This window comes from Streptococcus sp. 2021WUSS126, assembly GCF_044427255.1.
Lineage (GTDB): Bacteria > Bacillota > Bacilli > Lactobacillales > Streptococcaceae > Streptococcus > Streptococcus hashimotonensis.
The window spans coordinates 1-56137 of the sequence record NZ_JAOTGI010000005.1; the positions used below are offsets into that span (position 1 = coordinate 1).

The window sequence follows — 56137 nt, forward strand, 5'->3', positions numbered from 1 at the left end:
TCACTATTATCAACATTTTTAGTCAAAAACAGAACTTAGTCTGAGACTAAATTCTGTTGGTTTGATGCAGTTTTCTCAGACTAACTTCTAGAATGTCTGAAACTAGAACTTACTTTGAGAATTTACCTTGCCCTTTTATGTTACAATAATCAAAAGGAATAGGAGAGTGACTATGGTTATTTCAATGAAAAATGTTCATTACAAGCGACAGGGGAAAACTATTTTAGAAGACATCAACTGGGAATTTAGGAAGGGAGAGCGTTGGGCTATTTTAGGACTCAATGGGGCTGGAAAGTCAACCCTCCTTCGCATTTTAATGGCTGAGTTTTGGAAGACCTCTGGTGACTTGACGGTTCTTGGAGTGGAGTTTGGCAAGGGAGATATTCCTAGCCTACGCACTAAGATTGGGGTCGTTGGTTCTTTCCTTGCAGAACGCTTTCCCATTGATTTGACAGCTGAACAGATTGTCTTGACTGGAAAGTACAAATCCTCCATCCTCTACCGTGAATACGGTCAAACTGAATTGGATGAAGCCATAGACATGCTCAAAACCATTAAGGCTGAGCACTTGATTGGTCGGACCTATGCTAGTTTGTCACAAGGTGAACGCCAACTCCTGCTAATCGCCCGCAGTTTGATGGAAGAGCCGGCTATTTTGATTTTGGACGAGGCTACTGTGGGCTTAGACCTTTTGGCTCGCGAACGCCTGCTCCACCACATCGACCATATCTGCCAACTCCCAACGGCTCCTGCCATTATCTACGTCACCCATCACGCCGAAGAAATCACTGATAATTTCACCCATGTCCTCCTGCTCAAAGATGGCATAGTCTTGGCACAGGGACCCAAAGAAGACATCCTGACACCTGAACTCCTCAGCGATTTTTATGGCAATCAGGTGGAATTGATTGACTTGGGTGAGGGAAGATTGTTCATTAAGCCGATATTATAAAAAACAAATCCAGCCCTAGTTTGAGCTGGATTTTAATCGTTCCACCATCACCAAAAATGGTGGGGTATTGACTTGATTGAGCGGTTTGTAGAGCATGGCTGTAAACACGGTCTGGTCTAACTGGCTGATAAAGTCTAAGACTGCATCCTTCTCAAGAGCTCCGCCCTCGTGACCATAGTAAATCATGATGGCTAGACGACCACCCACCACCAGACGGTCAAGGACTTTTTCGATGGCTTGAAGGGTGGTTGCAGGCAGGGTGATGACTGACTTATCCGCCGAAGGAAGATAGCCCAGATTAAAAATTGCTGCCTTGCATTCCTCCACATACTGGTCTAGGTTTTCGTGTCCTGTCAAAACCAATTGGGCATTGGTCAAGCCAGCTTTTTCTAGTTTTTCAGCCGTTGTGGTCAGGGCTTGTTCCTGAATATCAAAGGCCACAACTTTTCCTGCTCGTTGGGCTAAAAATAGCGTGTCGTGTCCATTTCCCATCGTCGCATCGACCGCTAGGTCCTGGTCTGTTAATATCTCATCTAAAAAGGCATGGGCCATGTGTAAAGGTCTAAGCATTTTCTCTCCTAATGTACTCTATTTTCATAAAATGTATCACACTTAGTATAGCATATTTTCTATCTTCAAAAAAATTATAAAAAATATCTCATTTTCCTCACCCAGTTACGAATAAATAGGTATGAAGACTATTATCCTATTTTTCCTTGGAGCTTCTATCGGCTCCTTCTTGGGATTGGTCATCGACCGTTTCCCTGAACAGTCCATTATCGCCCCCTCTAGTCACTGTAATACCTGCAAGCGACGGCTCAAAGCCTGGGACCTCATTCCAATCCTGTCCCAGCTTTCGACAAAATCCAAATGCCGTTACTGCAAGGCGAAGATACCTTATTGGTATCTGGGACTAGAATTCTTAGCTGGTCTAGTCGTCCTGCTCTGCCATTTTCAGGTCCTAAACCTGACCGAAACCATTCTCATCTTGGCAGGACTTGTTTTGACCATTTACGACATTAAGCATCAGGAATATCCTTTTGCTGTCTGGCTCGTTTTTACTTTTATAGCTCTGGTACTCTCCCAGCTCAACTGGCTTTTCTGTGGCTTTTTACTCTTGGCCTATCTGACTGAAAAATTGCAAGTCAATATTGGTTCTGGTGACTTTCTCTATCTGGCAAGTTTGGCCTTAATATGTGGATTTACAGAACTCCTCTGGATTATCCAGATTAGTTCCCTCCTAGGGCTTCTTGTCTTCACTATTTTCAAACCCAAGTCTATTCCCTACGTACCACTCCTTTTCATTTCAAGTATTCCTATCATTCTGTGCACCTAAATCGAGTTTTTCTCGATTTTTTTGTTATAATAGAAGGCATATTAGAGTTCAACTCCATCAAAATAATTGGAGTGCCTTCTTGATAGGAAGGCAAAAGGAGAAACGTTATGACACTATTTAAGGATGACAGTTTAACCCTGCATACCGACCTTTATCAAATCAACATGATGCAGGTCTATTTTGACCAAAACATCCACAATAAACACGCTGTATTCGAAGTCTATTTCCGTTCACAACCTTTTAAAAATGGCTACGCTGTATTTGCCGGTTTGGAACGCGTTGTAAACTACCTCAACAATCTCAGCTTTAGCCAGACAGACATTGACTATCTGACAGAACTGGGTTATCCGCAGGCTTTCCTTGATTACTTGTCCCAATTGGAAATGACTCTCACTGTCCGTTCGGCTAAGGAGGGCGACCTGGTCTACGCTAACGAACCCATTCTTCAAATCGAAGGACCATTGGCACAATGCCAACTAATCGAAACTGCCCTCTTAAACATCGTCAACTACCAAACCCTGATTGCTACAAAAGCTCGCCGTATCAAGGCCGTCATTGAAGATGAGCCCTTGATGGAATTTGGCACTCGCCGTGCCCAAGAAATGGATGCTGCTATCTGGGGTACACGTGCAGCCTTTATTGGTGGAGCATCTGCGACTTCCAATGTTCGAGCTGGCAAAATCTTCGGCATCCCTGTTGCTGGTACCCATGCCCACGCCTTGGTTCAAACATACGGAGATGATTACAAGGCTTTCAAAGCCTACGCTGAAACCCATCATGACTGTGTCTTCCTCGTTGATACCTATGATACGCTTCGTATTGGTGTTCCAGCAGCCATCAAGGTTGCCAAGGAAATGGGAGATAAGATTAACTTCAAAGGGGTTCGGATTGATTCAGGCGATATGGCCTATATTTCCAAGAAAGTTCGTCAGCAATTAGATGATGCAGGTTTTACAGATGCGAAGATTTACGCATCTAATGACCTGGATGAAAATACCATCCTCAACCTCAAAATGCAAAAGGCAAAAATTGATGTCTGGGGAGTTGGTACCAAACTCATCACCGCCTACGACCAACCTGCCTTGGGCGCTGTCTACAAGATTGTATCCATCGAAGATGAAGATGGAAATATGCGTGACACCATCAAGCTGTCTTCTAATGCGGAAAAAGTCTCCACTCCTGGTAAGAAACAGGTTTGGCGCATCACCTCCAAAGAAAAAGGAAAATCAGAAGGGGACTACATCACCTTTGCGGACACTGATGTCACACAGATGGATAGTATCTATATGTTCCATCCAACTTACACCTACATCAATAAAACCATCGAGAACTTTGATGCACGTCCTCTCCTAGTTCCTATTTTCGAAAAAGGAAAACAGGTCTATAAACTTCCAAGCCTAGCGGAAATTCAAACCTATGCCAATCAAGAATTTGATAGGCTCTGGGATGAATACAAACGTGTACTCAACCCACAGCTCTATCCAGTCGACTTGGCACAAGATGTTTGGGATAATAAGATGAACCTCATCAATCGTATTCGCAAACAAACTCAGACCAAATCCATCTAAGAAAGGTATGTTATGACCCTACAGGAAACAATCATCAAAGAATTAGGTGTCAAGCCAAGCATTGACCCCAAAGAAGAAATCCGTCGCTCCATCGACTTTCTCAAAGACTACCTGAAAAAACACCCATTTTTGAAAACCTATGTCTTAGGGATTTCTGGTGGACAAGATTCGACCTTGGCTGGTCGTTTGGCTCAGCTGACTATGGAAGAAATGCGGGCGGAAACAGGTGACGACTCCTACCAATTTATCGCTATCCGCCTCCCTTACGGCGTGCAAGCTGACGAGTCCGACGCCCAAGCAGCCCTAGCCTTTATTCAACCAGATGTCAGCTTAACCATCAACATCAAGGAATCAACAGATGCCATGGTGGCTGCAGTCAATGCAAATGGGCTTGCTATGTCTGATTTTAATAAGGGAAATGCTAAAGCCCGCATGCGCATGATTGCCCAATACGCTATCGCTGGGGAACGCAAGGGGGCGGTTATCGGAACCGACCATGCCGCTGAAAATATCACTGGCTTCTTTACCAAGCACGGCGACGGTGGCGCAGACATTCTCCCCCTCTTCCGCCTCAATAAACGCCAAGGAAAACAGCTTCTAGCTGAACTGGGGGCAGATGAAAAACTCTACCTCAAAGTCCCTACTGCAGACTTGGAAGAAGACAAACCTGGCCTTGCTGACGAAGTCGCACTCGGTGTTAGCTATAACCAAATCGACGACTATCTCGAAGGTAAAACCATCGACCCTCAAGCCCAAACCATTATCGAAGGATGGTGGAATAAAACAGCCCATAAACGCCACCTACCAATCACGATTTTTGATGACTTTTGGAAATAATACTCTTCGAAAATCAAAATCAAACGTTGTTGACTTGATTTGATGACTGAAAAGCTCCTGTGGAGGTTTTCAGCCAGTTACCTTGAAATATAAAAGGAATAGAGTTCTAACATCAACTTGAAGGTGCAAACAATGTTCGCTATATTTCCAACCTTCAACTATCTCCCAGATAGTTTTGACGCGAAACATGTTCGCTATATTTCCAACCTTCAACTATCTCCCAGATAGTTTTGACGCGAAACATGTTCGCTATATTTCCAACCTTCAACTATCTCCCAGATAGTTGAAGCTAGGCTACTTTTGATTTTCATCGAATAATAAAAAATGGAGCCCTGACAGTTGAACCGTCAGGGGTTTTGTTTTTTATTATAACTTCAAACCATAATGAAAAAAGCCCACGCAGGAAAAAACATCCTGCGTGGGCGTCAATGGACACGGTGCCACCTCACTATGGACTCGACTAGAAAAGTCCATAACTTTTTCTCCTCTAACAAAGAGGCGCACGATAAGGGGTGCGGACCGAACTCTCATTGTTTCGAATTCATCGAACCAAACTCGCTTTACTAAACCAGACAATCCATAAAATGGATACGAATGCTTGTTTGGCATCAGCCCATTTCATAAACCTCTATCATCTATTCACACCAACCATAGACTCTCTAAAGACAAAGTGTTTATTACTTTTTCTGATTACTTGTAATTATACGTTACAAAATCGGAATGGTCAAGTAATTTTTAGAAATTTTCTAAACAATTTGAAAATTCAGTTTCCATTGCCTGAATCCATTAAAAACTAACAAAAAGCCACTCTGCTTAAGTGACTTTCTATAAAACTGTACTCACAAGCGAAGCGCTTATATCAAAGATAGTTTTAACTAATCAAGGTCATTTTTAAGGGAATACTGACTGTATTTCAAAAAAATAACGATATGTAGCTTAAACAATAGCCTTAGATGGACATTCTGAACCTGTGACGGTAGGTTCTAAGACTCCTGTTTGGAAAGGATTATCCCTCTCTTTATCAATGAATAGGTAAAATAGGCTAGTATTCCCCCCATTGTATTGATCCATAAATCATCGATTTCAAAGACGCGCTGGGCATCAATCAGCAAATCCAGTAGTAATTGTGTGCATTCAATAAAAAGACTGATACAAAAACTATAACGAATCACCGCTCGAAGGCTCCGCCATTCTTCCCTAAGAAACAAAAGAAGAAAAATCAGAGGGAAAAGTAGAAAAATGTTAGTGATGTTTTGCAAGAAAATCCATCCTAGGTCCGCCAAACTATCTACCTTGTCCCCGTTGACGATGCTGTTGAAAGGCGTTGGTAAAAGATAGAGACGGCCGATTTGAATAATTCCTGGGGTCGAGAAATCCTTATACTGAGGGTACCAAGTCTGAGGTAGAAAACAAAGTAAAACAATAGCCAGAGCATAGGCTCCAGCTAAGGTCTTACAAATCTGTCTTCCTAGCTTGGTCAAGTTTCCATCTGCTTGGAAGAATGTTCTCATGCTCGAATACCTGCCTTTGCTTTTGCGGCTGCAATACGAGCACGTGCTTTTTCACGGTCTTTCTTGAGCGTATTGGAGCGCAATTGACCACAGGCAGCATCAATATCTGTACCATGTTCCTGACGAACGACACAGTTAACACCATTTTTCTTCAAAACATCAAAGAAAGCAAGAGTACGTTCCTTGGTTGAACGACTGTACTGGTCATGTTCACTAACTGGGTTATAAGGAATCAGGTTGATATAAGACAATTTACGGATGTTCTTGGTCAAGTCAGCCAATTCCTGTGCCTGTTCCACTCCATCGTTGACCTCATTGAGCATAATATACTCAAAAGTCACACGGCGGTTGGTCACTTTGATATAGTCTTCGATTGCTTCAAAAAGAACTTCTATAGGGAATTTGCGGTTAATCCGCATAATGCTCGAACGAAGGTCATTATTTGGCGCATGTAGAGATACTGCCAAATTAACTTGGACTCCTTCACGTGCAAACTCACGAATTTTAGGTGCTAAACCTGACGTCGAAACAGTGATGTGACGGGCACCAATTGCCAAGCCCTTGTCGTCATTAACCACTCGCAAGAAGGTCATAACATTATCGTAGTTATCAAGCGGCTCACCAATCCCCATCACAACGATATGGCTAACACGCTCATTCTGATTGCGCTCATCCAAGTACTTTTGTACCAACATAATCTGAGCCACAATCTCACCGCTAGTCAAGTCACGTTGCTTAGGAATCAATCCAGATGCACAGAATGTACAGCCGATATTACAGCCAACTTGTGTCGTTACACAGACAGAAAGACCATAGTGCTGGTGCATGAGAACTGTCTCAATCAACATGCCATCTGGCAGTTCAAAGAGGTATTTGATAGTACCGTCCTTAGACTCCTGTACAATCCGTTGTTTGAGCGGGTTAACTACAAAATGTTCTTCCAACTTTTCAATCAAAGATTTTGGCAAGTTGGTCATTTCCGCAAAGGATTGGACACGAGAACGGTAAAGCCATTCCCAAATTTGAGTAGCACGGAACTTCTTCTCTCCGTTTTCTAAAATCCAATCAACCAGATTGGCTTGACTAAATGCATAAATTGATGGTTTCATATTTCTCCCTATTTCTGGCGGATAACAAAGTTACGCTTCACTTCATTGATTTCACGCTTGCTCTGCTTATGCTCACGTTTTTGAGAACGCTCCGTTTGACTCGCCTTAACACCAGCATTTTTCATAGTAAAATGACGCTGTTCCGACTGTTTGTTTTGCTGCTTCCCTTTTTTCTGACGGTCATTGCGATTATTTTTGTTTTCTTTTGGTGCAATAGGCTCCGTCCGCTGTTGATTTCTGTTGCGATTGCGAGAACGACTCCGCTTGCGACGCGGTCTGTCCTCCTCCTCAGCAGGCAAGTCTTGTGGATTCGGATTGGCTAAGACGAAATAAGCACAACCAAAATTACAATACTCCGTCAAATAGTCGTCCAAACGGCTGATTTTTAAGTCTGATTTAACATTTTTATCGTCTGTATAGAATCCCCTTAATCTCAGCTGCTCATTGCCCCAATCTCCCACGATATAATCAAACTTGAGCATGAGTTGTGAAAAACGTTGTCCAAAAATCGTCTGGTCAAAAGCATTTTTGTAATCTTCCAAAAGGTCCAATTCAATATTTTCAGATACAACCTTATCTCCGACACGAGCAAAACTCGGACCAGGGTATTTATTATAGTTATACATTTCAGGTGAAATTTCTTTTTTCATTTGTCCTCCTATCTTATAAAATCTTCATACGTAAAAATCATTTGATTAATAATCTATCTGGTCAGAATCTAAATTCTCACACTTAACCTTATCATTATAACACGATTTATCTGGAAATTCTTCTACTTTACCATTTAGGAGAAATTTCTGACAATTATAATGTTATTCTCGAACAAAAAGGACGATTTACTCGCCCTTTGTTTTCTTCAAATAATCAATAGCCTCTTGAACAGTTTTCACAGGAACTACCTCAATATCCAATCCTGCTTTCTCCGCGGCTTCCTTAGCTTCTTCATAGTTCGTTTTAGCCTTTGGGTTTTTCTTCAAAACTTCTACATCAACTGGATTGTTTGGTACAAAAAAGATACTTGCACCAGACTTAGCTGCCGAAATAACCTTCTTATCAGCACCACCAATGTCACCTACTTTTCCATCCTGCTCGATAGTCCCCGTACCAGCAATAATCCGACCACCACGTAAGTCAGGCTCTGCGAGTTGAGTATAGATGGCAAGTGTAAACATCAGACCAGCACTTGGACCACCAATATCTCCCGTTTGGAAATCAATCGGAACCGAACTTTGAACCTCTGTATGGTCTACGAGAGTGATGCCTATTCCGTTTTTGCCATTAGACAATTTGATAATCTTACCGTCCGCAGATTTCTCCTGACCAGCGCTAATATAACCAACTGTTACATCACTTCCAACCTCCAAGCCACTCACATATTTAATCAAATCAGGAGAAGACTCAAATGTTTTTCCATTAACACTCACAACGGTATCTGCAATATTAAGGACTTTTTTAAAGGTTGAATCATCCGTCAAGGCAAGCACATAGACACCAAAGAAATCAAGATTGACTTCTTTTCCTGCCAAGGTCAATCCTTGATACTTCGCCATATTTTGCGAAGTCTCCATGTAAAACCGTGCTATACGGAAATACTCCTCATTGTCGGCCCCTCCTGTCATCTCTTCAGAGGAACGAACTGTCGTATAAGGATCAAACTGAGCAGCGAATAGTTGTAAAGCTGTAGCTTGTTGGACTGATACATAGGTGAAATTGTAAGAGCCACCCTCTTGGTCTATTTGATTGTTCACCGTTAGTACCTGACGAATATCAGCAGCTCCACCTGGACTTTCCAGATAATAAGGCAGACGAACAAAAACGGCAAACCAAATCAAAAGAGTTCCTAAAACAATAGATGCAATTAAGGTTAACTTCCTATTTTTCTTCATTCTTTCTAATCTCCTCACTAACAATTTCTGGAACATAAGGACCTATGTCCTGTTTGAAATACAGCAATTCTCGAACCTGGCTGGATGATACGAACTTAAGCTCTGGCTTGGCGATTAAATAAATAGTTTCCAAATCTGGTGCCAACTGACGATTGTAAAAATCAAAATTTGACTCGTATTCCAAATCGGTCGCATTACGCAATCCTCGGACCAAATGTGTTACTCCATAGCGCTTAGCTACATCGACTACCAATTCATTTTCAGACAGAACGACCTCGATATTCTCCATTCCTACAAAAAGCTTCTCCAAAATGGCTTTTCTCTCCAAGCCTGTCAAGAGTCCTGCCTTTTTAGGATTGGTAAAAACTCCCACATATAATTTATCAAATAGTCCACTCGCTCGTTCAATTAAGTCCAAGTGTCCATTGGTAATGGGGTCAAATGAGCCCGTAAACAATCCAATCTTATCTGACATATACTGTTACCTTACTAATTCCGTAGAGTTTCTCTTTCCATATCCCCAGCTCTGCTATTTCCTCTGGAAGAGAGACCGCCTTATCCGTTTCGCAGACTACCATAACATCATCTGCTAGTAAGTCACGGCGACAAAGTTCTGTTATCACATCTTCAATTTCCTGCTCTGCATAAGGAGGGTCCAAGAATACCAGGTCGAAAGGACCTCCCACACTGTTCAAAGCCTGTCTAGCTTCCATTGCTAGAAGCTGAAATTTATCTGCTTCCTTAGTCATTGCAATATTTTCACGGATAATGGCTTGTGCTCGTCGATCTCGCTCAACCAGAACTGCTGACTCCATGCCACGAGATATAGCCTCGATAGATAAACCACCACTGCCGGCGTACAAGTCAAGAACTCTACCACCCTCAAAATAGGGACCAATCATATTAAACATGGCTCCACGGACCTTATCCGATGTCGGTCTGGTTGTTTTTCCATCTAACGTTTTCAGTGGTCTTCCACCATAGCTTCCCGATACAATTCTCATAAGGTATATTATAGCAAAAAATGAAGCTCGTTGCTGAAACCAAGTGCACTTCCTGCTTTCCTTTTTGCACCAACTTTTTCAACCTTCTGCCAAATACACTCTCAACCGCTATAGCAGGAAATCATTCTCGCACTATTCAACAAAATGATAAAAATAAAAAGCAAGGAAATTCTGTTTTACGCGAAATTCCTCACTCTTATCGTATGTATTCAAACTAGATCGTTACAAGAAAAAATTAGTGTTGAAATACAAATAGCTATTTTTTCCAGTATGCTAATACGCCATAAAGAACCAGTAGCAAAAAAGCCTACGGATTATCTGGTGAACTCTCGTCAGCTGTTGGAACTGTTTCCACTGACTCAACCAGGCTAGTTGTTGAATCTGTCGTTTCCTCCGGTGTTTCAGAAACTGTTGGAGTTTCTACCACAGGTGCTCCTTCACTAGTCGGAGGGACTGAAGTGCTTGTACTAGTTGACGCCACGCTGCTTGTATACTGGCTTGTTGAAGTCACACTTTGGTTTCCATATATATTTTGATTAGGTACTACATAAGATTCTTGTGAGGCCTCACTAGCTTCAGCAAGGTCCGTTGACTGACTGGTCCCTGTTTCAGATACTTTTTTCTCATCAGCTACTTTTTGGGCTGCTTCCGCCCTGACCAACTCTGCTTTTAGCTTAGCCTGTGTTTGAGCATCTGTCTGCTGTCCCACTAGCTCTTTTACTTGGTCAATCCGTTTCTGTAATGCTGCTTTTTTAGTCGCATCCGTAACCTTGTTTACTGCAGATTGTGCCTCTGCAAGTTTCTCTTCAGTATGTGTTCCTTCCAATACAATGACAGCATTCTCAGCATCCTGAAATACTGTATCAACCGTTTTTTTCTGATTGGGCACTTGCTGTACTGTCTTTGTATCACTTGTTTCGCTTTGAGCATTTTTATACCAACTAGCGCCTAAGCTAATCAATAAAATAAGTCCCATAAAAGAAATAATGCCAATTTCTGCCAATGACAACTTTTCAAATTTCTTTTCCATATTTTTGCCCTTATCCGTCTTATTGCATAAGAAAATACTCTAGCCTACTGACAATGCTACTTAGTCGTTTTTACCTTACCATTCCATCCGTTTAGACCATAGCTTAAAATATAGATTTCGTTAAAGCCCTGTTTCTTCAGATGAAGGGCTGCAGGCGTTACCAACTGACCACGATCATTCTCATAGATTAAGACAGGTCTATCCTTACGCAAAGCAGCTGTAGACTGGCGTAATTGCTGGTAAGGAATATTTCTCGCACCTAAGATATGCTTACGATTAAACTCACTCGGGTCTCGCAGGTCAATCAACTGACCTCCGTGTATCTTTTCTGCAAATTCTGCATTATCAATCACCGTCGCCGCACGGCGCAATCTCCAGTAATTAAAACCCATCCAGGCTCCCAATACTGCCAAAAATACTAAAAATACCCAAAATGTTTCCATCACTCATTCTCCCTTGATTTCTGATACTCTAATTCCAAACGATGTTCACGCCTCAAAACAAGCTCTGCTTCCATATATTCCAACCGATCTAAGACACCTGCCTGATAGATTCTATTTAATTCTATCTGCATCATTTCAATATCGTAGAGACGGTTGCCCATATAGACAATTATACCAAACCGTTTGAGTAATTGTTGCACATCATAAAGTCTTTTCATAAAAAAATTGTAGCAGAATTTTAGGTGTTTTTCAATAGAAAATTGAAGGCGGCTGGCTCTGTCAAAAGGAAAAAACTGCCCTATGACAGCCCTTCCACATATATTAAAGCACCTTGCTTATAAATACCCCTTTTCCTGTGCAATTCTGACAGCAGCCGTACGATTTTCAGCACCTAATTTGGACAGAATAGAGGTCATGTAGTTGCGGACCGTCCCGTCAGACAAGTAGAGACGGCTAGCAATTTCCTTATTGGACAATCCATTCGCCACCAACTTAAGTAGGTGACATTCTTGTTCCGTCAAGGGACTGCGTTGGGTCAGGAGAATGTCCATTAACTCTGGCGAGTATTCCTTTCGCCCTGCCAAGACCGTTTCAATGGTCCGCATAAGATCCGAAATGGAGCGTTCTTTGAGCACATAGGCATCTACATCAGCCTTGACCGCCCGCTCAAAATAGCCTGGTCGCTTAAAGGTGGTCATGATGACAACCTTGACGGGTAAGGATTTCGCTCGCACCCATTCCAAGACATCCAGCCCCGTCTTCTCAGGCATTTCAATGTCTAAGAGTAGCACATCTACTTGCTCTTTTTCCAAAAGAGCAAGGGCCTGACTGCCGTTCTCTGCCTGTAAAACAGCCTCAACCGCATCTTGAAAGGCCAAGAGCTGACAGAGGGCGTCCCGCAGCATTGCTTGATCTTCTGCGACTAAGATTCTCATTCTACCACCTCCTCAAGCGGAATTCGTATGGACAGGCGGGTTGGGTGAGCCAGAGAAAGAAATTCCAAACTCCCCTGCACCGTCACCAGTCTATCCTTTATGGTATGCAATTCTTGACCTGTTAACTGGGCAAAGCCCACACCATTGTCTTCGTAGTACAAGACTAGTTCTTGCTGGTCTTCTTCAACTATCAACCGGCACTTGCTAGCCTGGCTGTGTTTGAGCAGGTTATTGCCCAACTCTCTCAGCACCATGGCCAGTTTGTTCTGGACAGGCAAGCTGAGCTGCTCTGCTATTTCCCCACCCAAAACAACCAAATCCACTCCTGCCAAGTCCAACATCTGCTGCAAAATCTGGAGTTCCTCTGCCACGGTATGCTGCTTGAGGGACTGGACAATCTGGCGGACATCCTGCATGGAGTCCTTGGCTAAGGTCTGGAGCTCCTGCACTTCCTTCTTGGCCTGGTCTATCTGGTCGTGGTCCAAAAGGGTCTTGACCAGCTCTGCCTTGATGGACAGCATAGCAAAGACATGCCCAAGGGTATCGTGCAAGTCCTGACCGATGCGGTTGCGTTCGTTCTCAGCAAGCAGGAGGTTAATGGAAGCATTTTGCTCCTGAATCCGTTGCTGAAGAGCTTCCCGCTTGGTTTCAATCCAGCTAAAAATTAGCAAGGCCAAGCCGAAAAAGTGAATGATGAGTGTGAAGGCACGCATCTCAAAGGGAACAGGTCCAAAAAGAGCCCAGAGGGTAATAGCCAGCAACAAGATCCCATAGGACACCGTCCGATAGGTCGGCCGAGTTTCTTTATAATACCAGCTCAGCATATTGGACAGGTTGAAGATGAAGAGTGAAAATTGCAGATTGCCCCAAAAACTCATGACGGCTATATAGCCAATCAGGTAAAACCAGCCCAGCATGGAATAGAGCTTGTGGTCGGTGTAAAAGAGAGAACAATAGACTAGGGCAAAGAGAATGGTTGCTAGAATAACCGCCGTCGGATTTGGACTATACTGGGCGTAATAAAGTGGAAAATAGAGAAAGACCATGCCCACGAAGAACATGAGTGGTATCTTTCTTTTTTCAAAAATCATGGGTCACCTCACTGCTGTTCAGATTTTCTATGAATAGCCAGAGCAATTCCTAAGAAAATTATGGCATATCCTAGGACAATTAGCAAGGATTTCCAGAGAAAAACTCCCTCTTGGGCATAGGTGGTCACCAGCTGATTGACATGGTAGCTGGGCATAAGTTTGCAAATTCGCTGTACCCAGTCAGGAAAGAGGGAGACAGGCATCCAAGAGCCACCCATGATAGCCAGAACAAAGTAGAGCAAGTTGGCCACCACCGACATGGTTTGTTCCGACTGGATTTGCACCAAAAGTAAGCCAATGGCTAGAAATACGATAGAAGTTACTAAAAGCAAGAGAGCCGAAATTCCCCATTCTTGAGCTGTCATCTCAACTCCCTTGACTAAGCCACCCACCGCAAAGACAATGGCAATGGAAGACACAAAGCAGAGCAAGACCCGCACGAGTTTGGACAGATAATATTGCCAGATTGGTAGGGGAGAATGCTGGATAAAGGTCAACCAACTATTGTTTCTATCCTCCGCCAACATCATGGGAAAGGTAAAAAGGGCAAAGCCCGACATAGAAAAGCCTGTCATGGTCAGCATATAGGACTGGATAAAGGCCTTTTGCATGGCTGTATCATCAAACTGGACCGTTGATGAGAAAATCAGGAAAAAGATGACGGGCATGCCGATAGATAGGAGAAAAACTCCCAAACTTCTAGATAATTTGACCGCTTCTACTTGCACCAATGCTTTCATGATTCTCCCTCCCTTGTCTTGTCAAATAGGCTGTTGAGCAGGGTCTTGTTCTGCACCTCTAAGTCTGAAATCCGACAGCCTGCTTCCTGCAAATTCGCCCAAACCTGCTCAATGGCACGGGTCTTGAAGCTGACCGTGTCCTGCTTATAGCTGATGTTATAAATCGCGTCCAAGCCCTCTACCACCGTCGCAAAGCGGATTGGCAGTGCTACTTCTTTTTCCTGCTCCTCACTTCGCATGGCAAACGGCGTCGTATCCCGCAAGAGCCTACCCTGGTGCAAGACCAAAATCCGCTCCGCCGTATGCTCCACTTCCTCGATGTAGTGGCTAGTATAAAAAATGGTCACGCCCTTTTCCTTCAAGTCATGGACAATCTCCCAAAAACGCTGACGGGTCGACGTATCCATGCCCGCTGTTGGCTCGTCCAAAAAGAGTAACTTGGGCTTGCCAATCAGGCAAATGACAAAGGCCAAGAGTCGCTTCTGACCACCCGATAGTTTGCCCGCCAGCTGATTTTTTTGATCTGGGGAAAAGCGGAGCAGGCTGTCGATTTCCACATCTGTCAGACTGTCCTTGTAGATAGCTTGGAAAAAGCGGAGCAATTCCCTGACCTTCAAGTCCGTTGGAATAGCATTTTCTTGAGGTAAGACTGCCACTGTTTCTTTATTGGGCCGAGCCTGCGGAGCCAGACCGTCCAACAAGACCTGCCCTTTCGTCACCTTTCTATCGCCCAACAAACAGGACATGAGCGTTGTTTTCCCAGCTCCGTTGGGACCAATCAAGGCCACACATTCCCCAGACTGTATCTCAAAGGAAATATCCGATAAAATGGACCGTCCTTTGATGATTTTTTCTAGTGCTCGTACTTCTATCATCTTTCTACCTCCTACTTCTTGAACATCTTACAATGACAGTATATCTCGAAAAAGGAGACCCTACCAGAAGCCTTTGTCATGGACTTATGTGACAAATGTCATATTATACTCAATGAAAATCAAAAGTAGCCTAGGAAACGAAGTCGAAGATAGAACTCTGTTACTATCTTGTTTCAAGGTAACAGGCTGAAAAGCTCCACCGGAGCTTTTCACTCATCAAGGCTCTTGACAACGGATAATGTTGATTTTCGAAGAGTATTAAATAATGCAGCAAAAAAGAGTCCCACTGGGGACCCTTCATCTATTTACAACTTAGGCGCTTGACCAAGTTCTGCTTGCAACATCCAAATATGTTTTTCAATACTAGCCTTAGCCACATTGAAAATGTCGTTGGTTACGCTGTCACCTTCTTCATCACTGACATCAAATCCCTTTTGGAAAAGAGCAGCCAGATAGCGGAACACCTCTACCACACGCGCCAATTGCTCTTCAATCGTTACAGTGTAATCACCAGGAACTTCCTTGAGCTGACTATTTTCACTAAACTCTTTAAGGGTAGAAAATGGTGCCCCACCTAAGGTGATTAAACGCTCACTCATCTCATCCAAATAGCCATCAATTTCTTCCATATATTCATCCATCTTTGGATGCCAAATCATAAAGCCACGACCACGCATATACCAATGAACTTGATGGAGGATAGAATGGGCTACTGATAAATCGGCCACCGCTTGATTCAAAACAGCCTTAGAATCAGCCAGTGATGGACGCGGGCTGAAAGACGCAATTTCTGCTGGAGATTGATAATATTTTTGTTTCATCATATATCACCCTTTCTTTTATTTATAATTATTATAAATAAAAGAAGAAAAAATTGCAAGAATTATCCCTCATCCTCCTCTGGCTTATTGACAAACAAATCCCTTGCTATATTAACTTATATACGTTAGACTAGTAAGTAAGAATAGTATGTGATTTTCTTTTTAGAAAGTCATCGCCCCATCTGTATATATAAGGAGGGATTTTATGTCAGAAGAAAAATTTGACGCAAAACTAGAACAGCTATCTGGCTCTGCAAAAGAGGTAATTGGTAAGTTGACCGGCGACAAGGAAATCGAAGTTGAAGGACTTGTTGAGAAAGGAATTGGCAAAGCAAAAGAGCTAGTCGAAGATGCAAAAGATGGGCTTGAAGGTGCCATTAACGGCATCAAAAATGCTTTCGACAAAGAAGAGAAATAAACAAAGAGTTCAATATAGGTAGGATTGCTCGTGCACTGTTTGATAATGAACATTACACTCAATTTGGTCTTTTACCTGTAGCCCGAACAAAAATATGCAAGAGAGGGGAACTCAGACATTTACCTGTCGAGTCTGCCCTCTCTTTTCTTATGCCACGAAAGGAGAATCTATGAAAAAAATCGTTTTTGTCTGTCTTGGAAATATTTGTCGTAGCCCTATGGCTGAATTTGTCATGAAAGATTTGACAAATCAATTTCATATTGAAAGCCGTGCTACTTCAAACTGGGAACATGGTAATCCTATCTACCCTGGAACTCAGAAAATTTTCCAAAAGCACAATATTCTCTATGACCAAAATAAATCGTCACAGCAAATGAGCCAGACAGATTTCGAAACATTTGATGTCATCATTGGTATGGACAGCAATAATATCCGAGATTTACAGAAAATGGCACCAGCACATGCTCAAAATAAGATTTTTCAATTCGCAGAAAAATCCGTACCAGACCCTTGGTATACTGGAGATTTTGACGAAACCTACGAAATGGTAAAGAAAGGTTGCCAAGACTGGTTGGACAGGTTACAGGCATTTGACCAAGAATAAGATTTTTTATGTAATATTTTTGTAATATTTGTAAAAAAATGGTAAACTATTTCTGACTGAACTGATAATTTCTTACTGTATCCTAGAAAGAACTGATTAGCGTCGGTCAAATCCTATGAAAGAGTAAAACGATGAAAGAGTTCAAATTACCTAGTATAAAATGGCATGATATAACAAGTCATTTCACCCGTCCAAAACTTGAAATCCTCTCCCTTATTATCATCCTCATCTGTGCCCTCTCTGTATTTACAGGGCAAATTGCCAGCAAGCAAGCCATGACTTTCAATAATGGTGCCCTGCAGTACAACGGTTATGTGGTTGCAAATAAAATGAATGGTCAAGGAAAATTGACCTTTGATAATGGAGATGTCTACGAAGGACAATTTACAAATGGAATTTTCCACGGTCAAGGAACCTACACATCTGCAAGTGGGTGGGTTTATACCGGGCAATTTAAAAACGGTTATGCCGATGGAAAAGGAAAATTGACCACCGAAGGACAAGCTACCTACGAAGGAACTTTTAAACAGGGGATTTATCAATATGAAAATTAAATGGTTATCCGTTATACGTGTGATTGGATTAGTCTTTGTCCTACTCTATCATTTCTTTATCAAATATTTCCCAGGTGGCTTTGTAGGGGTTGACCTCTTCTTTACCCTGTCTGGATATTTGACAACCGCCCTTTTGATTGATGAGTTTGCGAAACATAAAAAAATAGATATTGTCAGCTTTTTCAGAAGAAGGTTCTATCGGATTCTCCCCCCTCTGGTTTTAACGATCCTTTTGGTTCTTCCACTTGCTCTGCTTGTCCGCAATGATTTCATTGCCAATATCGGCAATCAGATAGCCGCTGCGCTCGGATTCATGACAAACTTCTTTGAAATTCTATCTGGTGGTAGTTACGAGAATCAATTTTCACCTCATCTATTTGTGCATACTTGGACCCTAGCCATAGAAGTTCAGTATTACCTTGTCTGGGCTGGTTTAGTTTGGTATCTGACTCGCATCTCAAAAAGTGTGGGGCAACTACGTGGATCAATTTTTCTAACATCTATAAGCCTCTTCTCGCTAAGTTTTTTAGCAATGTCTATCTCAAGTTTCTTTGTGGATAATTTCTCAACTATTTACTACTCGAGCTTCACACATACCTTCCCATTCTTCCTCGGAAGCATTCTCGCAACCATCGCTGGTATCGGAAATACAACAACTGCCTTCCAGCAACAAGTGAATACATTGAGTATCAAACAAGCTATAGGTCTGTTTCTTGGAGGACTAGGAGTAGAACTTCTTCTTCTCTTTACTCTTCAATTCAGTTCCATCTGGACCTATCTAATTGGTTTTCTTCTATCCAGTTTAGCTACAGCAACTATGATTTTTGCTGCTCGGGTACTTCACGAGAAAACCGAAGATGTCAAAGAACCTGCAATTATCCTCTTCTTTGCAAGTATTTCTTATGGTATCTACCTCTTCCATTGGCCCTTGCTCATTATCTTTACACAACTGACAAATGCCTCTATCGCTGCGGGATTATCCTTTGTTTTTTCTACTATCCTATCAACTATCTCCTTCTATATTCTAGAACCATATATTGCTGGTAAAGTAGGAAGTTTGTTTGGATTACCAATGGACTTAAAACCCTATAAAAAATGGCTTCTTAGCAGCTTTGCTTGCTTGACCATAATTAGCTTAGGTATCTGTCTGTTTGCACCAAAATTAGGAAGTTTTGAACAAGAGAGCATGGTTAGCAATCTTTATCAAGCTCAGACCCAACTAAATACAACACGATCTGCTGCTGAAAATGCTAAAGCTACTAGTTTTGAAATTCAAAAAGGAGTTATTATCTTTGGCGATTCTGTTACTGTTCGCGCAAGTTCTGCCATACAGACCGCGCTACCAGATGCACAGATTGATGGAACTGTCAGTCGAAATCTCTCTGAAATTGCTAAATTGATAAATCTTTATCAGCAAAATAATAGTTTGAAAGAGACTGTAGTTGTAGCCCTAGGTACAAATACTACGGATAATTATCAGGAACTACTAGACCAACTAGTCAAAGATTTTCCTAAAGGACGTCGCCTTATTTTTGTCACTCCTTACGATGGAAACTTCACTCCAAGCGAATCCATTTCCTATCAAACAGGTCAATACGAGAAAGAATTGGCTGAAAAATATGATTACATTTCCATTGCAGACTGGTATCAAGTTGCAAAGGATAATCCACCAATTTGGTACAATACCGACCTTGTTCATTTCAATCTTGAAAGTAATGGAGGCGAAGTCTTCGCCCAAACGATAAAAAATGCTGTCGAAGCCGTTGCTGATGGCCCAATCAAAAACTAGATTTATACATCATCATCCTCTGAGAATTTCTCGGAGGATTTTTGCACTATTTTCCGATAAGTCCAGTGCGAACTCTAAGAAATGGCGCTGTGCCTAAGCTCAGTCTCAATAAATCTTGCGAAATAAGGCACTTCTACAAAGGATGACAAATTAAAACTCCTACCTTTTACAGTAGGAGTTGGTGTCAAATTGACTATTTTTGCTTACTTTGGAAACGCCATTCAAAGCGTTTCTGATCGTAAAATGGATACGTCATTTGTAAAAGAGTGACGGCAAGTAGCCAACCGCCGATAATATCTGTCGGATAGTGAACCCCAATATAGATACGGGATACAGCTACCAGGACAGCAAGTAGAATCAACACGGCTTGTAGCACAAGTCTAGCTATGCCTTTCTTCATCCTCTGATGAATAATAATAACAACTGCTCCTGCAATCATCATAGCTGATGCAGTATGCCAGCTAGGAAATGAATAACCGATGGTATCAATCAACCATTCAATACTTGGACGCGGACGTTGGTAGACATATTTCAGGGCTGTGGATGCCACACCCATCGCCGCAAAACTAGCAAGTAGGAAATAAGCTTCTATCTTCCATTTTTTATAGTAGTAAAAGATAGCAGCTAAAATCAAGGTAATAGCTAAAATAATAACCGTATTTCCTAAAACAGTAATAGAGGTCCAAAATTGACTGGCTCCACTTGGTAAATTTCCACGAATGGCAGACTGGACAGTCGAGTCAAAACCTGCTAGGGTAATAGGATAAAATTTTACTACATAGCCCAATATCACAAAGGCCAGAGCAAAAAAAGATGCGTTTCGTAAATGGATTTGTTTATTCTTCATACAATATAGTTTACCTTATAAAGGTTAAACTTTCTTTAAAATAGGTTGGGCTGCTTTGTAACAGATATAAAATATTGCTGAAAGCACAATCCCTTGTAAAAGATTAAAAGGAAGTACCATCATCAAAAGATAGTTAGTCAGACCCAAGATTTCTTTAATATCAAAGTTTGCAAAGGCTGCATAGACAGGCACCGCATAAACGTAATTTAATACCAGCATCACTGCTGTCGAACCAATTGTCGCAACAGAGGCTGCTTTTAAATAATTTTTTATCGCTTGGTCATTTTTCCAGAAATAAGCTACTGCTAAAATGAAAACTGACATAGCTGCAATATTCATCGGTAAACCAATAATTGTCGATGGTCCCTGATTATTTAAAATCAGTTTGAGAAAAGTTCGTACCAAAAGGATAGCAAAACTAGACTTCATATCTAGAATAAGCAGACCAAATAAAATCGGTACGAGAGAAAAATCCACTTCCAGGAAACTGGCTGTTGGAATCAGCGGAAATTTCAAATACATGAGCAGAAAGGATACTGCTGAGAGAATGGCGATAATCGTCATTTTGCGTGTGTTTGTCATAAGGTTCCTCCAATTTTTGAAAATTGAAGAAGCGTGGAAGAGCAGGCAAAAAGCCTCCACTTCGTCTTCTCCCATCCAGACTTTACTGTCGGTTGTGGAATTGCACCACATCAGCTTTCGCTCGCAGACTACCAACGGTCTATTTTGTTCTAATACTGCGTTAGCTCATCTCGACATACATTCAGTATGGTCTTCGATTCGCTGCCTAGTCTTAAAATAAGATAGCCACGTTTTACACTGCCGGTCGGGAATTTCACCCTGCCCTGAAGACTATTTCATCATACCAAAAAAGCCTTGCATTTGCAAGAGCTTGGTAAGTTTTCACTATTTTAACTTGTCCCCATCATAGGTGTGAACCAAATCTAGACCAGCGAACTGTTGCTGCCGAAGAGCCTCATATACAATCATACACGCTGTATTAGAGACATTAAGACTACGCACATGCTTATCATTCATTGGAATACGGATAGCCTTCTCTGGATGTTCACGCATAAAATCTTCTGGCAAGCCCTTATCTTCACGGCCAAATAAGAAATAATGAACGTTCCCATCATTATAGTCTTCATCCGAATAGGTTTTATCAGCAAATTTAGATACTAAGTGAACACGTCCTTGTTTGCTGGCATAATCCATGAATTCTGCTAAATTGTCATAGAAGCGAACATCTAACTTATCCCAATAATCTAGTCCTGCACGTTTCATCTTACGGTCATCAATTGGAAATCCCATAGGCTTAATGATATGGAGAGGACTATTGGTTGCAGCACAAGTTCGAGCAATATTGCCTGTATTCTGTGGAATCTGTGGTTCAAATAAGACAATGTGGTTTTTGGCTGTTTCTTCTATATACTCTAATGTTTCAATATTCATAAGGACCTCTCTGGTGACATTTCACTAAATACGAATACCCTTCGAAAATCAAATCCAAACCATGTCAGCTTCATTTTGCCGTATACCATGCTTGTTTTCTAGTTTCTTTTTTTTGATTTTCATTGAGTAAAAAGACTCGACTGTCTCCTATGGCAAGAAAGACAAAAAAATAGCCACACTGCCCGGAGTCAAGCTCAGCAAACAGCATGGTGAATGATGATTCATTCACTTAACTCACAACAGGTTTGAGTTAAATCAATGAAATCGTGATACTATTGTAGCTTAAAGAAGGCTGAAAATCAAGAGTTTTGCCCCATTTTTTTCAAATTTTCATAGAAAATCATAGAGGCTGGGCAAAAAGACCAACCTCGCTTCTCAGAGTTCGTGTCAACATCTGAGCGCAGTTGTTGATTGGCTTTAACAGTCCAGTGGACTGTTAATATTGAGGTGAACCTGTTTCGCCCTATCTCCAGCCTTCAAAGGTTCCCGAACCTTTGAAGCGAGTACTAAAAACAAACTAATACTCAATGAAAATCAAAAGTAGCCTAGAAAACGAAGTCGAAGATAGAACTCTGTTACTTTCTTATTTCAAGGTAACAGGCTGAAAACTTCCACTGGAGCTTTTCACTCATCAAGGCTCTTGACAACGGATAATTTTGATTTTCGAAGAGTATAAACAACTGTAAATAACAAAAAGTAGGTTGCCCTACTTCTGCCTATTTCTTTTCAGACTAAACCTGTCCGGCACAGGATCTTCCCCACCTTCCACAAAGGGATGACAGCGACCAATTCGAGCCAACCCCATCAAAAAGCCCTTGAGTCCATGTTTTTGTAAGGCCTCGATCATATAAGCCGAACAAGTCGGACGGTAGCGACAAGAGGGCGGAAAAAGGGGAGAAATAAATTTCTGATAGAATCGGACCAAGCCGATCAAGAGTCTAGTCATTATTTTTTAACTGGCTTAGTAATAGCCAGGGTATGTAGCTTACTGATGTCTTTCTTGTTGAGCTTGCGGTATTCTCCTGGACGTAGGCCGGTCAAGTCAAGATTACCAAAGCGAGTACGAGACAGCTTATCTACCTGCAAGCCGACAGCCTCAAACATCTTCTTAACCTGGTGGTTTCGACCTTCATGGATTGTTAATTCTACAACTGAGCGGTTCTTAACAGGGTCCACCTTGATAATCTCATACACCGCAGGCTTGGTCTTTTTGCCATCAATGACAACACCACGGGTCAAGGGACGCAAGACTTCCTTGTTGGCAACCCCTTTGACACGCGCCAAGTAAACCTTATCAATCTCGTTACGTGGGTGAATCATCTCATCTGTAAAATCACCGTCATTGGTCAAAATCAAGACTCCAGATGTATCCCAGTCCAAACGACCAACAGGATAAATCCGCTCCTTAACTGTTGGCAACAAGTCCACAACCGTCTTTCTTCCCTTGTCGTCTGACACACTAGAAATAACACCTCGTGGTTTATTGAGGAGATAGTAGACCTTCTCTTCGTTATAAATTGGTTGTCCCTCAACCTCTACCTTATCACCCGATTTGATAACTGTCCCTAGCTCACGAACAACCTGACCATTTACAGTAACTAGTCCTTGTTTGATTAGTTCTTCTGCCTTACGACGACTGGCAACTCCAGCATGGGCAATGTATTTATTAATTCTCATTTTCTAACTCATTTCTTTCTACGAATAGCTCTGTTTCTTCTTGAATCAAATCTATTTCAGACACATCAGGCAATTCTTCTAGACTATTAATTCCCATGTAATCCAGGAAATAATCCGTTGTCACATAGAGATTTGGTCTACCAAGAACCTCTTTCTTACCGTTCTCACGAATGAGGTCAAAGGCCTGTAATTTACTGATGGCACCGCTGGAATTGACCCCGCGAATATCATCAACTTCAATCCGAGTAATGGGTTGCTTATAGGCTACGATTGATAAGGTTTCCAAAAGAGCCCGTGACATAGTCTGATTGATTGGTGTTTTGGCATAGATTCGCAAAAGATTTGCATATTCTTTTTTAGTAACCAACTTGTAGCGGTTGGAGGATTCTAAGATGGCTAAGCCTGAGGCTTTGTCTGCCATATATTTCTCACTAAGTTTCTCTAACTGCTGGCTGACAGCTGTCGGCTGCATTTCCAACATCTCTGCCAAATTTCGTAACGTCAAGCCATCCTCACCTGCCACAAAGAGCAGGACTTCGATTTCAGCTAAGCGATTCATCTTCACTCCTTACTAGATAAATATCTCCAAAAGTCTCTGTCTGTTCCAAGACGATTTCATGAACCTTGACCAATTCCAAAGTCGCAAGGAAGATCGTAATCATTTCATTGACATCTTGACTTTCTTGAAAAAGCTGACGGAGTTCAAGGCGTGGACCAGTCTCGAAACGACTGCGAACAAAGTCCATCATATCTTCGATTTTATATTCATCACGGGCAATGGTCGCATGAGACTGACGGAGGCTTGTCTGCTTTTCAGCCATTACTTTAGAAAAAGCTAGGAAAATGTCAATGACGGTCTTATCCTTGGCTAATTGTACATCATCATAAATCAAATCTAATTTAGGTTTTGAAAAATAGTTAGCCCGTTCATCATGTTGCTCCCCTAATTTCTCACTGAGAAGCTTGAACTTGCGGTATTCTTCCAACTGGACCAAGAGGTCCATTTCAAGATCATCTTCGGGATCAATTTGCTCAACAACCTTCGGTAATAACCGACGACTTTTGATGACCATCAATTGACTAGCCATGAGCATATATTCTCCCGCTACCTCTAAACGCACGGCTTGCAAGGTAGCAATGTAGGCTAAATATTGCTCGATAACCTCTGTAATCGGAACCTCGTAAATATCTACTTGATACTTGGACACCAGGTGTAGCAGGAGATCAAGTGGCCCTTCAAAATCTTTTAATTTTATATCCATTATCTAAATTTTTCTAAACTCATGCTTGTTTTTAGTCCCAACTGCTTGGCGATTTGGTCCAAGGATTTTCCTTCGTCTATCTGTTTTAGAATATACTGCTCCCGCAACTTTTGGGCTGTCCAATCAGGCTTGCCAATGGACTGGACAAATTCTGTCAGACGATTAAAAAACCATTGACGAGAATAGGTCTGTCCCTTCTTATCGAAGACATAGCGTCCAGACAGATGAGGCTCCATATAGGGGATCAATTCCTTGGGTAGAGTGAGCACACGCTTAGTCGCCCCTTTCTCAACTGTCAGGACTTGAAAATCCAGATTGACCTGCTGACTAGTCAGCTCTGCTATTTCACTAGGAGTCAGCCCCAATAAGGCAATCAAAAGAGCAATCAGTTGCCCATCAAGCCAAGGACTTTCTTGAAAGAGGAGAGTTAAATCCTCACGCTCCAGTTTCTTTTTGACGCTGGCTGGACCTGACATCGTTTGCAATTTATAAAAACGATCCAGGAGATTATTTTCATAAAGAAAGTAGAGAAATTGATTGACCGCTGACATTTTTCTTTTCTGAGCAGCAGGTTTCAAGTCTAGAAGAGACTGCTGATAGACCAAAAGAGACTGTTGGCTAATCTCCCCCTTTGTTACTGTCACAAATTGCTGCAGGTCATAGGTATAGGACTTTTGGCTGTTGACACTGACCTTTTTGCTCTGGATAAAAGATTCAATCGCCTGCTTCATTTCTTGCCTTCTTTTGATGCTAGGGGGAAATTATGCAAGAGAGCATTGATTGCCTTTAAGATGGATTTTCGTGTAATAATGCCTAGAAATTCTCTATTTTCCCCTAGAACTGGTAGGAAGGATTGGTCAACGAGCTTGCGCATGACTTCTGTCAAATCATAGTCCAAACTAACCGTCTCCTCGTCTGTCTTGACAATCAAGGAAATATCTCTGTTCAATTCATCATCTGATAACTCATGCTCAGCCTGGTACTTGATAATCTCCGTCAAGCCAATGGTGCCGAAGAAACAACCGTCTTCTGTCACCACAGGCACACGTGAATAGGTCATGTGACTGAGTAACAGTTTTGCATGGTCAATATTATGCGTATCAATAATTACTGCCAATTTATCCGCTGGTGTCAAGAAAGTTTCTTCCTGGTCCAATAAAAAGGCTTCAAATTCTCTTGCAATCATCTTGAAATATCCTTTGTCAATGCTGGGTAAAGTTGGTGCTGTCGATTGTAGTAATCCACATGTAAGTGATCGTCATAGATGGTCACAAGAGCATAGAGACATTCTCTGACCAGACCACGAGGTTGACTAACGGAGCCAGGATTGAGGAAGAGGGTCTTGCCACGCACTTCTGCATCTGGCACATGTAAATGCCCATATAAACAAATGTCCGCATCCACTTCCTGGGCCCAATAATCCAACCGTTGCCAGCCGTAATTAATGCCATAAAGATGACCATGAGTCTGAGCGATAGTCACACCATCCAATTGAGTAATGAGCTGGTCAGGGTAACCACCAAAATAGTCACAGTTTCCATTGACCACTTGAATGCCGTCCCAGAGACTATCTTGACTATCCAGCTCCGAATCACCATTGTGAAAGATGGCATCGACCTTACCAAGATAATGATGTTTAATATCCTCTACAATCTGTCTATCTCCATGAGAGTCGCTCATGACTAGGATTGTTTTGCTTGCTCCTGCCATACTGGAAATGCCTCCACTAATTTTTCTAGTGCTTGTGCACGGTGGGAAATCTTATTTTTTTCTTCTAGGGTCAATTCTGCCGAAGTCTTGCCTGTTTCGCCTACGAGGAAAAGTGGATCATATCCAAACCCATTTTCCCCACGGAGGTCCATACCGATAAAGCCTTCCCAGTCCGCTTCGACCACCAAACTCTCACGATTTGGAGCAGCCATGACCAGAGTACAGTGGAATTGTGCCGAACGATTTTTCAAGTCGAAGACCATGGCCAACTCGTGCAAGAGCTTGGCATTATTGAGCTCATCTGTGGCATCTGGACCTGAAAAACGTGCAGACCAAACTCCTGGTAAACCACCTAAAGCATCAACCTTCAAACCCGAATCATCTGCCAAGACCATCTTGCCTGTCAGCTCTGCTATGGTTTCAGCCTTGAGCCGTGCATTTTCCTCAAAGGTCATACCTGTTTCTGCTACATCTGGCAGGTCAGGATAATGGTTGAGGTTCTCGACCTGGTAACCAAAGCGCTCAAAAAACTTACGGAATTCCTTAGTCTTACCTTCATTTTTTGTAGCGATCAAGATGGTATCTCCCACGCTTGCCAATCCCTTGTCTTGACCGAAGAAATCTGCCGTGCTAACCCCTGCTTGGGGCAGATGAACCAAGAGAAGCTTGTCATTTTCTGTTACCAGAATAGCTCCTTGGTGTTGAAGAACTTTGAACTGGCGATTGTTTAACTCATTCAAAACATCACAGGCAAATTGAAAGAGGGCAAATTCAGACTGAAGTTTGATCACTTCAATGTTGACACACTGGTTGAAGTTGTCATCTTCATAATTACCTGCAATCAGTTTATCAAACAACTGACCAATCTGGTAAATTTCCTGCTCTCTTCCATTTTCTCCAAAGGAACCAAATAGGTTGGCAAAACTAGCCTTTCCGATAAACCAATTGTGTTCATCTCTGTATTCGTATATCTTGTCTGTCATAGTTCTACATGCTCCACATGAATATCAATGCCCATCCAGCTTTCAGCTATTTCTTTAAAAGCTGCCGGACTAGCTGTTGTGTAAAATCTGTGCTGAATATCCTTTTCGGTTCGGCTGCGGTTGATTTGAAAATAATTTAATAAAACAGAAATATCCCGCGCACACTCTGCACCACTATCGATTAACTTGACCTCCTTGCCCATGGCATTCTGGATGATGGGGCGAAGCAGAGGATAATGGGTACAGCCCAAAACCAAGGTGTCCACTTTCCCAACGAGTGGTCGAAGTGTCTCATAAACAACCTTTTTAGCAAGACTGGATTGGTGGCTATTGGACTCAACCAGAGGGGCAAACTTGGGACAGGCCAAACTGTCTACCTGTGTTTCCGGAGAAAGGGCCTGAATTTTTTCACGATAGATATCGGATTGAATAGTCATAGCCGTTCCTAAGACACCAACCTTACCAGTTTGCGTTGCCTTGATAGCTGCCGAAGCACCTGGTAAAATAACACCCAAAACAGGAATATCCAACTTTTCCTTGACTTCTTCCCAGGCTACCGCTGTTGCCGTATTGCAGGCAAAGACAATCATTTTTACATTTTTTGTCAAAAGGAAATTGACCAACTGCCAAGTATATTCTCTGATTTGTTCTGCTGGACGGGGGCCATAAGGTGCCCGTGCCGAGTCCCCGATATAAACGATTTCTTCATGGGGAAGTTGGCGCATTAACTCACGCGCAACCGTTAATCCCCCCACACCTGAATCTAAAAAACCTATTGGTCGATTATCCATAATACTGAGAATAGCCAGAAAATCTGACTAGCCTTTCTTTTCTACTCAAAAAATGGGATCTGGGAATGAATATCCCAGTCCCAGTTTGATTATTTTTTCTTGCTTGCCACTTTTTGTTGGCTCTTGATTTGGCGAAGTACTTGTTGTACTTTTGCTTCGCTTGGTTTTTGACCCATTTGACTCATCATCAAACGCAAAGCATTTTCATCCAAAACTGGCTTGTCAGCAATATAGTTTTCCACCTGTCTACGTGACAAGTAAATACCTAAGGCTACACCACCTGCAAATGCCAATACAATAAGTAAAATTGCTAAACCTAAGTTCATCTGTCAATCTCCTGACTCTTCTAAAAATAATTCATTCGGAATTGCCCTGCGACAATCTCTTAATGAATCTATTATACCAAATTCAGCAGGCTTTTCCAAGACTTACCTGTCAAATTCAAAACCGTAAATGGTTGCGAAATAGTCCTCAGGTGTTTCAGCACGACGAATCATCCGCGCTGTGCCATCTTCTTGTAAAAGAATTTCAGAAGAACGCAGACGACCGTTGTAGTTGTAGCCCATGGAGAAGCCGTGGGCACCACTGTCATGAATGACCAAGGTGTCACCTACTTCTGCCCGTGGCAATTCACGATTAACTGCAAACTTGTCGTTGTTTTCACAGAGGGAACCTGCCACATCCACCACTTCGATTGGCGCATCTGGGTGCGTAATATTGGTGATATGGTGGTAGGCCCCATAGAAGGCTGGGCGCATGAGGTTGGCAGCTGATGCATCGACACCAATATAAGTCCGATAGGTTTCCTTACGATGAAGCACCTTTGTAATCAAGTGACCGTGTGGCGCCAACATAAAACGTCCCAATTCCGTAAAGATTTTTATATGTCCCATACCAGCTGGCGTGAGAATTTCCTCATAAACCTTACGAACTCCCTCACCAATGACAGCAATGTCGTTTGGTTCTTGCTCAGGACGATAGTTGACCCCAATCCCACCTGATAGGTTGATGAAGTCCAAGGTCACACCTGTTTCCTCACGAATTTCCAAGGCCAATTCAAAGAGTTGACGAGCCAAGACAGGATAGTAGTCATTTGTTACTGTATTCGAAGCTAGAAAGGCATGGATCCCAAACTGCTTTACACCCAGTTCTTTTAGCTCCTTATAGCCTTTCATCAACTGTTCCTTGGTCATCCCAAATTTAGACTCTTCTGGGTGGTCCATAATGTCCGTTCCCAGCGAGAAGACTCCTCCAGGATTGTAACGGAGGCAGACCGTTTCTGGAATCCCAGCAACATTTTTCAAAAATTCAATATGCTCATAGGCATCAAGGTTAATGGTCGCCCCAACTTTTCGAGCATAGACAAATTCTTGCGCTTGGGTATCATTGGATGTAAACATGATGTCTTTAAAGCCCAATTTTTCACTCATCAGCACTTCTACATCTGTTGCACAGTCCACTCCACAGCCTTCTTCTTGAAGAATTTTTAAAATAGCTGGAGTTGGAGTAGCCTTGACCGCAAAATATTCCTTAAAGCCCTTATTCCATGAAAAAGCTGCATTTAGGGCACGTGCCTTCTCACGAATGCCTTTTTCATCATACAAATGAAAAGGAGTCGGAAATTGCTCCGTAATGGTATCCAAAATTTCTTTACTAACAAATGGTGTCTTGGTCATGTCGCTACCTCATCAAATATTTTTCCTATTATATCACAAATATGTGAGGAACTGTAGCTTTCAACTCCACCAAATACTTGCAAAATAAATTACGAGCGTTATAATGTGAATATCATTAAAAAAAAGGAGTAATATATGTCAACATTAGATTTTGATTTTACAGAACGCTTGTATGCCAACTATCTAGCTAATCCAAGCCTACAGGCAACCGAAAATGCCGTGAGCCACAACGGACTTTTGAAATCCTTAGAAACACGCCAAAGCGCCATCGACAATGACTATGTCTTTTCAATCGACTTGACCAAGGACGCTGTTTCAAACCAAAAGGCTTCTGGACGTTGCTGGATGTTTGCTGCATTGAATACCTTCCGCCACAAGCTCATCTCAGACTTCAAGCTAGAGAATTTTGAGCTATCACAGGCCCATACCTTCTTTTGGGATAAATATGAAAAGTCCAACTGGTTCCTCGAACAAATCATTACTACAGCTGACCAAGAAATTGGTAGCCGTAAGGTAAAATTCTTATTGGATACCCCTCAACAAGATGGCGGTCAATGGGATATGGTTGTTGCCTTATTTGAAAAATATGGTGTGGTACCGAAATCCGTCTATCCAGAATCAATCTCATCCAGTGCCAGCCGTGAGCTCAATCAGTACCTTAACAAATTGCTCCGTCAAGATGCACAAATCTTGCGAGACCTCCTTGCCAAAGGAGCTTCCTCGGAAGAAGTTCAAGTACAAAAAGAAAACTTGCTTCAAGAAATCTTTAACTTCCTAGCCGTCAACCTTGGACTCCCTCCACGCAGCTTTGATTTTGCATATAGAGATAAGGACAATGTCTATCACCGTGATACAAATGTAACACCTCAGGTATTCTACGAGAAATACGTTGGTTTGAAACTATCTGACTATGTCTCCATTATCAACGCTCCTACAACTGACAAACCTTACAATAAATCTTATACAGTCGAATTGTTGGGGAACGTTGTTGGCGCCCCTGCTGTCCGCTACCTCAATGTAGAAATGAACCGGTTTAAAGAACTGGCTATTGCCCAACTCAAAGCTGGTGAGTCCGTTTGGTTTGGTTCCGATGTCGGTCAAAGTAGCAATCGTCAAACTGGTATTATGGCAACCAACACCTACGACTTCTCTTCAGGTCTGGGTATCCATTTCCATCAAGACAAGGCTGGAAGATTAGACTACTCCGAAAGTTTGATGACCCACGCTATGGTCTTAACTGGTGTTGATTTAGACGACAATGAGCAACCTCTCAAATGGAAAGTAGAAAACTCTTGGGGTGACAAGGTTGGTGACAAGGGATACTTCGTCGCATCAGATAGCTGGATGGACGAGTACACTTATCAGATTGTTGTCCGAAAAGAATTCCTCACACCAGAAGAACTAGCAGCTTATCAAGCTCAACCACAAGTCCTTGCCCCATGGGATCCAATGGGAGCTCTAGCATAACAAACGACATATAAAAAAAGAGGGCAACCCTCTTTTTTATATGTCATAATTAGTCTCTACTCAAACCACCAAAGATACGGAGTAAGTTGAGGAAGAGGTTGATGAAGTCAAGATAGAGCTGAAGCGCCATGGATACGACCCAACCTTGGCCAACATTACCACCAGTTTGTTCGAAAACATTGCGGATACGTTGGTTGTCATAAGCAATCAAACCTGAGAATACCAAAACAGAAATGATAGACATCATAAAGCTTAGACCTGAGCTACGAAGGAAGATATTAATAACACTTGCAATAATAATTCCCCATAGAGCTGCACGCAATGCCTGAGCCATACCAGAAAGATCCTTCTTCGTTGTCATCCCAATTACAGCCATGATAGCAAACATGAGAGCCGCTGACACGAAGGCGAGTACAACTGTTTCGCTAGTATAGAACATCAAAATCATGCTGATGGTAATCCCATTTGTTACTGAGTAGGCAAGAAACATTGGTAGAGCAATTGGACTATTTTTAGCTGCCATTGCTGAAGCAGAAACAACCAAGGCAATCTGACCAATCATAATCAGCATCATGATGATGGAACCTGCACTCAGCAGACTAAGCAATAAAGATTGAAAGACGGTCACAGCCAAGAATGAAACTAGAGCTGATAGACCAATTCCCATGGCAACCACACCATAAATTTTACCGAAGAAACGGTTGAGGGCGGTATTATCCACCTGATTAATAATAAATGAATCGTTATTCATACTATTCTCCTTTAAATCATTTTATTGAAACCGAAAGACCTTACGATTTTTCCACTTGTGTTGCAAGGGCAGACTCCACTCTCTCACAGCCCAATACTTATCCACACATGTCACAATCCAAGATTCCTTGTAGCGAGGAGGAGCGATTGTCGCACCAAACATATGCTTCACAATGATGTCTTCTTCTAGTTTATTGAGTTGAATGAGTTTCTGAGCATTGCGTTTAGCAATTCGTGGATGAACCCAAGCATGGCTCTTGTTGAATTTGGTATCTCTCCAATCATAGAAGAATAAATCATGCAATAGACCACCACGAGCTGTTGACTTGGCATCCCAACCAAATTTTTTCGCAATCTTATAGCTTGTATAAGATACGTTAATGGAATGTTCCAACCGTGTGGAGTAATAATGATGAGGAATCTTCCCCAATTTTTGAACTTTTGGTGTAGCAATTAAATGCCCCACATAGTCCATGTATTCTTTATCTTGTTTATATGCAACCATTCTTTGAACCTCGTTGGATTATTATACCACACTATAGTACAATTGGCTTAAATAAAGCTAAACAATAGAATGCCCGCCGCAATGGCTACATTGAGGCTTTCCGCCTGCCCTGGCATGGTAATATGGACAAGTTGATCCGCCTCATCGGCTACAAAAGTTGAAATTCCTTGACCTTCATTTCCCATAACCAAGGCAAAACTCGGATTTGGTGTAACTTCCTTATAGTCAACCGACTGACTAGAGAGGGTTGTTGCCAAGATTTGTATCTGATTGCTTTTTAAAGCAGAAAAAATAGCAGTGATCGGCATTCGATAAACTGGCAAGTGGAAATGACTCCCTTGCATGGAACGCAGAACTTTCATATTGTAAATATCTGCAGACTTATCCGATAGGAATACTCCATCAAAACCAGCTGCATCAGCTGTACGAATCATGGTACCAACATTTCCAGGGTCCTGCACATCCTCCAGAACCAAAAATTTTCCTGTTAAGACATCGGGTAAGGTCTGATTTGGTAAGGACAGTTGAGCTACTACCCCTTGCGGTGTCCGTGAGTCTGCCAAATCCTGCATAATATCTGAACTGACAACTGTTACATTGGATAAGCCAGCAACCCGATGAACATGTTCTTCTGATACCAAAATATGTTCAATAGGTACTTTGGCTGCCAAAGCCTCCTCCAACAAATGCCAACCTTCAATCAAATAAGAAGAAGTACGGTATTTTTTCTGTTGTAATTTCTTAACCTGCTTGACCAAATGATTGGCCTTTGAGCGAATGATCTCCATGAATGCCCCTTTTTCTATTACTGCTCAGCAACTTCAATTTTCCAACGGCTAAATCAATTATCTTGATTTTTGAACAGTCTTACCCAACCATGATATAATAAAGTAAATGTCTTGTCAAAAGGAGAAACTTATGCGAAAGGTAAAAATGATTGCATCTGGTCGTGTGCAAGGAGTCGGCTTTCGTTGGTCTGTTCAATTTTTAGCTGTGGAAATAGGCGACATCTACGGCAGAGTTTGGAATAATGATGATGGAACTGTCACCATCTTAGCTCAGTCAGATAATGCTGAGAAGCTCAGCCATTTTATCCATGAAATTCGGAAAGGGCCTTCTCGTATGGCCAAAGTCACCTATCTCGATGTTACCCTAGCCAATTTTGAGGACTATAAGGATTTTCAGGTGGCTTATAGATAAAACTTGTATATTTTGAACAAAAAAAGTAAAATAGAGAGTATACTGAAAAAAATAAAGGAACGAAAAAAATTGAAAAATAAACGTCTACTCATGTTGTCAGGCATGGCCTTATCAACACTTCTTTTCTTATCTGGTTGTGTTCAAACTGATAAAAGCGGAAATCCTACAGGTCTCATTTGGGATTGGTTGGGACAACCAATGTCCAACTTAATTCGCTTCTTTGCAGAAGATCAAGCTCTAGGATTTGGTCTTGCTATTATCATCGTCACCTTATTGGTTCGATTCATCATCCTCCCATTGGGAATTTACCAATCTTGGAAAGCTGCTATCCAATCTGAGAAGATGAATTATCTCAAACCGATTTTAGGCCCAATCCAGGAGCGCATGAAAAATGCAAGCTCTCAAGAAGAGCAACTTGCTGCGCAACAAGAGTATTTTGCAACTCAAAAACAATACGGTGTGAGCATGCTCGGCGGAATCGGTTGTTTGCCGATGCTGATTCAAATGCCATTCTTCTCTGCGATCTACTTTGCGGCTCGCCACACACCAGGAATTTCTGAAGCCACTTTCCTTGGTATTAATTTAGGTTCAACTAGCCTGATTTTGACAGTCGTTGCTGGTATTTTGTACTATGCCCAATCGCTCTTAATGCAAGTCGGCATGGATGAAGAACAGAAAAAACAAATGAAAACCATGGCTCTGATGAATCCAATTATGATCATGATGTTCTCATTCGGGTCTCCTGCTGGAGTGACTCTCTACTGGGTTGTCGGTGGTCTCTTCGGTATTCTTCAACAAGCTATTACAAACTTCATTTTGAAACCTCGTATTCGTAAACAAGTGGAAGAGGAATTCAAAAATATCACAGTGACAGCAACTCCTCGTAAAACAAAGGATGCTACTCCAACTGCTTCAGCAGTCATTGAAGAAAAAACAAACAATAAGAAGAAAAATCGTAATTCTGGAAAACAACGTTCTAGATAATAAATACTAAAAGATTGGGATTCCCAATCTTTTTTAGTACCTTCGCGAATAAAAAGAGAGAATCTTTCGACTCTCTCCACACCTTATTTCGTTTTTTCAACCTTCAAGATTTTTACATCATAGCTACCAGCAGGTGTTTCAATTGTTGCAACATCTCCTGTTTTTTTACCAATCAAAGCATGGCCAATTGGGCTTTCATTTGAAATCTTGTTTGCAAAGGCATCTGCACCTGCAGCACCAACGATATGATAGACTTCTTCTTCGGTCTCACCAACTTCTTGAACAGTCACAGTCTTACCAATTGCCACTTCATCCGCCGCAACTGCATCACTGTTTACGATTTCAGCATAGCGAATTTTTGTTTCGATTGTTGAGATTTGACCTTCAACAAATGCCTGTTCATCTTTAGCTGCTTCGTACTCAGAGTTCTCTGAAAGGTCTCCGTAAGAACGAGCAATTTTAATACGTTCAACAATTTCTGGTCGACGAACTAGCTTTAGTTCCTCTAGTTCTTTTTCTAATTTTTCCTTTTCTTCCAAGGTCATTGGATATGTTTTTTCTGCCATTTGTCTTTCCTTTTCTTTTATTTTTCATGAAAACAAAATTATGTGGAAAACCACATAATTTTGTTGTAAGAATTTATTCATTATTAAGATGTGCATTTACATACTTAGCAACGTTTTGGTTATGTTCATCAATATTATTTGTAAAGTAAACATTTCCAGTTGTAACATCTGCTACAAAGTAAAGATAGTCTGTTGTGTTGGCATTAATCACTGCTTCGATAGCCGAAAGGCTTGGACTATCCACTGGTCCAGGCATCAATCCTGGTGTCCAATAAATGTTGTATGGTGACTCAATTGATGTATCAATCGCTACATCTTCTGCCAGAGTTGTTTCTTGACCAAGTTTACCCTGCGCATACAAGATGGCAATATTGGATTGTAGAGGCATTGCTGCATTCAAGCGGTTAAAGAAGACACTTGCAATGTTTCGACGATCTTCATCAGTAGAACCTTCTTTTTCAACCAAAGATGCCAAGGTAAGAACTTCATTTACAGTCAAATTCTTAGCAGTAATCGTTTCATAATATGGTTGTAAACGATTATCCATCGCGGCAATCATTTGCTCAACGAGCTCTTCGATAGTTGTTTCATCGCTGTATTCATAAACCGCTGGGAAGAGGTAACCTTCCAACTGATAAATAACTCCACTATTAGCAGCTGGTAGGCTGGCAAACAATTTTGGATAGGTAGCAACCATTCGATTAATAAAATCTTGGTTGGTTACAGTAGCCATAAACTGTTCTGCAGTAAATGGTGTTTTATCGTTCTTATCTTTTGTATTAGTATTGTCTGTAATAGCCTGAGCAATTTGTGTTAACGTATACCCTTCAACAATCAAAACCTTCCCTGCGGCTTCTTTTTGAGCTGTCGGAGTTCCGCTTTCTTGAAGTGCTTTGGCGATGTCATCCACAGACATATTTTGTTTCAAATTATAAAAACCACTTTGGAAATTATTATAACTCTTAATTTTAGAGTAGTAATTAAAAATAGTAGCATTCTTAATCAACTTGTTGTCAACTAAAATTTTACCAATTTCTAAAGTTGAAGATCCTTCTGGAATCTCTACCTGAATAGTTTCTGTAGCTTTTACATTAACTGGTTCCAGACTAGATTTTACCCACATATAACCAGTAACACCTGTCACTAGAACTGCCACTACAACAATTGACATGATAACAGAGACAATGTGTTTAGCGGCGTTATCTTGTTTTTTACGACGTTGCTTGCTTGTTCTGTGGGTTGTTCTTCTTCTGGGTTGTGTTTCCTGCATCTGCTTGTCTACTTCTGGAACAATAGCCGTTGTCTTTGGAGCAATAATAGTTTCCTCTAGTGAGATGATTTCTGTATCACCAGTCACAGCTGACACGTCTTCCGTTGGAAATTCCAAAAATGTATCTTCTAAAGGAGAATTTCCCGGAAGGACAGACTCTACTGGCTCAGAAACTGACGAGCTTGATGGTACTTCATCAAATCCTGCCGTATTAGCAGCCACAAGATTCCTTAATTTCTCCAAGTTTCGTTCAACAGTATCTTGTGGAACTGGACTTGAAACGACTTCTTTTTCAATCACAAAAGTCTCTGGAGTAGCCAAAGTTTCTGATGTTGGCTCTTCGATACTTTCCGTCATCACTTCTGATTCTTGCTGTTCTTCTGACAAGTATGAATCAGGAAAGGCAATCCCTTCTACTTTTACAATTTCAGTCTCTCTATGGGGGGCTTTTTCTTCGGCAAGACTAGGCTGGAGCTCGTTGATAACTTCATTACGCTTATCAACAAGAACATCCGCTGATTGTTCCGCCAAACGTTTCACCTTCAATTCTTCCAAATCTCGTAAAATTTGATCGCGGAAGCTTGAAGACTGCGTGTTTTTTTCATTCGTATCCTTTGTCACGCTGTTACTCCTTTCACACAGTTACTATACATTATATCTTAAAGGCTTATGAATTGCAAGAACTTCCCTTTCTACAAGGCTTTCCAGTACATATCACTCCACATTTGTCCTCCAAATTGCGACAAGGAGGGGCCAAAGTCTTCAAACTGGTTCATTTCATAGTAGCCAATCAAATACTCCTTACAGGTCAGGGAAACTCCTTCAAATCCTCCTGCTAAAGCCACTTCTTTTATGGCTGCCAACAAAAGAGTTCCCACTCCCTGTCCCTTATAGGTATCCGCTACGGATAGACTGGCAATAGCTAGGTGACTGCCTGTCGGCATGTCACTCTCTGTCAAGTAAAAAATATCGTCTGTAACAGTCTGCGAAACAGAAGGACAGGATAATAAATATCCTGCTATTTCCCCATCGTGTTCCATTATTAAACAGGTTTTACTCAAAGCATTCAGATAAATGGCGAGAACAGACTCAGCTATTTGTTCTTCTTTGGAAAAATTGGCATTTTCAATCAAAACAACTTGTTCTAAATCCGAAGGAGTAGCAAAACGAATTTCCATAATTTTCTCCCTTATATAGCGGAAAAACAGGGGCCATAGGCCTCCGTCTTTCTTTTTATTGGACGTTATTTGTGAGATTTGACAAGAGTCTTTCGAAGGAATATTCATAGGACTGAATATCACCAGCTCCCATAAATACATATACTGCATTGTCATGGTCTAAAAGTGGTGAAGTATTTTCAACTGTAACAAGTCCACCTTTTTTGTTGATTTTAGCCGCCAAATCTTCTACCTTAACCTGACCATTGTCTGTTTCACGCGCTGATCCATAAATTTGAGCAAGGTAAACTGCATCTGCTCCATTCAAAGCATCTGCGAACTCATCAAGAAGCGCAATGGTACGAGTGAATGTATGTGGTTGGAAGATGGCTACCAACTCCTTGCTAGGATACTTCTGACGTGCCGCATCAATGGTTGCAATGATTTCCGTTGGATGGTGAGCAAAGTCATCAATGATAACAGTATCATTGACAATTTTCTCCGTAAAGCGACGTTTGACACCTCCGAACGTCTTCATGTGCTCTGCAATCAGTTGCAAATCAAATCCAGCAATATAAAGATTGGCAATAACAGCTGTTGCATTCATCACATTATGCTTACCAAAGGTTGGAATTTGGAATTCTCCCAACTCTTCTTCACCATGGCGAACTTTGAATTGTGAACCATTAGTAGAAGGCTTCAAGTCATAGGCAACAAAATCATTATTGTTTTCCAAGCCATAATAGTAGATTGGAGCATTTGCCGTGATACGACGAAGTTGCTCATCTTCACCAAAAACGAAGAGAGCTTTTTTTACTTGCTTCGCATAATCATTGAAAGCATTGAAAACATCCTCTAGACTAGTGAAATAATCTGGATGGTCAAAATCAATATTGGTAATGATGCTGTATTCAGGATGGTATGGGGCAAAGTGACGTTCGTATTCATCGGATTCGAACACAAAATACTGAGCATTTGCCGAACCGCGACCAGTACCATCACCAATCAGGAAGGAAGTATCTGTGATATTGCGCATAACATGTGCCAATAATCCCGTTGTAGAGGTCTTACCATGGGCACCAGCAACACCGAGGCTCGTAAAACCTTTCATAAATTCACCTAGAAATTCATGGTAACGTTTGTAGGTATAGCCTTGGGCATCAGCATAAGCGATTTCCACATTGTTATCTGGACGAAAAGCATTACCAGCAATCAATTCGACATCTGCTGTAATATTTTTCTCATCAAATGGTAAAATCTGAATCCCAGCTTGTTCAAGCCCGCGTTGTGTAAAGTAGTATTTCTCTACATCACTACCTTGAACCTTATGCCCCATTTGATGCAACATAAGAGCAAGTGCGCTCATACCTGATCCCTTAATTCCGATAAAATGATAGGTTTTTGTCATGTTATTCCTCTTCTATATGTGTCAAATTCAATTCTTGTGCCACTTGGCGATCTCGTTGTTGTCTGCGCTCAGGATAATTGTAAACCTGACTCTTTCTTAAAAAGTCATACGAATTTTTCTTTATAACCTGCTCCTGTTCTCTATCTTCTTTCTTCAAAGAATAGACAGCTGGCATATCAGCGAGAATATAATCTGTCTGACGTAGGTTGTCCGCCAAACGTGTCAACCGACCTGCCTTAGGTTCAGTTGTTGAAACGATAGGAGGTTTCACCACAACTTTAGCTGGTGCTGGTTTTTCATCTCTTAAGTAGGTTGCTGATCGTTTTTTCTTCAAGTCTTCTCTAGCCTGTTCACGAGCCAACTGCCCCTGTGTTTTCACTGGAGAAGGCTTCGTTTTAGTCAGTTGCTGAAGGCGTTCCTTGCGAGAATAATGGCTTGGCTTAGCTTCAAACAGAGGAGGCAGGAGCTCATCTTCCGTTTGTGCTACTGGTTTTGCCGACGCAACTCGCTGTGAATCGGTAGACCAGCTAAATTCCTTTTCTTGATAAGGTCCCCTGATATTGCTAATCAGGTCGCTCTCATCATATAAACTCATAATTGGATTTTCTCCAACTAGTACCTCATCATCTGCGACTAGTGGAAATCTTTTTTCATGTCTAATCATAAGTCATCCTTTCGAACCCTTATTATACCATACTTAGGCCTTATTTCCTAATTCTACGCTGAGTCAACTGATTCCGTATCACTCAATCCCTAAAATCTCGCGAATGTCCTCAACCGTCAAATTCGCTCGGCTTTCATTGCCATCAAGGACTGTTTTGACAAGGTTCTTTTTATTTTCTTGCAATTCTTGAATCTTCTCTTCGATTGTCCCTCTAGTAATCAGGCGATAACATTCAACCTTTTCAGTCTGCCCCATGCGATGAGCCCGACTGATAGCCTGAGCTTCCACGGCAGGATTCCACCAAAGATCGACTAGGATGACTGTGTCTGCACCTGTCAAATTCAAGCCTACGCCACCTGCTTTCAAGGAAATGAGAAAGGCATCTCGACTTCCTGCATTGAAGGCCTGTGTCATTTCTTGGCGTTGGTTAGCAGGGGTTGAACCAGTCAGAGTATAGGATGTCATCCCAATTTCTATCAGCTGTTCTTCTATTTTTTCCAGCATATTTCTGAATTGGGAGAATATCAAGACCCTGTGTTCACCTTCTTTTAGCTGCAAGAGTAATTCTTTCAAACTATTAAGTTTGCCACTTTCACCACTAAACTCTTCCATGAAAAGGCTTGGTGTATCGCAGATTTGACGTAAGCGAGTAATTCCTGATAGGATTTCTATCTTGCTACGATTGATTTGAGCATCATCTGCGCCAGCTATTTGAGTCCGCATTTGTTGAAGCTGGGCTAGGTAGATGGCTTTTTGTTCATCTGTCAGTTCATTAAGTACATTGACTTCTATCAAATCAGGTAATTCCTGAAGAACGTCTTCCTTATGACGTCTGAGAACGAAGGGTTGAATAGTCCGCGCAATGTCCTTGGCTGCTAATTTACCGAAGTCTTGTTTGCCTGGCAATAAACCTGGTAAGACAATTTGGAAAATGGACCAGAGTTCCGTCAAATGGTTTTCAATCGGCGTACCTGAGAGGGCAAAGCAATTCCCAACCTCAAACTCACGCAGTAGCTGTGCAATCTTAGATTGGGCATTTTTCATGACCTGTGCCTCATCCAAAATGAGGTAGTCAAAGCGTTCCTGTCTATAGAGTGCAACATCCTGTCTGAAGGATGGATAGGAGGTAACTAATACTTGGTGACCATTGGCAATGATCTCTTCACGCTGTTCCTTGTTTCCATGGACAACAGCCACATCTAAACTTGGAGCAAACCGCTTGCACTCATCTAACCAGTTATAAATCAAGCTGGATGGTGCCAATATTAAAACTTTGGAATCTTTTGTCATCCGACTGGACAGAAAGGCGATAGTTTGCAAGGTCTTTCCAAGCCCCATGTCATCAGCTAAAATTCCACCAAAACCATACGTATCCAGCATAGTCAACCACTTAAGCCCGGTCTGCTGATAATCCCTAAGCGACGTTGTTACTTCCACATCAGGAAGCGGGAACAAATCTGGCTGAGCTAGATAGCTTGCCATTTCCTCAAATTCCTTGGAGAAACTGACTTGGTTGAATTGTGACAAGGATTGAGCCAATTGGTAACCGGCAAGAGCATGGACTTGTACCTGCCCCTCCTTACCATGACGGGCCCGCAGATAGACTAGGGTTTGACTGATTTTCTTGGTTTCCTCATCAAAAACAAATACCTTACCACTCGGGCTAGTATAGTGGTCCTCTTGATTCAGCAAGGCTGTAATCGCCTGATCGATTTCAGATTGTTCAATACCTGATAAGTCAAACGAAATATCCAAAAGTGAGCCGTTACGCACAATTTCTAATTGAGGTTTGGCTTCAATATATAAAGCCTGGAGCCTTTCTGCTAGATGAACCTGCCCCATTTTTTGTAATATAGGCAATTGTTGTTGGAAAAATGGATAGAGCTCCTGCTGACTAAGAGCTGCTCTCTGGGCATGATATGTCCCCCTAAAGCCAGCTAGACGAATAGCCTGATAGACCCTCTCCAAATGTTGGAAATGGCTGGCAAAAGGCAGGAGAGCCAAATCCTCCTCACTCCTTACCTTACGTCCATCAAAATCCAAAACCAATTGGAGTGATAAACTTTCATTTGCTTCCATCTGAATATGAAATTCTGGCTTGAAATCATGAATGATAAAGCGTTTAGGTGCCTTAACAGTCCCAATTGTCTGCAAATCCAGCAAGCTTAAAGCCAGACGATTTTGGTCAGGGAAATCCACCTGCACCTTTCTCAAACCTGATTCGGTTGGAACAAGTTCGGAAATTTGGTAAATCAGATGTTCTTGATGGCGATTGATACTATAAACCGTGCCATTTGCTAAGAGATAGCGCCCATGAAAAAGAGGTCGGACCGTTTTTTCGTGAATAACCATTTCAATCATCTGCGTGTGAACGGTCACCTCAAAATGATAGAGCCCTTCCTCCCCTGTCAACGGAAGAACCATCAAGGAGGAATAGGACTGCTGTTGATAGGAAAAGTTAAAATGTTCTAGCTGATTTAACAGCTCCAACCCCTCCTCAAAATAGGCTTGTGGCAGACGAAAATGTCGTCCAAAATGAGTAAGAATATCCGAATCTATACCAACTTTCTCTGGTACCAAGGCCCAGAGAAAATCCAGGAGAGCCTGACTTGGTTCATCAAAATTTTCATAAGGAACTTGCTCATAATAATTTTTACCTATCTGATAGTGACCGTTGGCTTTCACAATGCGCAAAAAAGCTCCGATGTCCCGCACAATGTACGAACGTGTATCTGGCAAGCGGGTAATTTTCAAGGTCCAATCTATCTGACGATCATAGGGCAATAAGCTCCCTTCAACTGATAACTGATACTTAAGCCCCAGTTCTGGTTCTGGCCGCAAAATTTCATCTAAAAAGAGACCGCCAAAATAAGTCCGACGGACGGTTTCCTTATGTTGTTCACCATCTTCTTCCAAAGACTGCTTCATATCCTTGCCTGAGGCATCATTTTTTAAAAAATACTCCGTGGCAGCTAGGTGTTGACAGTAGCCCTTACTTTGAAATAACTGGCAACTACACTGTAAATCGCTATCTGCATCGCCGTAAGTAAAGCGCTCACCAGCAATATCCAGCACCATCTTTCCATTCTCACTATGAAGAACAGTCAGTTTTCCAGCCTCATACAAATCAATTCCTTCTTGGCGAATCCGCCCTGGCATCATGCGACCCATTCTAACTCCTTTATCCTTCAACCAATCATTAGCTCTTCTGTAAAATGTATCTAAAATATTATCTTTTCATTATAGCATATTTTCAATTTGAATTGTTTAAATAGGTATCAAAAAAACACCAGCTGGTAAACTGATGTCTCTAATGAATAGCTAAATAATAAATCGTTGCTTGCCACATTTTCAAGATTGTTTTTCCGCTTTTCCAAAGCCAAAATAGAGCAAATAGCAGGAAAACAACTGCCACTACTACGTTAATCAAGCCTTTTCCATCCAAGAAAAACTTGAAAAAGAAGACAGTCACACAAGTAAGTAAGGCAAGGAGTAAGACATGAATCAGAACCCCCAACCAACCTAGCCAATAGCGAAGGCCAAAAGGAGGATACTTTCTTTCATCAAAGTCTGCTAGACCAGCCAAAAACTCAACCAGCAACTCACCCAAAAATTCCATACTAGCCTACCTTTCTTACCTGTCGATAATATTTGGTTCGTCGAATCATCATCTTGATAGCCTTAAAGGAAAGTAAGGTTAGCATACTAGCCACGAATAAACAAAAAAGAAATATCACGACCAATGGCTGTTTATACTGATTATAGACCATAATCGAACCACCTGTAAAGGCTATAAAATAGGATACCAAAGTCACCAAATTGAGCCAAATACAAGCCGCTAGTCCCAGCCAATACCGAAAGCCGAAAGGTTTATACTGACTATCTTCATAGAAAATAAAATAGAAAGCCGAGATAGAAAGCACTATAAAGAATAATCGCCAAATCGGAAACGCTACCATACCAACACCTCCAAATCCATTCTAGCATATTTACGAATAGGTGCAAAGAAAAAAGAGGTCGCCCTCTTTACTTCCGTTTCCGTGCAATCAGATGAATCGGTGTTCCTTCAAAGACAAAGGCCTTGCGGATTTGATTTTCCAAGAAACGCATATAGGAGAAGTGCATGAGCTCTTCTTCGTTGACAAAGACCACAAAAGTTGGTGGCTTGGTCGCAACTTGTGTCGCGTAGAAAATCTTGAGGCGTTTACCTTTATCAGTCGGTGTTGGATTGATGGCAATAGCATCCATGATGACATCGTTAAGCACAGCCGACGGAATGCGGGTATTTTGGCTTTCACTAATAGCCTTGATCATCTCAGGCAATTTGTGCAAACGTTGCTTGGTCAAGGCTGATACAAAGATAATCGGTGCGTATGACAAATACTGGAATTGGTCACGAATATCGTCTTCCCACTGCTTCATGGTATGGTTGTCTTTTTCAAGTGTATCCCACTTGTTGACTACGATAATCATTCCCTTACCAGCTTCATGGGCAAAGCCTGCGATACGTTTGTCATACTCACGGATACCTTCTTCGGCATTGATAACCATCAATATGACATCCGAGCGTTCAATGGCACGCATGGCACGCATAACAGAATATTTCTCGGTATTTTCATAGACCTTACCAGACTTGCGCATCCCTGCGGTATCAATCATGGTAAATTCTTGACCTTCTGGGTCTGTAAAGTGCGTATCAATAGCATCACGAGTCGTTCCAGCAACAGGCGAGGCAATCACGCGCTCTTCACCCAAAATAGCGTTAATCAAACTTGATTTACCAACGTTTGGACGACCAATCAAGCTGAACTTGATAATATCTGGATTTTCTTCTGCTTCCTGAGCTGGTAGGTTTTCAATGATGGCATCCAAGACATCCCCTGTTCCGATACCATGTACAGAAGATACTGGATAAGGATCGCCAAGACCGAGTGAATAGAAATCGTAGATGTCATTACGCATTTCAGGGTTATCGACTTTATTGACAACCAAAATAACTGGTTTGTTTGTCTTGTAAAGAATGCGCGATACATACTCGTCAGCATCCGTCACACCTTCCTTGCCTGATACGACAAAGACGATAACGTCCGCTTCATCCATAGCAATCTCAGCCTGATGCTTGATTTGCTCCATGAAAGGTGCATCCACATCATCAATACCGCCTGTATCAATCAAGGAAAACTTACGATTCAGCCACTCACCAGTAGCATAAATACGGTCGCGGGTCACACCTTCAACGTCTTCTACGATAGAAATACGTTCCCCCGCAATACGGTTAAATAAGGTTGATTTACCAACATTGGGACGTCCAACGATGGCGATAGTTGGTAGAGCCATAGCTCCTCCTCTTCTAGTTTACAATAATTTATTTTTTTCTAATAGAGCCCTTGTTTCTGGCTGTTCTGCCTGTCCGAACTGGGCAACCATACGCTCCGACCAAGTTTCTGTCTGACGGGCACCTGCATAGTCTGTCTGAACTTGGTCGTAGGCTTGGATGACTTCCACGCCTTGCTCCACATATTCTTCCTGAAAGACAATGGTTTCACTTGCCAAACGTGGTTTGACAGGATGGTTTTGGGCTGGTCGACCCAAGGCAATACAGAAAATGGGATAGGTATAATCTGGCAAGTTGAACAGCTCTGCTATTGCCAAGGCCTTATGGCGAATCATACCGATAAAGACGCCACCGTAACCTAAGCTTTCCGCTGCCAAGAGGGCGTTTTGCCCTGCTAGGCTCGCATCAACAGAAGAAATCAGGAGATTCTCTGTTCCTTTGACATCAAAGTCTGAACCATGGAGTTGAGCCGCCTTGCTGGCACGATTATGGTCGCCCACAAAAACCAGAATGGCCTGAGCCTGTAAAATAGCTGGCTGGGGCACCAAATCATAGAGAGCCTGTTTTTTCTCCTCCGACTGCACCACAATGATGGAATAAGACTGGAAATTCTTCCAGCTAGACGCAGCTCGCCCAGCTGAAATAATAGCTTGCAGATGTTCCGTCTCAATGGGCTCTTCCGTAAAACGACGGACGGAAGTATGGTTCAGCATCAAATCAATGGTTTCATTCATCGGCGGTTATTTCCTTTCAAATGCAAATCGCGAGCCAGATAGCGAATCCGCTCCATAACCCGTTTGGCCTGCCAGGTCTCATCACCAGACTTACCAGAGGCGAAATGACGCTCCAAATCATCAAAGGAGAAATTAGACGTAAAGAAGGTCGGCAGATTTTCCTGCATACGGTATTGAAGAATGACCTGTAGAACATCATCACGTACCCACGGACTATGTTGCTCCGCTCCAATGTCATCTAGCACCAAGACCTGAGCCATCTTGATTTCATCAATCCGCTCCTTGACAGAACCATCTTTGATGGCATTTTTTATATCGACAACAAAGGTTGGATAGTGGAGCATGGTGGTAGAAAGGTGGTGAATGGTTGATAAACGGTGAGCCAAGTAAGCCATCAAATAACTTTTTCCAATCCCGAAATTACCATATATATAAAGACCTTTTGGCTGTTCATCAAAATGCTTAACAAAAGTAGCAATAGCATCATAAACTTCTTCACGATTAATATCCGTAAAATCCAAGTCCTCACCTGTAACTTTTTTAAGAGCCTGAGGCATATTGATAAGATGGATACGGTTCTTGATAGCTTCCAAACGACGGTACTCGACCAATTCTTCTGTCTCAAGATAAGAAACATCCGCATAGCCCTCATTCATGACCAAAACTGGTTGATACCCCTTAGCAATATAGGATTGGTCTCGCTTGACAAAGAGGTCTCGCTGGCTGATATATTCCAAAAACTTTGAAATGGACAAGGTGATTTCCTGCTGGGTCAATCCTTCTTTTTTGATAAAAGCAGCGACTTCAGGATCACTCACTATCTCCTGATAGAGTTGCTGATAAGATTTTGGACTTGGATTGGTTGCCTGAGACAATCTGTCTTGTACTGATTTCATCAGCTACCTCCCTTACTTTCGTTTTCTAACATTCGTTTCCTGAGTGCTTCCATTCTTGCTTGAGCTTCTGGACTGTTATCCATGACAACCTCTTCCTTACTCCACTCAGGCACATTGGTTTTCTGTGGCTGGCTTGGCTTGGTAACAGCTTGACCTGTCTTCAACTCTCTTAGGTAAAGAACAGCTGCCTCCGCACTGCCAATTCCCTTGTAGGAAAAATCATTGCCCAGCTTCATAGCGTATTTTTCATTCAGATTGGCTGAGTCCACCTTGTTAAAGGTATAGAGGACCAAGACATTGATAACTTCATCAAGCAGACCCAAATTTGCCAAATCCGTCAAGCATTTTCGTTCTGTTCCTGTCACAGCTGCCTTCCGTTGCTCCTTGATAAAGGACAGGAAGGTTAGACTGGATTTTGATTTCGCTTCACGAACAATGGCTTGTTCTTGAGCAGTGAGGTTGGCGCTTTCTGTTGGCAATGACTGACGTGACTGCTGCAAGCGTTTGGTCGAGATCGTCTGTCCAATAGCTGTTGCTTTAGACTGACGATAGGTTTCCAACCAAGTCCAGCCTGCCTGCTCTGCTATGTAACTAAGCGCAATAATATCCTCAGCTTCATCCTGAAAAAGAAGCTTATCCTTGGCCATCAAGGCCTTGAAGGCAGACCAGTCAAAATCATGTTTCGGTTCAAAAACAACTGGAGCCTGCCCATCCATGGTAAAGACCTGAGAAAATGTTTTTGAGATATTCTGTTCCTGATTGGGTAGGTGAACAAGCAGATTCTCCATGCTTGACTCCCCAATCTTCCTTGCCAACAAGTTCTTATACAAGGGTTTCGCTAGAAAACTTTTTACGGTCAGAGGGGCTTGTAGCGCCAAACCTGTTAATTCTTCTGCACGATAGAGTTCTAGGAGCCCCATGGCAGTCAGAATATCCAGAGCCTTCTCTAAACGATTCATCCCAAAATCCATGTGATTGAGAATGACAGTCCATTTGTAACGTCCTTGCCCTTGATCGGCAAAACTATAAAAGTAATAATAAAGCGCTAATGCATCAAAACCGATAATCGGCTGGTAGCATTGGCTAAGACTGACAATATCAGGTGTAAACGGGCTGATTTTTATATAGGCAAATAAATCATTTGGTTTCATCTTTTTTTCCCGGTTTTACCTTACTTCCTTTGGAAATCATCTGCTTAAGCAAATTTTCTAGCTCTCCAACATCTTTGAAAGAACGATAAACCGATGCAAAACGCACATAGGTGATTTCATCCAATTCGACCAATTCTTCCATTACCAAATTCCCAATGACATCGGATTCTATTTCACTATCACCTTGTGCTCGCACCTTCTGTTCAATCCGATTCACCACTTCATCAATATCATCGGTTGACACAGGGCGCTTTTGAGCAGAACGAATAATCCCATTGAAAATCTTTTCACGTGAAAACTGCTCTCTAGTTCCGTCTTTTTTCACAACGACTAGAGTTTTCTCTTCAATCCGTTCATAGGTGGTAAAACGTTGACCACATTGGTCGCAGGAACGACGACGACGGATGGTATTGCCATCTTCAGCCTGACGACTATCAATGACACTTGATTTCAAACTCTGACATTTTGGACAACGCATACTCTTCTCCTACATAAACTTTATCACTTCAGTATAGCATAAAAATGACAAAAATAAAAGAAAGCGAGAATTACTCACTTTCTACCAATAATTCATCTTGCTTCTTCAATCGACTGGCAACCCATTCACGAACCAGGCGGTAGACAACCGCAAAGATAGGTGTAAAGAAGACCATACCAAGTAGGCCAAACAAATTACCACCAATCAAGGCTGCAGCCAGGGTAAATAGGGTCGGAAGACCAACTGATTGACCAACCACGCGCGGATAGATAACATTTCCTTCTATCAGCTGAATAATCTGGAAAAGGGCGATAGACCAGAGTGCCAAGAGCGGATTTTGCACCGCCACAAAGAGAGCACTAATCAAACACGCTGAAAAGGGACCGATATAAGGTACAAATGATAGGACCCCAGCCAAAATACCAGCCATGCTGGCATAAGGAATTCCTGAGAGCGAATAACTAACAAAGACAAGTGTCCCAATGATACACGCCTCAACAATCTGACTCATCAAAAATCGGTCATAGGTATCAACAATAACTTCTCCAATATAGTTCACTACTCTGACAGCCTTCTCTGGCAAGGTAGCCTGCAAGAACTTTCTCGTCATCGCCTGCAAGTGTTCCTTGCTCCCTAAAATCGCTAGAGTGAAGAAGAAAGCCATTATCAACGTCATAGTGTTCGAAAAAATCCCCGTCACATTGGACACCAAGCCAGATAAAATCGGTGTGACCAAACTTGAAATAAGTGTTAAATTCTTCAACTGATCCAAAAAGCTGGCAATCTGGTCTCCGATTTGTCCCGACAAAAGACCATTTGATTCAAGAAAATTAGTTAGGGCATTTACCGATTTTGGAATGGCTGTGCTGCTAACCGAAACCAGTTCTGAAACAGTCGTCACCAATGTAGGAAGAACAATCACCACCAGTCCTGTCACAATTAAAGCAAATCCAATTAATACTCCAACAATTGCCAAAGACCGCTTGGATTTCTTTAAAAAAGAAATTTTTTCAAACTGATCTTCTAATTTTTTCATGGGAACATTGAGAATAAAGGCAAAAATAGCTCCAATAAAAAGCGAGTTCATACTGCCTAATAATTGTTGAATAGCCCCATAAATACTAGACCAGTTGAGAACAGCTAACAATGTCGCTCCAGATAAGAGCATCAATATGACTTTTTCTTTAAATGATGTATTCATAACTTTTCCATTCTTACTTATTGGCTATTATTTTATCACACGCTTATAGAAAAAGAAAGAGGGAAAGCCTCCCTCCTCTCTAAATCAATCGCGCATGGCATATCCGACACCACGAACCGTTTTAATATATGAATCTTGATGTGGCAAATCCAGTTTACCACGTAGATAGCGAATATATACATCGACGACATTGGTCTCAGAAGCCGCTTCATATTTCCAAACACGCTCAAGAAGTTGTTCTCGACTAACAGGCTCTGGGCTATTCATTAAGGTCGCCAACAGATCATACTCTCGGCGGGTCAAATTAATCAATTCATCACCTCGAGTCACTGTTCGATTTTGAAAATCAACCTTCAAATCACGATAGGCCGCATGCATGTGAACCTGTTTACAGTTATTGTCAATAAAATCACGACCACGAAAAATCGCAGAGATTTGCTCCACTAAATCACTGATGACAAAGGGCTTCACTACGTAGGAAACAGCATAAGAGAGGACTTCTTCCCCATATTGACTAACTTCTGTCGGCTCAACTACCACAATCATGACCGTGGCTGGTTTTATCGCTAACAGTTCTGTAGCCAATTCCTTGCTGGACATGTCTGAAAGCTGAAAACTCATCAGAATCAAGTCAAAATCCGTTTCATGTGCCAAGGACATAGCCTCTTTCCCTGTCGATGCATAATCAACAAGATAGTCTTTTTTCTGCAATTCCATGGAAACAAAATGCGAGAGATTGCGTTCTTTACCAGCAATCAAAATTTTCTTAGCCATTGTCCATCCTTTTCTATTCTTTCAAATGGTGTAGGAATCGTATTATGACTAGAAAGAAGGGCGCTTCCACGCCCATCTTTTCTATTTTGATTCGCTATACCAGTCGTAATGGAAGATTCCTTCTTTATCTTTACGGTTATAAGTGTGAGCACCAAAGTAGTCACGTTGTGCTTGAATCAAGTTCGCTGGCAAGTTTTCAGCACGGTAGCTATCGAAGTAGGTAATAGCTGCTGAGAATGTTGGTACAGGAACTCCTGCTTGAACTGCCAAGGCAACAACATCACGAACTGCCTGTTGATACTTAGCTGTTACATCAAGGAAGTACTCATCCAAGAGCAAGTTTGCCAAGTCTTCATCACGTCCGTAGGCATCTGTGATTTTTTGCAAGAAGCGAGCGCGGATGATACAACCTGCACGCCAGATTTTTGCGATTTCACCAAATGGCAAGTTCCAGTTGTTTTCTTTTGATGCTACGCGCAACTGTGCAAAACCTTGTGCATAAGACATGATTTTTGAGAAGTACAATGCTTGACGAATTTTTTCTACCAATTCAGCCTTGTCGCCTTCGTATGCAAACGGAGCTGGTTTTGGAAGAACCTTGCTTGCTGCCACACGCTCATCTTTGTAGGTTGAGATATAGCGAGCAAATACGGATTCTGTAATCAACGACAGTGGCACACCCAAGTCAAGTGATGATTGGCTTGTCCATTTACCAGTTCCCTTGTTACCAGCCGCATCCAAAATGTAGTCAACGATTGGTCCATCTTGACCTTGGTCGTCTTTACGTTTCAAAATATCTGCTGTGATTTCAATCAAGTAGCTATCCAATTCACCTTTGTTCCACTCAGTAAAGATGTCAGCCATTTCATCCACTGACAAACCGAGTAAGTGTTGCATGAGGTCATAAGACTCCGCAATCAATTGCATGTCGCCATACTCGATACCGTTGTGTACCATTTTTACGTAGTGACCAGCTCCATCTGGACCGATATAAGTCACACAGGGTGCTCCATCTTCTGGTGCTTTTGCTGAAATTTCTTCCAAGACATCTGCCACCAATTCGTAAGCTTCTTTTTGACCGCCAGGCATGATAGATGGACCTTCAAGGGCTCCTTTTTCACCACCAGATACACCTGTACCGATGAAGTTAATACCTGAGTTTGCCAATTCTTTTGAACGACGGATAGTGTCTTCGTAGAAAGTATTACCACCATCGATCAAGATGTCGCCTTCATCCAAGTGTGGCAAGAGCGCTTGAATGGTTGCATCTGTACCAGGACCAGCTTGAACCATAAGCATAATGCGACGTGGTTTTTCGATAGATGCCACAAAACTTTCCACATCGTAACTTGGTACCAAGTTTTTACCTGGGTTGCTTGCAACAACATCTTCTGTTTTATCAGCAGAGCGGTTGTAAATGGCTACTGAATAGCCACGTGATTCAACGTTAAGCGCAAGGTTGCGGCCCATAACGGCCATCCCTACAACACCAAAATTTGCTTTAGTCATTTGTTTACTCCTCTAATTTGTATCTCTTTTATTATACACCGAAAGCTTAAAATTAACAAGAATTTTCAGATAATTTAACTATCTTGCCAATCTGAGTTAGTCCTCGTCGCCAAATAACCCTTGTAATTGGGCAAAAGGACTATTGGCTTCTTTTTTCTCTTGAGCTTTTTGTTGAAAATCTTCCTCAGTCATTAAAGCCCAAGCTTGACCAGATGGTAGTTCCTGTCCAGCTTCTTCTTCAGGTGTCAAGACTTTGATTGGTATAGCCAATAAAATATTATCTGCTACACTCTCATCAAGGACAATGTGGTCATCTTCTACTACCAGCACCATATCCTCATCAATCAAATCTTGTTCTTTAAGAACTGCTTCATTAGCAACGAAGAGTTCATTGACGTTTTGGACCTCATGCAAAACAACTGGTTGCAGAGAACGACTGGATGCCAAGGTAATATCGTAAGTCATCTGATAGTCCAAGAAAAAGAAACCTGATTCAAAACGGATATTTCCAGTGACTTGGACTGGCGACAAGCCTAGAACTTCACCATTTCGAGCTTGCAATTCTTCCTGTAAATCCAAGGTTTTATCAAAGGAGATTCCATCTGGATTTTTCTGAATATCGTAAATATGAAACATTGTATTCCCCTATTCAGCTAGTTCTGTAATGTAGTTATAGACTTCTTGTCCAGCAACTGCACCATTTCCTACTGCCGTTGCAATCTGACGAAGTTGATTTTGACGAATATCACCGATGGCATAGATGCCTGATTGAGTCGTCTCCATCTTTTCATTAGTGATAACCCAACCAGCTTCGTCTGTAATTCCTAGGTCTGCAACTGTATCAGTCATCGGATCCAGACCGACATAGATAAAGACACCACCGAAATCAAGTTCACTGACTTCTTCAGTTTTCACATTTTTGATAATCACGCTTTGTACACGTAAGTCATCACCCTTGATTTCTTCGACTACGCTATCCCAGATGAAGTTAATTTTTTCATTGGCAAAGGCGCGGTCTTGGATAACTTTTTGAGCACGAAGTTGGTCACGTCGATGAACAATCGTCACAGATTCCGCAAATTGCGTCAAAAAGAGAGCTTCTTCGACCGCAGAATCTCCACCACCGACAACCAAGAGTTTTTGTCCACGGAAGAAGGCACCATCACAGACTGCACAATATGAGACACCACGGCTATTGTATGTATCCTCACCTGGAATACCTAACAAACGGTGTTTTGCCCCCATGGCTAGAACGACTGTCTTTGTCTCCAAAACACCATCCTCAGTGATCACTTTCTTAATTTTTCCTTCTTCCTCAATACGGACTAGGGTGCCAAAAATATGGTCCACACCGAATTTTTCCAAGGGTTCAAACATTTTTTCAGCCAAGGCTGGACCTGAAATATGGTCATAGCCTGGATAGTTTTCAATTTCCGCGGTATTGTTCATCTGACCACCATAAATACCACGTTCCAAAAGAGCTACCTTTAAATTGCTACGCCCTGCATAAAGAGCTGCAGTCATCCCCGCAGGACCCGCACCAATTACAACTGTATCGTACATATACTTTTTCCTTCTACGCTTTAAACATTAATAAGATTCCCACTACTCCAAAGGCTGCAATGGGAATTGTCATCACATTAATCATCAACAAATCAAACAAGAAATCTTGTCGTTCTTGCAAGGTTTTATCCACACCCTTTGTCGCACGCCAGATAAACCAGACCAGACTAGAAGTGATAATCAACAAGGAAGCTATTAGCAATCCTTGTAAATAAAAACTTAGAATGTTTTGTAACATCTTTTTCCTCGATTACTTTAAAAGGTTTGACGCTTGGCTTTACGTTCTGCACGACCCTTTGCACGCGCTTCAACTCGCTTGGTCTTGCGACGTTTTTCATCAACAGCCCATTGAATTTTCTTCTTGTAGCCTGGTTTGACTTTTTTCTTTTTCTTCTTGACCAAGCCAATCATTTCCAAATCTAGTTTTTCACGAGATTTTTCACGGTTGGCACGGCGGTCGCGATCATAGGTATCAACAAATTCGCCATTTTTCATCTCTTTTGGCAAGAATTTGATATTGAGCTTTTCCAATTCACGAATATCCGCATCGTCACTAGGTTGATAAAGTGTGATAGCAATACCTGACAAGCCATTGCGTCCTGTCCGGCCTACACGGTGAACAAAGAATGATAAGTCTTGCGGAATAGCATCATTGATGACATGACTAACCCCTTCAATATCAATACCACGTGCCGCTAAATCTGTTGCAACGATGTACTGATAGTCCAAGTTTTTCACCTGATTCATAATCCGCTTACGCTCACGCGGTGGAATATCTCCATGAATCTTTGCTACACGCAAACCGTTGGCAGTTAAGTAGCTGTGTAATTCATCTGCACGTGTTTTTGTATTAACAAAAATCATAGCCAAGTAAGGTTGCATGAGCTTGGTCACTTCCAATACCTGAGCATTACGGTCACGCCCCTTGGTTGAAATCAACCAGTTTTCAATCGTGTCAGAAATGACTGTGTGGGTCTTGATTTGTTCCATGACTGGATTGGATAAGTATTTTTTCAAAAACGGTTGGAGTTTCTGCGGAATGGTCGCTGAAAAGACCATAAATTGTAAGTCTTTTGGCAGGCTGCCAGCAATCTTATCGACTGTTTCTAAAAAGCCCATGTCCAAGGTCATATCTGCCTCATCAACCACAAAGGTTTTGGCCTTATGGATAGCCAGGTCACCTGATTTGACCAAATCATAGATACGCCCTGGTGTCCCAACAACAATGTGAGGCTGACCAGCTTGAAGCTTGTCAATTTGACGGTTCTTATCCGTACCGCCAACATAATTGGTCACACGAACTTCGATGTCCGAATGACTAGCCAACTGGCGTGCCGCTTGATAAATCTGAGTTGCCAGTTCTCGTGATGGAGCTGTAATAACAGCCTGAACTTGGTCCAATTCCTCATTTAATTTTTGGAAAATCGGAATCAAGAAGGTATGGGTCTTACCCGAACCTGTTTTTGATTCCCCTATCAAGTCTCGCCCTGACAAAACAACAGGAATCAATTTCTCCTGAACTTCTGTCGGCTGGACAAAGTTAATTTCTTTCAAAGCCTCCTGAATATAAGGCTTGAGTTTCATATCTGTAAATTTCATAGTTTCCTCTTTAATTGTGCTGCCTTCTATTATAGCACGATTTGGAGTGACAAGCAAAAAGGACGGATGCCCGCCCTATGCCTCTAAATCACTATTGTCATTTACTTCTGTGAAATCTGCATCTATAATCCCTAGTTCTTTCTCTTCCGCCAAACTCGCCTTAAATGCCTCACTTAATTCCAGCTCGCTATCAAAATCACCGTTTAATTTTTTAACAAAGGTATCCGCCAACAATCCTCCCATAGGCTGAAATGTAAAGTAGGTTAGACCTCCAGAAATCAGTCCTCCTAAAAGCGGAACAGCATTGGCAATCGTCTTTTCAACCGTTTTTTTAGTGATTTTTACCCCAATTACTGAAGCAACTTTTTTAACCAAGGGATACCAAGTTGTTTTTGTCAAGGCTTGCGCTGCAACTTTTTTACCAATATTAGCCCCGACTGTCTTAGATACTTTATTTAGGAGAACAGCTGAACCACCAGCACCAAACATAACACCAATATAGGCAATAATACGAATTTGAACCTCTTCGGAAATTTCCTTTCCCTCACCGACAAACAGCTCATCTTCACCAAAAAGGTAGGCAATTTGTTGCGACAAATTCAAAGCAAAGCCAAAATATTGAGCAATATCAGCTGTTCCTGCTGCTACTGCTGTGAGGGGATTACCTGGTAAACCAGCCGCAAAAGAGAGTAAGGAAGTCTTTGTAGTCATATCATGAATGATTTTATCAGCTTCTTTTCTTAAAGCATCCAAACTATAAACCGCTGTCGGTCCATCAGCAATAATCTTGTCTAAATAGGGACTGTCCTTAAATCGAGTCTTCAAAAAATCCTCCCTATTGACCTTTACCATGGGAAGCTGACTTGCAGCTGTCATGGTCTGAAGTACCACACCATACATCTTCTCCTGATTGAACTGTTCCATTTTTTCCTCCTCAGCCTAATTTACTATTATTTTACCCCCCCCCCGACCATATTTGTCAAGGTAAAAAAACAGCATTTCTGCTGTTTTTGATATACAATAAA

At 41.8% G+C, this 56137-nt stretch carries 64 protein-coding genes and 1 riboswitch; of the genes, 11 read left to right on the plus strand and 53 right to left on the minus strand.

Annotated elements, in window-relative coordinates; translation table 11 throughout:
• Positions 1–172 precede the first annotated feature (172 nt).
• A complete protein-coding gene (locus ODU39_RS03500) occupies positions 173–952 on the plus strand; it encodes an ABC transporter ATP-binding protein (RefSeq protein ID WP_398579912.1) in 780 nt (259 codons plus the stop codon).
• Positions 953–967: 15 nt separating this feature from the next.
• Here the strand turns inward: ODU39_RS03500 and ODU39_RS03505 are convergent, their stop codons facing one another.
• A complete protein-coding gene (locus ODU39_RS03505) occupies positions 968–1522 on the minus strand; it encodes a class I SAM-dependent methyltransferase (RefSeq protein ID WP_024390096.1) in 555 nt (184 codons plus the stop codon).
• A gap of 121 nt (positions 1523–1643) precedes the next feature.
• On the opposite strand from ODU39_RS03505, the gene ODU39_RS03510 reads away from it, so the two are divergent.
• From ODU39_RS03510 to nadE, 3 genes are all read left to right on the plus strand, one after another.
• The gene (locus ODU39_RS03510) at positions 1644–2288 is read left to right on the plus strand and encodes an A24 family peptidase (RefSeq protein WP_205014690.1); all 645 of its coding nucleotides are present in this window, start codon (positions 1644–1646) and stop codon (positions 2286–2288) included.
• A gap of 107 nt (positions 2289–2395) precedes the next feature.
• Positions 2396–3856 (plus strand): nicotinate phosphoribosyltransferase, encoded by a 1461-nt coding sequence (locus tag ODU39_RS03515; RefSeq protein WP_105139527.1) that lies wholly within the window; start codon positions 2396–2398, stop codon positions 3854–3856.
• Between the two features lie 12 nt (positions 3857–3868).
• Positions 3869–4693 carry an ammonia-dependent NAD(+) synthetase gene (nadE, locus tag ODU39_RS03520; protein WP_398579913.1) on the plus strand — a complete coding sequence of 275 codons (825 nt, stop codon included), beginning with the start codon at positions 3869–3871 and terminating at the stop codon, positions 4691–4693.
• A gap of 983 nt (positions 4694–5676) precedes the next feature.
• On the opposite strand, the gene ODU39_RS03525 is transcribed toward nadE, so the two are convergent.
• From ODU39_RS03525 to ODU39_RS03590, 14 genes are all read right to left on the minus strand, one after another.
• On the minus strand, positions 5677–6204 hold the full coding sequence (locus ODU39_RS03525; RefSeq protein WP_398579914.1) for a VanZ family protein: 528 nt from the start codon (positions 6202–6204) through the stop codon (positions 5677–5679).
• Positions 6201–7313: a 23S rRNA (adenine(2503)-C(2))-methyltransferase RlmN gene (gene rlmN, locus ODU39_RS03530; protein WP_012028433.1), complete on the minus strand. Its 1113-nt coding sequence runs from the start codon at positions 7311–7313 to the stop codon at positions 6201–6203. Before rlmN ends, ODU39_RS03525 begins: the two co-directional genes overlap by 4 nt.
• Positions 7314–7321: 8 nt before the next feature.
• Positions 7322–7963 (minus strand): YutD-like domain-containing protein, encoded by a 642-nt coding sequence (locus tag ODU39_RS03535; protein ID WP_105257062.1) that lies wholly within the window; start codon positions 7961–7963, stop codon positions 7322–7324.
• Between the two features lie 186 nt (positions 7964–8149).
• The gene (locus ODU39_RS03540; protein WP_105139621.1) at positions 8150–9199 is read right to left on the minus strand and encodes a SepM family pheromone-processing serine protease; all 1050 of its coding nucleotides are present in this window, start codon (positions 9197–9199) and stop codon (positions 8150–8152) included.
• Positions 9186–9674 (minus strand): pantetheine-phosphate adenylyltransferase, encoded by a 489-nt coding sequence (gene coaD / locus ODU39_RS03545; RefSeq protein ID WP_398579915.1) that lies wholly within the window; start codon positions 9672–9674, stop codon positions 9186–9188. Before coaD ends, ODU39_RS03540 begins: the two co-directional genes overlap by 14 nt.
• On the minus strand, positions 9664–10203 hold the full coding sequence (rsmD, locus tag ODU39_RS03550) for a 16S rRNA (guanine(966)-N(2))-methyltransferase RsmD (RefSeq protein WP_009910569.1): 540 nt from the start codon (positions 10201–10203) through the stop codon (positions 9664–9666). The genes coaD and rsmD overlap by 11 nt, the downstream gene beginning before the upstream one ends.
• Before the next feature lie 307 nt (positions 10204–10510).
• The gene (locus tag ODU39_RS03555; RefSeq protein ID WP_398579916.1) at positions 10511–11233 is read right to left on the minus strand and encodes a serine protease; all 723 of its coding nucleotides are present in this window, start codon (positions 11231–11233) and stop codon (positions 10511–10513) included.
• Between the two features lie 56 nt (positions 11234–11289).
• Positions 11290–11676, minus strand: coding sequence for a rhodanese-like domain-containing protein (locus ODU39_RS03560; protein ID WP_004194735.1), 387 nt, complete (start codon positions 11674–11676; stop codon positions 11290–11292).
• On the minus strand, positions 11676–11894 hold the full coding sequence (locus ODU39_RS03565; protein WP_004194736.1) for a YqgQ family protein: 219 nt from the start codon (positions 11892–11894) through the stop codon (positions 11676–11678). The genes ODU39_RS03560 and ODU39_RS03565 overlap by 1 nt, the downstream gene beginning before the upstream one ends.
• A 117-nt stretch (positions 11895–12011) precedes the next feature.
• Positions 12012–12611 (minus strand): response regulator, encoded by a 600-nt coding sequence (locus ODU39_RS03570; protein ID WP_398579917.1) that lies wholly within the window; start codon positions 12609–12611, stop codon positions 12012–12014.
• The gene (locus ODU39_RS03575) at positions 12608–13702 is read right to left on the minus strand and encodes a sensor histidine kinase (RefSeq protein WP_398579918.1); all 1095 of its coding nucleotides are present in this window, start codon (positions 13700–13702) and stop codon (positions 12608–12610) included. Before ODU39_RS03575 ends, ODU39_RS03570 begins: the two co-directional genes overlap by 4 nt.
• A gap of 8 nt (positions 13703–13710) precedes the next feature.
• Positions 13711–14442 carry an ABC transporter permease gene (locus tag ODU39_RS03580; protein ID WP_105136371.1) on the minus strand — a complete coding sequence of 244 codons (732 nt, stop codon included), beginning with the start codon at positions 14440–14442 and terminating at the stop codon, positions 13711–13713.
• Complete coding sequence (locus ODU39_RS03585; protein WP_398579919.1) at positions 14439–15317, minus strand: ABC transporter ATP-binding protein; 879 nt, start codon at positions 15315–15317, stop codon at positions 14439–14441. Before ODU39_RS03585 ends, ODU39_RS03580 begins: the two co-directional genes overlap by 4 nt.
• Before the next feature lie 305 nt (positions 15318–15622).
• On the minus strand, positions 15623–16141 hold the full coding sequence (locus ODU39_RS03590) for a DNA starvation/stationary phase protection protein (RefSeq protein WP_024384587.1): 519 nt from the start codon (positions 16139–16141) through the stop codon (positions 15623–15625).
• A 202-nt stretch (positions 16142–16343) separates the two neighbouring features.
• Here ODU39_RS03590 and ODU39_RS03595 point away from each other — a divergent pair, with 202 nt between their 5' ends.
• The 4 genes from ODU39_RS03595 to ODU39_RS03610 all read left to right on the plus strand — a co-directional run bounded on the left by ODU39_RS03595 (position 16344) and on the right by ODU39_RS03610 (position 19503).
• Positions 16344–16556 (plus strand): CsbD family protein, encoded by a 213-nt coding sequence (locus tag ODU39_RS03595; protein WP_002942806.1) that lies wholly within the window; start codon positions 16344–16346, stop codon positions 16554–16556.
• Between the two features lie 169 nt (positions 16557–16725).
• Positions 16726–17160 carry a low molecular weight protein-tyrosine-phosphatase gene (locus ODU39_RS03600; protein ID WP_398579920.1) on the plus strand — a complete coding sequence of 145 codons (435 nt, stop codon included), beginning with the start codon at positions 16726–16728 and terminating at the stop codon, positions 17158–17160.
• Positions 17161–17291: 131 nt separating this feature from the next.
• Complete coding sequence (locus ODU39_RS03605; RefSeq protein WP_398579921.1) at positions 17292–17714, plus strand: hypothetical protein; 423 nt, start codon at positions 17292–17294, stop codon at positions 17712–17714.
• On the plus strand, positions 17704–19503 hold the full coding sequence (locus ODU39_RS03610) for an acyltransferase family protein (protein WP_208571474.1): 1800 nt from the start codon (positions 17704–17706) through the stop codon (positions 19501–19503). Before ODU39_RS03605 ends, ODU39_RS03610 begins: the two co-directional genes overlap by 11 nt.
• A gap of 193 nt (positions 19504–19696) precedes the next feature.
• On the opposite strand, the gene ODU39_RS03615 is transcribed toward ODU39_RS03610, so the two are convergent.
• The 14 genes from ODU39_RS03615 to ODU39_RS03680 all read right to left on the minus strand — a co-directional run bounded on the left by ODU39_RS03615 (position 19697) and on the right by ODU39_RS03680 (position 29901).
• Entirely contained in the window at positions 19697–20350 is a 654-nt protein-coding gene (locus ODU39_RS03615; protein ID WP_398579922.1) for a phosphatase PAP2 family protein, read from the minus strand.
• Positions 20351–20374: 24 nt separating this feature from the next.
• Positions 20375–20932 (minus strand): ECF transporter S component, encoded by a 558-nt coding sequence (locus tag ODU39_RS03620; protein ID WP_024384582.1) that lies wholly within the window; start codon positions 20930–20932, stop codon positions 20375–20377.
• Between the two features lie 59 nt (positions 20933–20991).
• A riboswitch (FMN riboswitch) is annotated at positions 20992–21207 on the minus strand.
• Positions 21208–21256: 49 nt separating this feature from the next.
• Positions 21257–21802 (minus strand): tRNA (cytidine(34)-2'-O)-methyltransferase, encoded by a 546-nt coding sequence (locus ODU39_RS03625; RefSeq protein WP_136670854.1) that lies wholly within the window; start codon positions 21800–21802, stop codon positions 21257–21259.
• 706 nt (positions 21803–22508) lie between these two features.
• Positions 22509–22748, minus strand: a complete 240-nt coding sequence (gene yidD / locus ODU39_RS03630) for a membrane protein insertion efficiency factor YidD (RefSeq protein ID WP_024406654.1) — start codon at positions 22746–22748, stop codon at positions 22509–22511.
• Positions 22748–23479: a pseudouridine synthase gene (locus tag ODU39_RS03635; RefSeq protein ID WP_208561049.1), complete on the minus strand. Its 732-nt coding sequence runs from the start codon at positions 23477–23479 to the stop codon at positions 22748–22750. Before ODU39_RS03635 ends, yidD begins: the two co-directional genes overlap by 1 nt.
• Entirely contained in the window at positions 23469–24038 is a 570-nt protein-coding gene (scpB, locus tag ODU39_RS03640; RefSeq protein WP_002939233.1) for an SMC-Scp complex subunit ScpB, read from the minus strand. The genes ODU39_RS03635 and scpB overlap by 11 nt, the downstream gene beginning before the upstream one ends.
• Positions 24022–24741 (minus strand): segregation/condensation protein A, encoded by a 720-nt coding sequence (locus ODU39_RS03645; protein ID WP_398579923.1) that lies wholly within the window; start codon positions 24739–24741, stop codon positions 24022–24024. The genes scpB and ODU39_RS03645 overlap by 17 nt, the downstream gene beginning before the upstream one ends.
• Positions 24741–25472 (minus strand): site-specific tyrosine recombinase XerD, encoded by a 732-nt coding sequence (xerD, locus tag ODU39_RS03650; protein WP_398579924.1) that lies wholly within the window; start codon positions 25470–25472, stop codon positions 24741–24743. The genes ODU39_RS03645 and xerD overlap by 1 nt, the downstream gene beginning before the upstream one ends.
• Positions 25469–25927, minus strand: a complete 459-nt coding sequence (gene cbpB / locus ODU39_RS03655; protein ID WP_398579925.1) for a cyclic-di-AMP-binding protein CbpB — start codon at positions 25925–25927, stop codon at positions 25469–25471. The genes xerD and cbpB overlap by 4 nt, the downstream gene beginning before the upstream one ends.
• Positions 25924–26451 (minus strand): metallophosphoesterase, encoded by a 528-nt coding sequence (locus ODU39_RS03660; RefSeq protein WP_398579926.1) that lies wholly within the window; start codon positions 26449–26451, stop codon positions 25924–25926. The genes cbpB and ODU39_RS03660 overlap by 4 nt, the downstream gene beginning before the upstream one ends.
• Positions 26424–27434: a nucleoside-triphosphate diphosphatase gene (locus ODU39_RS03665; protein WP_253215442.1), complete on the minus strand. Its 1011-nt coding sequence runs from the start codon at positions 27432–27434 to the stop codon at positions 26424–26426. Before ODU39_RS03665 ends, ODU39_RS03660 begins: the two co-directional genes overlap by 28 nt.
• The gene (gene racE, locus ODU39_RS03670; protein WP_015647255.1) at positions 27431–28225 is read right to left on the minus strand and encodes a glutamate racemase; all 795 of its coding nucleotides are present in this window, start codon (positions 28223–28225) and stop codon (positions 27431–27433) included. Before racE ends, ODU39_RS03665 begins: the two co-directional genes overlap by 4 nt.
• Positions 28226–28314: 89 nt before the next feature.
• Complete coding sequence (locus ODU39_RS03675) at positions 28315–28551, minus strand: YneF family protein (RefSeq protein ID WP_024384571.1); 237 nt, start codon at positions 28549–28551, stop codon at positions 28315–28317.
• Positions 28552–28653: 102 nt separating this feature from the next.
• Positions 28654–29901: a diaminopimelate decarboxylase gene (locus ODU39_RS03680; protein WP_105257455.1), complete on the minus strand. Its 1248-nt coding sequence runs from the start codon at positions 29899–29901 to the stop codon at positions 28654–28656.
• 135 nt (positions 29902–30036) lie between these two features.
• Here ODU39_RS03680 and pepC point away from each other — a divergent pair, with 135 nt between their 5' ends.
• On the plus strand, positions 30037–31368 hold the full coding sequence (pepC, locus tag ODU39_RS03685; protein WP_105257454.1) for an aminopeptidase C: 1332 nt from the start codon (positions 30037–30039) through the stop codon (positions 31366–31368).
• A 49-nt stretch (positions 31369–31417) separates the two neighbouring features.
• Here pepC and ODU39_RS03690 read toward each other — a convergent pair whose 3' ends face one another.
• The 3 genes from ODU39_RS03690 to ODU39_RS03700 are packed head-to-tail and all read right to left on the minus strand — an operon-like array spanning position 31418 to position 33411.
• Positions 31418–32119, minus strand: coding sequence for a Bax inhibitor-1/YccA family protein (locus ODU39_RS03690; protein WP_205014710.1), 702 nt, complete (start codon positions 32117–32119; stop codon positions 31418–31420).
• A 21-nt stretch (positions 32120–32140) separates the two neighbouring features.
• Complete coding sequence (locus tag ODU39_RS03695) at positions 32141–32623, minus strand: HD domain-containing protein (RefSeq protein WP_024405584.1); 483 nt, start codon at positions 32621–32623, stop codon at positions 32141–32143.
• Positions 32624–32670: 47 nt separating this feature from the next.
• The gene (locus tag ODU39_RS03700) at positions 32671–33411 is read right to left on the minus strand and encodes a TrmH family RNA methyltransferase (RefSeq protein ID WP_398579927.1); all 741 of its coding nucleotides are present in this window, start codon (positions 33409–33411) and stop codon (positions 32671–32673) included.
• A 130-nt stretch (positions 33412–33541) separates the two neighbouring features.
• Here ODU39_RS03700 and ODU39_RS03705 point away from each other — a divergent pair, with 130 nt between their 5' ends.
• Both ODU39_RS03705 and yidC read left to right on the plus strand, forming a co-directional pair.
• The gene (locus tag ODU39_RS03705; RefSeq protein WP_002942735.1) at positions 33542–33823 is read left to right on the plus strand and encodes an acylphosphatase; all 282 of its coding nucleotides are present in this window, start codon (positions 33542–33544) and stop codon (positions 33821–33823) included.
• A 69-nt stretch (positions 33824–33892) separates the two neighbouring features.
• Positions 33893–34807, plus strand: coding sequence for a membrane protein insertase YidC (yidC, locus tag ODU39_RS03710; protein ID WP_398579928.1), 915 nt, complete (start codon positions 33893–33895; stop codon positions 34805–34807).
• Between the two features lie 83 nt (positions 34808–34890).
• Here yidC and greA read toward each other — a convergent pair whose 3' ends face one another.
• The 21 genes from greA to ODU39_RS03815 form a co-directional block, all read right to left on the minus strand.
• On the minus strand, positions 34891–35373 hold the full coding sequence (gene greA, locus ODU39_RS03715; protein ID WP_002938298.1) for a transcription elongation factor GreA: 483 nt from the start codon (positions 35371–35373) through the stop codon (positions 34891–34893).
• Between the two features lie 73 nt (positions 35374–35446).
• Positions 35447–37264, minus strand: a complete 1818-nt coding sequence (mltG, locus tag ODU39_RS03720) for an endolytic transglycosylase MltG (protein ID WP_398579929.1) — start codon at positions 37262–37264, stop codon at positions 35447–35449.
• A 71-nt stretch (positions 37265–37335) separates the two neighbouring features.
• On the minus strand, positions 37336–37821 hold the full coding sequence (locus ODU39_RS03725; protein ID WP_024406643.1) for a GNAT family N-acetyltransferase: 486 nt from the start codon (positions 37819–37821) through the stop codon (positions 37336–37338).
• A 55-nt stretch (positions 37822–37876) separates the two neighbouring features.
• Entirely contained in the window at positions 37877–39208 is a 1332-nt protein-coding gene (gene murC, locus ODU39_RS03730) for a UDP-N-acetylmuramate--L-alanine ligase (RefSeq protein WP_398579930.1), read from the minus strand.
• A 1-nt stretch (position 39209) separates the two neighbouring features.
• The gene (locus ODU39_RS03735; RefSeq protein ID WP_398579931.1) at positions 39210–39872 is read right to left on the minus strand and encodes a hypothetical protein; all 663 of its coding nucleotides are present in this window, start codon (positions 39870–39872) and stop codon (positions 39210–39212) included.
• A 78-nt stretch (positions 39873–39950) separates the two neighbouring features.
• Positions 39951–43043, minus strand: a complete 3093-nt coding sequence (locus tag ODU39_RS03740; protein WP_398579932.1) for an SNF2-related protein — start codon at positions 43041–43043, stop codon at positions 39951–39953.
• Between the two features lie 139 nt (positions 43044–43182).
• Positions 43183–43491: a hypothetical protein gene (locus ODU39_RS03745; protein WP_398579933.1), complete on the minus strand. Its 309-nt coding sequence runs from the start codon at positions 43489–43491 to the stop codon at positions 43183–43185.
• Position 43492: 1 nt separating this feature from the next.
• Positions 43493–43831 carry a hypothetical protein gene (locus ODU39_RS03750; RefSeq protein WP_024393867.1) on the minus strand — a complete coding sequence of 113 codons (339 nt, stop codon included), beginning with the start codon at positions 43829–43831 and terminating at the stop codon, positions 43493–43495.
• A gap of 67 nt (positions 43832–43898) precedes the next feature.
• A complete protein-coding gene (gene der, locus ODU39_RS03755; RefSeq protein WP_012027640.1) occupies positions 43899–45209 on the minus strand; it encodes a ribosome biogenesis GTPase Der in 1311 nt (436 codons plus the stop codon).
• A gap of 18 nt (positions 45210–45227) precedes the next feature.
• Complete coding sequence (locus ODU39_RS03760) at positions 45228–45941, minus strand: NADPH-dependent oxidoreductase (protein WP_029172750.1); 714 nt, start codon at positions 45939–45941, stop codon at positions 45228–45230.
• Entirely contained in the window at positions 45938–46837 is a 900-nt protein-coding gene (gene dnaI, locus ODU39_RS03765; protein WP_398579934.1) for a primosomal protein DnaI, read from the minus strand. Before dnaI ends, ODU39_RS03760 begins: the two co-directional genes overlap by 4 nt.
• Entirely contained in the window at positions 46837–47988 is a 1152-nt protein-coding gene (locus ODU39_RS03770; RefSeq protein WP_398579935.1) for a replication initiation/membrane attachment protein, read from the minus strand. The genes dnaI and ODU39_RS03770 overlap by 1 nt, the downstream gene beginning before the upstream one ends.
• Positions 47975–48466, minus strand: a complete 492-nt coding sequence (gene nrdR, locus ODU39_RS03775; RefSeq protein ID WP_002938341.1) for a transcriptional regulator NrdR — start codon at positions 48464–48466, stop codon at positions 47975–47977. Before nrdR ends, ODU39_RS03770 begins: the two co-directional genes overlap by 14 nt.
• 70 nt (positions 48467–48536) lie before the next feature.
• A complete protein-coding gene (locus tag ODU39_RS03780; protein WP_336381321.1) occupies positions 48537–49667 on the minus strand; it encodes an AI-2E family transporter in 1131 nt (376 codons plus the stop codon).
• Between the two features lie 84 nt (positions 49668–49751).
• Positions 49752–50441 carry a DNA-binding response regulator gene (locus tag ODU39_RS03785; RefSeq protein WP_012027645.1) on the minus strand — a complete coding sequence of 230 codons (690 nt, stop codon included), beginning with the start codon at positions 50439–50441 and terminating at the stop codon, positions 49752–49754.
• Positions 50442–50522: 81 nt separating this feature from the next.
• Positions 50523–51950 (minus strand): NADP-dependent phosphogluconate dehydrogenase, encoded by a 1428-nt coding sequence (gndA, locus tag ODU39_RS03790; protein ID WP_002942698.1) that lies wholly within the window; start codon positions 51948–51950, stop codon positions 50523–50525.
• A 96-nt stretch (positions 51951–52046) separates the two neighbouring features.
• Positions 52047–52586 (minus strand): DUF177 domain-containing protein, encoded by a 540-nt coding sequence (locus ODU39_RS03795; protein WP_014736258.1) that lies wholly within the window; start codon positions 52584–52586, stop codon positions 52047–52049.
• A gap of 9 nt (positions 52587–52595) precedes the next feature.
• Positions 52596–53513 (minus strand): thioredoxin-disulfide reductase, encoded by a 918-nt coding sequence (trxB, locus tag ODU39_RS03800; RefSeq protein ID WP_398579936.1) that lies wholly within the window; start codon positions 53511–53513, stop codon positions 52596–52598.
• A 13-nt stretch (positions 53514–53526) separates the two neighbouring features.
• Positions 53527–53751, minus strand: a complete 225-nt coding sequence (locus tag ODU39_RS03805; RefSeq protein ID WP_002936682.1) for a DUF4059 family protein — start codon at positions 53749–53751, stop codon at positions 53527–53529.
• A gap of 17 nt (positions 53752–53768) precedes the next feature.
• Positions 53769–55112, minus strand: coding sequence for a DEAD/DEAH box helicase (locus ODU39_RS03810; RefSeq protein ID WP_044759432.1), 1344 nt, complete (start codon positions 55110–55112; stop codon positions 53769–53771).
• A 75-nt stretch (positions 55113–55187) separates the two neighbouring features.
• Positions 55188–56036 (minus strand): hypothetical protein, encoded by an 849-nt coding sequence (locus ODU39_RS03815; RefSeq protein WP_044759431.1) that lies wholly within the window; start codon positions 56034–56036, stop codon positions 55188–55190.
• Positions 56037–56137: the final 101 nt, after the last annotated feature.

What these genes read in the sequence shown, in the direction of transcription:
- nrdR (WP_002938341.1), bottom strand. Translation starts at nt 48,466, where the DNA reads ATGCGTTGTCCAAAATGTCAGAGTTTGAAATCAAGTGTCATTGATAGT.
- cbpB (WP_398579925.1), bottom strand. Translation starts at nt 25,927, where the DNA reads ATGATTGCAAGAGAATTTGAAGCCTTTTTATTGGACCAGGAAGAAACT.
- ODU39_RS03700 (WP_398579927.1), bottom strand. Translation starts at nt 33,411, where the DNA reads ATGGAGATCATTCGCTCAAAGGCCAATCATTTGGTCAAGCAGGTTAAG.
- ODU39_RS03635 (WP_208561049.1), bottom strand. Translation starts at nt 23,479, where the DNA reads ATGAGAATTAATAAATACATTGCCCATGCTGGAGTTGCCAGTCGTCGT.
- ODU39_RS03695 (WP_024405584.1), bottom strand. Translation starts at nt 32,623, where the DNA reads ATGGTTGCATATAAACAAGATAAAGAATACATGGACTATGTGGGGCAT.
- nadE (WP_398579913.1), top strand. Translation starts at nt 3,869, where the DNA reads ATGACCCTACAGGAAACAATCATCAAAGAATTAGGTGTCAAGCCAAGC.
- ODU39_RS03575 (WP_398579918.1), bottom strand. Translation starts at nt 13,702, where the DNA reads ATGATTTTTGAAAAAAGAAAGATACCACTCATGTTCTTCGTGGGCATG.
- ODU39_RS03780 (WP_336381321.1), bottom strand. Translation starts at nt 49,667, where the DNA reads ATGAATACATCATTTAAAGAAAAAGTCATATTGATGCTCTTATCTGGA.
- ODU39_RS03555 (WP_398579916.1), bottom strand. Translation starts at nt 11,233, where the DNA reads ATGGAAAAGAAATTTGAAAAGTTGTCATTGGCAGAAATTGGCATTATT.
- ODU39_RS03580 (WP_105136371.1), bottom strand. Translation starts at nt 14,442, where the DNA reads ATGAAAGCATTGGTGCAAGTAGAAGCGGTCAAATTATCTAGAAGTTTG.
- ODU39_RS03560 (WP_004194735.1), bottom strand. Translation starts at nt 11,676, where the DNA reads ATGGAAACATTTTGGGTATTTTTAGTATTTTTGGCAGTATTGGGAGCC.
- ODU39_RS03500 (WP_398579912.1), top strand. Translation starts at nt 173, where the DNA reads ATGGTTATTTCAATGAAAAATGTTCATTACAAGCGACAGGGGAAAACT.
- ODU39_RS03675 (WP_024384571.1), bottom strand. Translation starts at nt 28,551, where the DNA reads ATGAACTTAGGTTTAGCAATTTTACTTATTGTATTGGCATTTGCAGGT.
- ODU39_RS03645 (WP_398579923.1), bottom strand. Translation starts at nt 24,741, where the DNA reads ATGGATATAAAATTAAAAGATTTTGAAGGGCCACTTGATCTCCTGCTA.
- ODU39_RS03735 (WP_398579931.1), bottom strand. Translation starts at nt 39,872, where the DNA reads ATGATTAGACATGAAAAAAGATTTCCACTAGTCGCAGATGATGAGGTA.
- ODU39_RS03585 (WP_398579919.1), bottom strand. Translation starts at nt 15,317, where the DNA reads ATGATAGAAGTACGAGCACTAGAAAAAATCATCAAAGGACGGTCCATT.
- ODU39_RS03510 (WP_205014690.1), top strand. Translation starts at nt 1,644, where the DNA reads ATGAAGACTATTATCCTATTTTTCCTTGGAGCTTCTATCGGCTCCTTC.
- ODU39_RS03540 (WP_105139621.1), bottom strand. Translation starts at nt 9,199, where the DNA reads ATGAAGAAAAATAGGAAGTTAACCTTAATTGCATCTATTGTTTTAGGA.
- ODU39_RS03515 (WP_105139527.1), top strand. Translation starts at nt 2,396, where the DNA reads ATGACACTATTTAAGGATGACAGTTTAACCCTGCATACCGACCTTTAT.
- ODU39_RS03770 (WP_398579935.1), bottom strand. Translation starts at nt 47,988, where the DNA reads ATGAAACCAAATGATTTATTTGCCTATATAAAAATCAGCCCGTTTACA.
- ODU39_RS03660 (WP_398579926.1), bottom strand. Translation starts at nt 26,451, where the DNA reads ATGGCAGGAGCAAGCAAAACAATCCTAGTCATGAGCGACTCTCATGGA.
- ODU39_RS03745 (WP_398579933.1), bottom strand. Translation starts at nt 43,491, where the DNA reads ATGGAATTTTTGGGTGAGTTGCTGGTTGAGTTTTTGGCTGGTCTAGCA.
- ODU39_RS03725 (WP_024406643.1), bottom strand. Translation starts at nt 37,821, where the DNA reads ATGGAAATTCGTTTTGCTACTCCTTCGGATTTAGAACAAGTTGTTTTG.
- ODU39_RS03570 (WP_398579917.1), bottom strand. Translation starts at nt 12,611, where the DNA reads ATGAGAATCTTAGTCGCAGAAGATCAAGCAATGCTGCGGGACGCCCTC.
- ODU39_RS03525 (WP_398579914.1), bottom strand. Translation starts at nt 6,204, where the DNA reads ATGAGAACATTCTTCCAAGCAGATGGAAACTTGACCAAGCTAGGAAGA.
- ODU39_RS03740 (WP_398579932.1), bottom strand. Translation starts at nt 43,043, where the DNA reads ATGGGTCGCATGATGCCAGGGCGGATTCGCCAAGAAGGAATTGATTTG.
- racE (WP_015647255.1), bottom strand. Translation starts at nt 28,225, where the DNA reads ATGGATAATCGACCAATAGGTTTTTTAGATTCAGGTGTGGGGGGATTA.
- ODU39_RS03750 (WP_024393867.1), bottom strand. Translation starts at nt 43,831, where the DNA reads ATGGTAGCGTTTCCGATTTGGCGATTATTCTTTATAGTGCTTTCTATC.
- ODU39_RS03665 (WP_253215442.1), bottom strand. Translation starts at nt 27,434, where the DNA reads ATGACAGACAAGATATACGAATACAGAGATGAACACAATTGGTTTATC.
- rlmN (WP_012028433.1), bottom strand. Translation starts at nt 7,313, where the DNA reads ATGAAACCATCAATTTATGCATTTAGTCAAGCCAATCTGGTTGATTGG.
- ODU39_RS03620 (WP_024384582.1), bottom strand. Translation starts at nt 20,932, where the DNA reads ATGACAAACACACGCAAAATGACGATTATCGCCATTCTCTCAGCAGTA.
- rsmD (WP_009910569.1), bottom strand. Translation starts at nt 10,203, where the DNA reads ATGAGAATTGTATCGGGAAGCTATGGTGGAAGACCACTGAAAACGTTA.
- gndA (WP_002942698.1), bottom strand. Translation starts at nt 51,950, where the DNA reads ATGACTAAAGCAAATTTTGGTGTTGTAGGGATGGCCGTTATGGGCCGC.
- ODU39_RS03625 (WP_136670854.1), bottom strand. Translation starts at nt 21,802, where the DNA reads ATGAATATTGAAACATTAGAGTATATAGAAGAAACAGCCAAAAACCAC.
- ODU39_RS03680 (WP_105257455.1), bottom strand. Translation starts at nt 29,901, where the DNA reads ATGACCAAGACACCATTTGTTAGTAAAGAAATTTTGGATACCATTACG.
- murC (WP_398579930.1), bottom strand. Translation starts at nt 39,208, where the DNA reads ATGACAAAAACCTATCATTTTATCGGAATTAAGGGATCAGGTATGAGC.
- scpB (WP_002939233.1), bottom strand. Translation starts at nt 24,038, where the DNA reads ATGAATCGCTTAGCTGAAATCGAAGTCCTGCTCTTTGTGGCAGGTGAG.
- ODU39_RS03615 (WP_398579922.1), bottom strand. Translation starts at nt 20,350, where the DNA reads ATGAAGAATAAACAAATCCATTTACGAAACGCATCTTTTTTTGCTCTG.
- ODU39_RS03805 (WP_002936682.1), bottom strand. Translation starts at nt 53,751, where the DNA reads ATGTTACAAAACATTCTAAGTTTTTATTTACAAGGATTGCTAATAGCT.
- ODU39_RS03760 (WP_029172750.1), bottom strand. Translation starts at nt 45,941, where the DNA reads ATGAATGAAACCATTGATTTGATGCTGAACCATACTTCCGTCCGTCGT.
- ODU39_RS03595 (WP_002942806.1), top strand. Translation starts at nt 16,344, where the DNA reads ATGTCAGAAGAAAAATTTGACGCAAAACTAGAACAGCTATCTGGCTCT.
- der (WP_012027640.1), bottom strand. Translation starts at nt 45,209, where the DNA reads ATGGCTCTACCAACTATCGCCATCGTTGGACGTCCCAATGTTGGTAAA.
- ODU39_RS03795 (WP_014736258.1), bottom strand. Translation starts at nt 52,586, where the DNA reads ATGTTTCATATTTACGATATTCAGAAAAATCCAGATGGAATCTCCTTT.
- ODU39_RS03610 (WP_208571474.1), top strand. Translation starts at nt 17,704, where the DNA reads ATGAAAATTAAATGGTTATCCGTTATACGTGTGATTGGATTAGTCTTT.
- xerD (WP_398579924.1), bottom strand. Translation starts at nt 25,472, where the DNA reads ATGAAGCAGGCGATTGAATCTTTTATCCAGAGCAAAAAGGTCAGTGTC.
- ODU39_RS03605 (WP_398579921.1), top strand. Translation starts at nt 17,292, where the DNA reads ATGAAAGAGTTCAAATTACCTAGTATAAAATGGCATGATATAACAAGT.
- yidD (WP_024406654.1), bottom strand. Translation starts at nt 22,748, where the DNA reads ATGACTAGACTCTTGATCGGCTTGGTCCGATTCTATCAGAAATTTATT.
- ODU39_RS03565 (WP_004194736.1), bottom strand. Translation starts at nt 11,894, where the DNA reads ATGAAAAGACTTTATGATGTGCAACAATTACTCAAACGGTTTGGTATA.
- ODU39_RS03600 (WP_398579920.1), top strand. Translation starts at nt 16,726, where the DNA reads ATGAAAAAAATCGTTTTTGTCTGTCTTGGAAATATTTGTCGTAGCCCT.
- ODU39_RS03815 (WP_044759431.1), bottom strand. Translation starts at nt 56,036, where the DNA reads ATGGAACAGTTCAATCAGGAGAAGATGTATGGTGTGGTACTTCAGACC.
- ODU39_RS03505 (WP_024390096.1), bottom strand. Translation starts at nt 1,522, where the DNA reads ATGCTTAGACCTTTACACATGGCCCATGCCTTTTTAGATGAGATATTA.
- greA (WP_002938298.1), bottom strand. Translation starts at nt 35,373, where the DNA reads ATGGCAGAAAAAACATATCCAATGACCTTGGAAGAAAAGGAAAAATTA.
- ODU39_RS03705 (WP_002942735.1), top strand. Translation starts at nt 33,542, where the DNA reads ATGCGAAAGGTAAAAATGATTGCATCTGGTCGTGTGCAAGGAGTCGGC.
- trxB (WP_398579936.1), bottom strand. Translation starts at nt 53,513, where the DNA reads ATGTACGATACAGTTGTAATTGGTGCGGGTCCTGCGGGGATGACTGCA.
- ODU39_RS03590 (WP_024384587.1), bottom strand. Translation starts at nt 16,141, where the DNA reads ATGATGAAACAAAAATATTATCAATCTCCAGCAGAAATTGCGTCTTTC.
- ODU39_RS03810 (WP_044759432.1), bottom strand. Translation starts at nt 55,112, where the DNA reads ATGAAATTTACAGATATGAAACTCAAGCCTTATATTCAGGAGGCTTTG.
- coaD (WP_398579915.1), bottom strand. Translation starts at nt 9,674, where the DNA reads ATGTCAGATAAGATTGGATTGTTTACGGGCTCATTTGACCCCATTACC.
- pepC (WP_105257454.1), top strand. Translation starts at nt 30,037, where the DNA reads ATGTCAACATTAGATTTTGATTTTACAGAACGCTTGTATGCCAACTAT.
- dnaI (WP_398579934.1), bottom strand. Translation starts at nt 46,837, where the DNA reads ATGAAATCAGTACAAGACAGATTGTCTCAGGCAACCAATCCAAGTCCA.
- ODU39_RS03690 (WP_205014710.1), bottom strand. Translation starts at nt 32,119, where the DNA reads ATGAATAACGATTCATTTATTATTAATCAGGTGGATAATACCGCCCTC.
- ODU39_RS03785 (WP_012027645.1), bottom strand. Translation starts at nt 50,441, where the DNA reads ATGGCTAAGAAAATTTTGATTGCTGGTAAAGAACGCAATCTCTCGCAT.
- ODU39_RS03535 (WP_105257062.1), bottom strand. Translation starts at nt 7,963, where the DNA reads ATGAAAAAAGAAATTTCACCTGAAATGTATAACTATAATAAATACCCT.